43 protein-coding genes are annotated in these 44554 nt (G+C 61.0%); 20 read left to right on the top strand and 23 right to left on the bottom strand.

The features are described from left to right. Both SYN60AY4M2_RS11630 and SYN60AY4M2_RS11625 read left to right on the top strand, forming a co-directional pair. A partial coding sequence (locus SYN60AY4M2_RS11630; RefSeq protein ID WP_143597326.1) for a zinc ribbon domain-containing protein occupies positions 1-268 on the top strand: 268 nt, incomplete at its 5' end. Between the two features lie 20 nt (positions 269-288). Next, positions 289-990, top strand: coding sequence for a hypothetical protein (locus tag SYN60AY4M2_RS11625; RefSeq protein WP_011430909.1), 702 nt, complete (start codon positions 289-291; stop codon positions 988-990). A 67-nt stretch (positions 991-1057) separates the two neighbouring features. Here SYN60AY4M2_RS11625 and tyrS read toward each other — a convergent pair whose 3' ends face one another. Further along, positions 1058-2311, bottom strand: coding sequence for a tyrosine--tRNA ligase (tyrS, locus tag SYN60AY4M2_RS11620; protein WP_099812990.1), 1254 nt, complete (start codon positions 2309-2311; stop codon positions 1058-1060). 408 nt (positions 2312-2719) lie between these two features. Continuing rightward, a complete protein-coding gene (gene psbU / locus SYN60AY4M2_RS11615) occupies positions 2720-3082 on the bottom strand; it encodes a photosystem II complex extrinsic protein PsbU (RefSeq protein WP_041438474.1) in 363 nt (120 codons plus the stop codon). A gap of 214 nt (positions 3083-3296) precedes the next feature. Here psbU and gcvP point away from each other — a divergent pair, with 214 nt between their 5' ends. Next, on the top strand, positions 3297-6227 hold the full coding sequence (gene gcvP / locus SYN60AY4M2_RS11610) for an aminomethyl-transferring glycine dehydrogenase (RefSeq protein WP_099813342.1): 2931 nt from the start codon (positions 3297-3299) through the stop codon (positions 6225-6227). 8 nt (positions 6228-6235) lie between these two features. Here the strand turns inward: gcvP and SYN60AY4M2_RS11605 are convergent, their stop codons facing one another. The 5 genes from SYN60AY4M2_RS11605 to SYN60AY4M2_RS11585 all read right to left on the bottom strand — a co-directional run bounded on the left by SYN60AY4M2_RS11605 (position 6236) and on the right by SYN60AY4M2_RS11585 (position 10681). Beyond that, on the bottom strand, positions 6236-7045 hold the full coding sequence (locus SYN60AY4M2_RS11605; RefSeq protein ID WP_240527840.1) for a hypothetical protein: 810 nt from the start codon (positions 7043-7045) through the stop codon (positions 6236-6238). Positions 7046-7337: 292 nt separating this feature from the next. Further along, positions 7338-8738, bottom strand: coding sequence for an Asp-tRNA(Asn)/Glu-tRNA(Gln) amidotransferase GatCAB subunit A (locus tag SYN60AY4M2_RS11600; RefSeq protein ID WP_011430914.1), 1401 nt, complete (start codon positions 8736-8738; stop codon positions 7338-7340). After that, the gene (locus tag SYN60AY4M2_RS11595) at positions 8735-8923 is read right to left on the bottom strand and encodes a DUF4089 domain-containing protein (protein WP_011430915.1); all 189 of its coding nucleotides are present in this window, start codon (positions 8921-8923) and stop codon (positions 8735-8737) included. The genes SYN60AY4M2_RS11600 and SYN60AY4M2_RS11595 overlap by 4 nt, the downstream gene beginning before the upstream one ends. A 93-nt stretch (positions 8924-9016) precedes the next feature. Continuing rightward, positions 9017-9649, bottom strand: a complete 633-nt coding sequence (locus tag SYN60AY4M2_RS11590) for a hemerythrin domain-containing protein (protein ID WP_099812986.1) — start codon at positions 9647-9649, stop codon at positions 9017-9019. A 159-nt stretch (positions 9650-9808) separates the two neighbouring features. Next, positions 9809-10681: an MnmC family methyltransferase gene (locus SYN60AY4M2_RS11585; protein ID WP_099812984.1), complete on the bottom strand. Its 873-nt coding sequence runs from the start codon at positions 10679-10681 to the stop codon at positions 9809-9811. Positions 10682-10818: 137 nt separating this feature from the next. Here SYN60AY4M2_RS11585 and accD point away from each other — a divergent pair, with 137 nt between their 5' ends. The 3 genes from accD to SYN60AY4M2_RS11570 all read left to right on the top strand — a co-directional run bounded on the left by accD (position 10819) and on the right by SYN60AY4M2_RS11570 (position 13198). After that, positions 10819-11763 carry an acetyl-CoA carboxylase, carboxyltransferase subunit beta gene (gene accD / locus SYN60AY4M2_RS11580; protein ID WP_011430918.1) on the top strand — a complete coding sequence of 315 codons (945 nt, stop codon included), beginning with the start codon at positions 10819-10821 and terminating at the stop codon, positions 11761-11763. 279 nt (positions 11764-12042) lie between these two features. Further along, the gene (locus tag SYN60AY4M2_RS11575) at positions 12043-12417 is read left to right on the top strand and encodes an STAS domain-containing protein (protein WP_011430919.1); all 375 of its coding nucleotides are present in this window, start codon (positions 12043-12045) and stop codon (positions 12415-12417) included. Positions 12418-12499: 82 nt separating this feature from the next. Beyond that, positions 12500-13198, top strand: a complete 699-nt coding sequence (locus SYN60AY4M2_RS11570; RefSeq protein ID WP_099812983.1) for a class I SAM-dependent methyltransferase — start codon at positions 12500-12502, stop codon at positions 13196-13198. Here the strand turns inward: SYN60AY4M2_RS11570 and SYN60AY4M2_RS11565 are convergent. After that, the gene (locus tag SYN60AY4M2_RS11565; RefSeq protein WP_011430921.1) at positions 13195-15387 is read right to left on the bottom strand and encodes an NAD-binding protein; all 2193 of its coding nucleotides are present in this window, start codon (positions 15385-15387) and stop codon (positions 13195-13197) included. The genes SYN60AY4M2_RS11570 and SYN60AY4M2_RS11565 overlap by 4 nt on opposite strands. Positions 15388-15794: 407 nt before the next feature. Here SYN60AY4M2_RS11565 and SYN60AY4M2_RS11555 point away from each other — a divergent pair, with 407 nt between their 5' ends. The 3 genes from SYN60AY4M2_RS11555 (at position 15795) to SYN60AY4M2_RS11545 (ending at position 20107) form a co-directional block, all read left to right on the top strand. Continuing rightward, positions 15795-16841 carry a Fe(3+) ABC transporter substrate-binding protein gene (locus SYN60AY4M2_RS11555; RefSeq protein WP_099812980.1) on the top strand — a complete coding sequence of 349 codons (1047 nt, stop codon included), beginning with the start codon at positions 15795-15797 and terminating at the stop codon, positions 16839-16841. Between the two features lie 172 nt (positions 16842-17013). Then, the gene (locus SYN60AY4M2_RS11550) at positions 17014-18282 is read left to right on the top strand and encodes an esterase-like activity of phytase family protein (RefSeq protein ID WP_099812978.1); all 1269 of its coding nucleotides are present in this window, start codon (positions 17014-17016) and stop codon (positions 18280-18282) included. Positions 18283-18397: 115 nt separating this feature from the next. Further along, positions 18398-20107: an iron ABC transporter permease gene (locus tag SYN60AY4M2_RS11545; protein WP_240527839.1), complete on the top strand. Its 1710-nt coding sequence runs from the start codon at positions 18398-18400 to the stop codon at positions 20105-20107. Between the two features lie 115 nt (positions 20108-20222). Here the strand turns inward: SYN60AY4M2_RS11545 and SYN60AY4M2_RS11540 are convergent, their stop codons facing one another. The 8 genes from SYN60AY4M2_RS11540 to SYN60AY4M2_RS11505 form a co-directional block, all read right to left on the bottom strand. After that, a complete protein-coding gene (locus SYN60AY4M2_RS11540; protein WP_011430926.1) occupies positions 20223-21167 on the bottom strand; it encodes a F0F1 ATP synthase subunit gamma in 945 nt (314 codons plus the stop codon). Between the two features lie 45 nt (positions 21168-21212). Then, on the bottom strand, positions 21213-22733 hold the full coding sequence (gene atpA / locus SYN60AY4M2_RS11535) for a F0F1 ATP synthase subunit alpha (RefSeq protein WP_011430927.1): 1521 nt from the start codon (positions 22731-22733) through the stop codon (positions 21213-21215). Between the two features lie 59 nt (positions 22734-22792). Continuing rightward, on the bottom strand, positions 22793-23341 hold the full coding sequence (gene atpH, locus SYN60AY4M2_RS11530; protein WP_011430928.1) for an ATP synthase F1 subunit delta: 549 nt from the start codon (positions 23339-23341) through the stop codon (positions 22793-22795). A gap of 16 nt (positions 23342-23357) precedes the next feature. Beyond that, positions 23358-23918, bottom strand: coding sequence for a F0F1 ATP synthase subunit B (locus SYN60AY4M2_RS11525; RefSeq protein ID WP_049749774.1), 561 nt, complete (start codon positions 23916-23918; stop codon positions 23358-23360). Between the two features lie 35 nt (positions 23919-23953). Further along, positions 23954-24427, bottom strand: a complete 474-nt coding sequence (locus SYN60AY4M2_RS11520) for a F0F1 ATP synthase subunit B' (RefSeq protein ID WP_099812975.1) — start codon at positions 24425-24427, stop codon at positions 23954-23956. 94 nt (positions 24428-24521) lie between these two features. Beyond that, positions 24522-24767 (bottom strand): ATP synthase F0 subunit C, encoded by a 246-nt coding sequence (gene atpE, locus SYN60AY4M2_RS11515; protein WP_011430931.1) that lies wholly within the window; start codon positions 24765-24767, stop codon positions 24522-24524. Between the two features lie 229 nt (positions 24768-24996). Further along, positions 24997-25743, bottom strand: coding sequence for a F0F1 ATP synthase subunit A (gene atpB, locus SYN60AY4M2_RS11510; protein WP_011430933.1), 747 nt, complete (start codon positions 25741-25743; stop codon positions 24997-24999). Positions 25744-25748: 5 nt separating this feature from the next. Further along, positions 25749-26300 (bottom strand): ATP synthase subunit I, encoded by a 552-nt coding sequence (locus tag SYN60AY4M2_RS11505; protein ID WP_228375272.1) that lies wholly within the window; start codon positions 26298-26300, stop codon positions 25749-25751. A 345-nt stretch (positions 26301-26645) separates the two neighbouring features. On the opposite strand from SYN60AY4M2_RS11505, the gene SYN60AY4M2_RS11500 reads away from it, so the two are divergent. Further along, the gene (locus tag SYN60AY4M2_RS11500) at positions 26646-27230 is read left to right on the top strand and encodes a DUF3177 family protein (RefSeq protein ID WP_099812974.1); all 585 of its coding nucleotides are present in this window, start codon (positions 26646-26648) and stop codon (positions 27228-27230) included. After that, on the top strand, positions 27227-27541 hold the full coding sequence (locus tag SYN60AY4M2_RS11495) for a hypothetical protein (protein ID WP_099812972.1): 315 nt from the start codon (positions 27227-27229) through the stop codon (positions 27539-27541). The genes SYN60AY4M2_RS11500 and SYN60AY4M2_RS11495 overlap by 4 nt, the downstream gene beginning before the upstream one ends. 13 nt (positions 27542-27554) lie before the next feature. Here SYN60AY4M2_RS11495 and gpmI read toward each other — a convergent pair whose 3' ends face one another. From gpmI to mnmE, 4 genes are all read right to left on the bottom strand, one after another. Next, entirely contained in the window at positions 27555-29147 is a 1593-nt protein-coding gene (gpmI, locus tag SYN60AY4M2_RS11490) for a 2,3-bisphosphoglycerate-independent phosphoglycerate mutase (RefSeq protein ID WP_099812970.1), read from the bottom strand. A 207-nt stretch (positions 29148-29354) separates the two neighbouring features. Next, complete coding sequence (locus SYN60AY4M2_RS11485) at positions 29355-29879, bottom strand: tetratricopeptide repeat protein (protein ID WP_011430938.1); 525 nt, start codon at positions 29877-29879, stop codon at positions 29355-29357. Between the two features lie 42 nt (positions 29880-29921). Beyond that, on the bottom strand, positions 29922-30422 hold the full coding sequence (dps, locus tag SYN60AY4M2_RS11480; protein WP_011430939.1) for a DNA starvation/stationary phase protection protein Dps: 501 nt from the start codon (positions 30420-30422) through the stop codon (positions 29922-29924). 118 nt (positions 30423-30540) lie between these two features. Next, the gene (gene mnmE, locus SYN60AY4M2_RS11475) at positions 30541-31920 is read right to left on the bottom strand and encodes a tRNA uridine-5-carboxymethylaminomethyl(34) synthesis GTPase MnmE (protein WP_099812969.1); all 1380 of its coding nucleotides are present in this window, start codon (positions 31918-31920) and stop codon (positions 30541-30543) included. A gap of 189 nt (positions 31921-32109) precedes the next feature. On the opposite strand from mnmE, the gene glgP reads away from it, so the two are divergent. The 4 genes from glgP (at position 32110) to SYN60AY4M2_RS11455 (ending at position 37262) form a co-directional block, all read left to right on the top strand. Then, complete coding sequence (glgP, locus tag SYN60AY4M2_RS11470) at positions 32110-34710, top strand: alpha-glucan family phosphorylase (protein ID WP_099812968.1); 2601 nt, start codon at positions 32110-32112, stop codon at positions 34708-34710. A 161-nt stretch (positions 34711-34871) separates the two neighbouring features. Then, positions 34872-35933: a tetratricopeptide repeat protein gene (locus SYN60AY4M2_RS11465; protein ID WP_011430942.1), complete on the top strand. Its 1062-nt coding sequence runs from the start codon at positions 34872-34874 to the stop codon at positions 35931-35933. 117 nt (positions 35934-36050) lie between these two features. Continuing rightward, entirely contained in the window at positions 36051-36575 is a 525-nt protein-coding gene (gene ilvN / locus SYN60AY4M2_RS11460; RefSeq protein ID WP_011430944.1) for an acetolactate synthase small subunit, read from the top strand. 45 nt (positions 36576-36620) lie between these two features. Further along, on the top strand, positions 36621-37262 hold the full coding sequence (locus SYN60AY4M2_RS11455) for a hypothetical protein (protein WP_099812966.1): 642 nt from the start codon (positions 36621-36623) through the stop codon (positions 37260-37262). 188 nt (positions 37263-37450) lie between these two features. On the opposite strand, the gene SYN60AY4M2_RS11450 is transcribed toward SYN60AY4M2_RS11455, so the two are convergent. Further along, the gene (locus tag SYN60AY4M2_RS11450; protein WP_099812964.1) at positions 37451-38197 is read right to left on the bottom strand and encodes a DUF3120 domain-containing protein; all 747 of its coding nucleotides are present in this window, start codon (positions 38195-38197) and stop codon (positions 37451-37453) included. A 138-nt stretch (positions 38198-38335) separates the two neighbouring features. Here SYN60AY4M2_RS11450 and SYN60AY4M2_RS11445 point away from each other — a divergent pair, with 138 nt between their 5' ends. After that, positions 38336-39382: a glucokinase gene (locus SYN60AY4M2_RS11445; RefSeq protein ID WP_011430947.1), complete on the top strand. Its 1047-nt coding sequence runs from the start codon at positions 38336-38338 to the stop codon at positions 39380-39382. A gap of 85 nt (positions 39383-39467) precedes the next feature. Here SYN60AY4M2_RS11445 and SYN60AY4M2_RS11440 read toward each other — a convergent pair whose 3' ends face one another. Beyond that, a complete protein-coding gene (locus SYN60AY4M2_RS11440) occupies positions 39468-40043 on the bottom strand; it encodes an NUDIX hydrolase (protein ID WP_011430949.1) in 576 nt (191 codons plus the stop codon). 104 nt (positions 40044-40147) lie between these two features. On the opposite strand from SYN60AY4M2_RS11440, the gene trpE reads away from it, so the two are divergent. The 4 genes from trpE to SYN60AY4M2_RS11420 all read left to right on the top strand — a co-directional run bounded on the left by trpE (position 40148) and on the right by SYN60AY4M2_RS11420 (position 44217). Beyond that, a complete protein-coding gene (trpE, locus tag SYN60AY4M2_RS11435) occupies positions 40148-41644 on the top strand; it encodes an anthranilate synthase component I (protein WP_011430950.1) in 1497 nt (498 codons plus the stop codon). 6 nt (positions 41645-41650) lie between these two features. After that, positions 41651-42457: a phytanoyl-CoA dioxygenase family protein gene (locus tag SYN60AY4M2_RS11430; RefSeq protein WP_099812963.1), complete on the top strand. Its 807-nt coding sequence runs from the start codon at positions 41651-41653 to the stop codon at positions 42455-42457. 83 nt (positions 42458-42540) lie between these two features. Next, positions 42541-43605, top strand: a complete 1065-nt coding sequence (chlG, locus tag SYN60AY4M2_RS11425; protein ID WP_071813560.1) for a chlorophyll synthase ChlG — start codon at positions 42541-42543, stop codon at positions 43603-43605. 156 nt (positions 43606-43761) lie between these two features. Next, on the top strand, positions 43762-44217 hold the full coding sequence (locus tag SYN60AY4M2_RS11420) for a hypothetical protein (RefSeq protein WP_011430954.1): 456 nt from the start codon (positions 43762-43764) through the stop codon (positions 44215-44217). Between the two features lie 54 nt (positions 44218-44271). Here SYN60AY4M2_RS11420 and SYN60AY4M2_RS11415 read toward each other — a convergent pair. Then, positions 44272-44554 (bottom strand): zinc ribbon domain-containing protein (locus tag SYN60AY4M2_RS11415; protein ID WP_143597325.1); only part of this gene is annotated, 283 nt, incomplete at its 5' end.

Raw genomic sequence — 44554 nt, 5'->3', positions numbered from 1 at the left:
CACCAGCAAAACCTGTACCAAGTGCGGGCACATCCACACCAAGTTGGGTGGCGCAAAGGTGTTTAGATGCCCGAAGTGCAACCATAGGCTACCACGAGATTGGCAAGGCGCTCTGGGTGTTATGCTCAGGGCTTTGCGGGATACCGCCTTTCTGTTCGGACTCCGTCCGAGTAGCGCGGTCGCGTCAGCGTCGCGTAGTGACAACGGAAACGGACAGAATGCTATCGCTTCACCGCTGAGCAGTAATGCTCAGCAGTGTTCAGCGTAAATGTATCAGGACGGTCAAACATGGCGGCCAAGCAACTGAAGTTCTACTGGAGCCCTCAGTACCAGATCTTTAGCTGTGACGGGGCCAAGCTGGAGGGGCACGGCTCCATCCAAACCAATCCCTCGCATGACCTGGTTCACTTGTTCATTGCCGCCAACGGCAAGATGCCTTGGCAGCCGGTAGAAAGCCGCGAGCAAACCTGCTTTGCCGAGTACAACGCTGTGCTGCTGGAGCACCTTTTGGTCAACTGCTTCAACGCGGCAGCGCTGGGATCCATGGCCCCAGAGCAGATCGTTCCGGAGGCGCGAAAGTTTTTGCAGTGGTTTGTTTCCGAGCATTATGCGCCTTTTCCGGTTTCCGAAGAAGAAGCCTTTCGGCGCTTTGCCGAACACTTGGATATCGAGCGCATGGTGCGGCTATTCCCCTACTTCTACAGCCTGCGCGCCTGGGAGTGCTTCAGCCCCACTTACCGCAACGAGGTTTACGATTTGGAATTCACTTCCGAAGACGATCCGGTCAAAGAAGCCCCGGAATGGGCGGCGGATCCCAATATTTTGGAGACCCAAGAGCTGGTGCGGCAAAAGCTCGCCGAAGCTGTGGCGGAGGCAAGATCGATCCGGCCCCGGCCAGAGCCCGTGTTAGCTTCGCCGCTGTTTAACCCCTCAGCCAAGACCAAGCAGAAGAAAGCCGGGCTCGGCTTTAAGCCCATCCCCACCTGTTGAATAGTTGTGGAACCATCGAGCTCCCCTCATAGAGGGGTTGGGGGTGAGGGGAGAAAACCAAAGCTGACTAGTTTGTGCCGACCACCAAGCGGCAGAAGGCCTTCTTGCCCACCTGCAAAACCCGCCCGTCCAGCTCAGAGGCTTGGGCAAACTCCAGGTCGGGATCCTCCACCTTTTGCCCGTCCAGCCGCACGGCGCCCCCTTGGATTTGCCGACGGGCCTCGGCAGCGCTCTTGCAGAGGCCGGATTCGCGCAGGATGTAGCTCAGTTTTACCGGGTAAGACAAGCACTGGATGGCAAAAGTGGGGATGGATCCCGTTTCAACGAGATTGCCTTGTAACACCAGCGCTTGGGCGGTGCGCTGCGCCTCTTCTGCGGCTTCAGAAGAGTGAAATTGGGCCACGAGGGTCTTGGCCAAGAGGATCTGGCGCTGGCGGGGATCCGCCGGCAGCTCCGAGGGGGGCACCGAGGTGAGCAGCTCAAAGTAGCGCTCCACCAGCTGATCCGGCACCTTCTCTAGCTTGGAGTACATGGTGAGGGGATCCTCGGTCAGGCCCACGTAGTTGTTTTTGGACTTGGACATTTTCTGGTAGCCATCTAAGCCCTCCAACAGGGGCACCGTCAGGCAAAATTGAGGGGTTTGGCCCTTCCACAGTTGCAGCTCCCGGCCAACCAGGAGGTTAAAGCGCTGGTCAGTCCCCCCTAGTTCCACGTCGGCTGCCAGGGCCACCGAATCATAGCCCTGCAGGAGGGGGTAGAGAAATTCGTGGAGATAAATTGGCGTCCCCGAGCGGTAGCGCTGGGCAAAGTCCTCTTTGGCCAACATCTGCCCCACCGTCATCTGAGCCTGCAGCTCGATTAGCTCGCTCAAGGTAAGGCGGGCCAGCCACTCGCTGTTGCGGCGCACCTCCAGCCGGCCAGGGGTGGCAAAGTCCAAAATCTTGGCAGCCTGCTCCAGATAGGTGCGGGCATTTTCCTCCACTTCTGCCGGCGTCAGACGGGGACGCGCCTCCGATTGGCCAGTGGGATCCCCGACCAGGGCTGTAAAATCCCCGATGAGGAGGATGGCCACATGGCCAGCATCCTGGAATTGGCGCAACTTGCGCAAGACCACTGCATGGCCCAGGTGCAGATCTGGCCGCGTGGGATCGATGCCCAGCTTCACCCGCAAGGGGCGATCGGTGGTGGCCAGGCGCTCCGCCAAGGCTGCCGCTCCCCCTGGGAAGACCTCGGCCACTCCCCGCTGCGTGATCTCGGCGATGCGGGGATCTCCCTGGGCTGACGAGACAGCAGTTGGAAATGTTCTCGAAGTTGGCTCCATCCACTTGGCTCGATGAGCACCATGGGCTATTTTAAGCCCATCAAAACCTTCGGGGTACTCTGGCGACGGGGGATAGAGACTGAGGAGGGCAGCTCCCCTTGGGTCTCACAACTAGCGGGGGAATTCCCAAGGCCATTGGGGAACTACTGGGCCCCCCTTTCATCCCCCCGTGTACGAGGGGACAGAGGGGGGTTCGGGAACGCTTGGGGAGATCTGGCGTAGTGACAAGTAGGTGAAGAAGTTAGTGGCCCGTCACTAATTACTAACCACTAGCCACTAGTTAGTAAGTGCTGTTGTGGAACCAAGAACAAGAATCCCCGCCCTTTAGGGATGGGGGGTATGTCGACGCAGGCTTCATAAAAGCTGCAGAGAAGCAGAAAGCTTTCTCCCCTGCAGACCCTGCCAGGATCAGCCGTAGTATCCCTGGTTGATCCGGTTTTCCAGTTGGTTGGCTCCCTCTTGGTACTCCCCAAACACGAAGTTCTCCGCGTTCGCCTTGATCAAGGCCTTCTGTTGCTCCGTCAATTCTGGGATCTGCAGCATGTCCTCCAGGCTGTTGTAGGGAGCATTTTTTACTAGGATGCGGGCCAGGGTGGGATAGAAGCCGGGCAACTGGCGGTAGTTGCGCAGGATGGTGTTGTTCACGTCGATGGGAGTGTCAAGATGTTTCACCGGCGGCAGCTCCGCCGCCACCGCCGGGATCCCCAAGGGGACCAAGCACAGACAGAGCAGCAACAGGATAGACACCAAGGCGGACAGGAGCCGACGCATAGCACCACCTCTCCAGACAGAGTTGAAAGCAGTCATGACAACGCTCAGGGGATAGGTCGCTAACATTCTCCGACCATTTAGTGTCTCATCCCCGCTCCCCCGAATCGAGACCCAGATTCAAATTTGGATCCCGACAGAAACAATTTTTAACAACTATGATCGGGGAATAGCCTTTTGGCGGCTGACCGACTTTCCATCGCTTTTGTTTTGCCCCATGTCCGACTCCACCATCCTCCATCCCCTCAGCCCCTCTGGACGGGAGACGCCTCAACCCCTCTCTGCCGTCGATGCCGAGCTGGAGCTGCTAGAGCAGCGAGAACTCTTCCTCTGGCGGCACATCGGGCCGGACGCCCAGCAAATCCGTCAGATGTTGCACGCCTTAGGGCTGAGCTCTCTACGGGAATTAGTGGATAAGGCGGTACCGGCGGCCATCCGCAGCAGCCGACCCCTGGGCCTGGGATCCCCCTGCAGCGAGCAACAAGTATTGGCGGAGCTGAGGGCGATGGCGGCCCAGAACCAGGTGTGGCGCTCCTTTTTGGGTATGGGCTATTCCAACTGCCTGACGCCGCCGGTGATTCAGCGCAACATTCTGGAGAACCCCGGCTGGTACACCCAGTACACCCCCTACCAGGCGGAGATCGCCCAGGGGCGGCTAGAGGCCCTGCTCAATTTCCAGACGATGGTGATCGATCTAACAGGCAGGGAGATCGCCAATGCCTCCCTGCTGGACGAAGCCACTGCCGCCGCCGAAGCGATGAGCCTGGCCTACACCTTAGCGGGCAAGCAATCCCCAGTTTTTTGGGTGGATCGCGGCTGCCATCCCCAGACCATTGCCGTCGTGCAGACGCGGGCAGAGCCCTTGGGGATCCAGGTGCGTGTGGCCGATCCTTCGCAGTTGGAGCTGGAGAACGGCTTTGGATTGCTCTTGCAGTATCCCAACACCTATGGAGAGATCCGGGATTACCGCGAGCTGGTGGAGCGGGCCCACCAAAGGGGGATGGTGGTGGCCGTAGCTGCCGACTTGCTCAGCCTGACTCTCCTGCAGCCGCCGGGAGAATGGGGGGCGGACATCGTGGTGGGATCCACCCAGCGCTTTGGGGTGCCCCTGGGCTACGGCGGCCCCCATGCCGCCTACTTTGCCACTCGCGAGGCCCACAAACGGCTGCTGCCGGGGCGCCTGGTGGGGATCTCTCAGGATGCTCAGGGCAGGCCGGCCCTGCGCCTGGCTCTGCAAACCCGGGAGCAGCACATCCGCCGCGACAAGGCCACCAGCAACATCTGCACCGCCCAGGTGCTCTTGGCCGTGGTGGCCTCCATGTATGCCGTCTATCACGGCCCCCGAGGCCTGCGGCAAATCGCCGAACGCATCCACCGCCAGGCCCATCACCTAGCGGCCGCGATTCGCCAGCTGGGCTACAGGGTGGGGCCAGAGTATTTCTTCGACACGTTTTGGGTAAGGGCAGAGTCCCCCGCCCAGGTTGGGCAGATCCAAGAGCGGGCCGCCCAGCGGCGCATCAACCTGCGCCGGATCGACGAGATGACCCTGGGGATTAGCTTGGACGAGGCCACCACCGCTCAGGATCTGCGCGATCTCTGGCAGATCTTTGCCGGCTCTGAAGAGCCAGCCTGGGATGTCGAGGGCCTGGGTTTGGATGCCAACCAAAGCCTGCCCCCCCAGCTCTTGCGCACCACTCCCTACCTCACCCATCCGGTGTTCAACCGCCACCACTCGGAAACGGAGCTGCTGCGCTACATCCACCGCCTGCAGAGCCGGGATCTCTCCCTTGTCCACTCCATGATCCCCTTGGGCTCCTGCACCATGAAGCTGAACGCCACAGCCGAGATGCTGCCGATGACCTGGCCGGAGTTTGCCCAGCTCCATCCTTTTGTGCCCCTGGAACAAGCTCGCGGCTATCAAACCCTCTTTGCCCAGTTGGAGCAGATGCTGGCGGAGATCACGGGCTTTGCCGGCGTCTCCCTGCAGCCCAACGCCGGATCTCAGGGGGAATACGCCGGCTTGCTGGCCATTCGCCGCTACCACCAGGCGCGAGGGGAAAGCCAGCGGCAGGTGTGCCTGATCCCCACCTCTGCCCATGGCACCAACCCCGCCAGCGCTGTCATGGCTGGGATGCAGGTGGTGAGCGTGGCCTGCGACAGGGCCGGCAACATCGACCTCGAAGACCTGCGGGCCAAGGTGGAGCAGCACCGGGAACGCCTGGCGGCTTTGATGATCACTTACCCCTCCACTCATGGGGTATTTGAGGAGGGGATCCGCGAGATTTGCCAGATGATCCACGAGGCGGGGGGGCAGGTGTACATGGATGGGGCCAACCTCAACGCCCAGGTGGGCCTCTGCCGTCCTGCGGAGCTGGGGGCCGATGTCTGCCACCTCAACCTGCACAAGACCTTCTGCATCCCCCACGGCGGCGGCGGGCCGGGGGTGGGGCCCATTGCCGTTGCCCGTCATCTGCTGCCGCATTTGCCCGGCCACCCCTTTTTGCCCGGCTGCAACGGCCCGGTCAGCGCCGCCCCCTGGGGCAGTGCCAGCATCCTGCCCATTGCCTGGGCCTACATCCGCCTCATGGGATCCGCCGGCCTTACCCTAGCTACCCAAGTGGCCCTCCTCAATGCCAATTACATCGCCAAGCGGCTGGATCCCTACTACCCGGTGCTCTACAAAGGGCCGGGGGGATGGGTGGCCCACGAGTGCATCCTGGACCTGCGCCCCCTCAAGAAAAGCGCCGGCATTGAGGTGGAGGATGTAGCCAAGCGGCTAATGGACTACGGCTTCCACGCCCCCACCATCTCCTGGCCGGTGCCGGGGACAATGATGGTGGAGCCCACCGAGAGCGAATCCCTAGAAGAGCTGGATCGCTTCTGTGAGGCAATGATCGCCATTCGCCAGGAGATTGCTGCCATCGAGCGGGGCGAGATGGATCCCGTGCGCAATCCCCTTAAACTTGCCCCCCACACCGCCGAGGTAGTGGCCGCCGACCACTGGGATCGCCCCTACCCTCGCTCCCTAGCCGCCTATCCCCTCCCGTGGGTCAAGGAGCGCAAGTTCTGGCCCAGCGTCAGCCGCATTGACAACGCCTACGGGGATCGTCACCTGGTGTGCAGTTGTCAGCCCTGGCTGGAAGGCTAACCCTCAGATCAAGCCGCTTGTGGTTTCACTTGGACCAGCTCTGAGCAAGAGGAGAGGAGTTGCTCGGCCTCTTGCATAAGGCGCTCAGTCTCTGGCAGCGAGGCCAGCACCAGGGGCAGCACCTCCTCATCGGCCTTGACGGCATTCTCGGTTTCTTGCAGGAGATTGATCGAGTCCTCGGTAAGCAGGTCAGCCACCTGCGACAGTTGCGCCTTCAGCGAGGCGTTCTCTCGCTCCAATTGCGCCAGCCGCGCTTGCAGGCTATCCACTTGCCGATCTCGCTCTCCCAGGGCTGCTTCCAGCTCACGGTTGCGGGCCTCCAACGCTTGGCGGGCTGCCTCTGCTTGGTTCAGCCGTTCTGTCAAGCTTGCCAATTCCTCCTCCAAACTGGTGAGGCGACTCAACTGTTGCAAAAGTTGGGCATTCTCTGCTTCCAGTTTTTCAATCAACGCCTGACCGCTCAACAGATCTGCTTTGGTGGACTCCAGCTCGTGACAGACTTGGTCATAGTTGGCAATCAGCTCGCCCAGCCGAGCTTCTCTCTCCCGAAGTTCTTCTCGCAGGGAACGGACCAAGCGATCCCTTTGTTCGACGCCCTGTTGTAACTGTTCGACGTCCTGCCGCAGGATAGGCAGTTCATCCAAAGCTTTCCGGGCCGTGACCAGAAGCCTCCTGAAGCTCTTCTGCAGGCGGCTGTGGGAGTGATCTAATTTGGCGAAGGCTTCGTTGAGCGAGAGATAAGCCTCGCACAGTTTCGTGTAGCGCTGGGCCAGAAAAGTAGGGTGATCCATAATGCAGAGTCCAGGTGGGGGTGCCATGTCCATTTTATGCCGCTCATTCTATCGACCCAAGCCGGAAAAGAGGTTATTCGCTACAACAACCGTGGGATTAATTTTACTTTAAGATTTTCCTCTCTCTGGGCAAACAGCTCACGTCCTGCCCCGACAAGATTCAAACTCTCTGGCAAAAACAAAGGGGCAAAAGCGGCCCTCAAGAGTGGCACATTTTTACCCCTATCGAGGAGATTATAAATTTAGCGTCTGGAGCAAAGGATTCAAAATTAAAACACTAGATATGGTTCAAACGCGCCTAGAGGGAGCATCTCCTGGCTCAGGCAGGCCGCGCATCCGGGATCCCTAGCTTCTCCAAATAGGCGGCTGCCCGCAGCAGTTTGGCTTCTTGATAGGGGGCGGCCACCAGTTGTACGCCAAAGGGCAGGGATCCGCTCTCGCGCAACGGCACTGAAAGCACCGGCAGGCCGATAAACGAGAGGGGCTGAGTGTAGAGGCCGAGGTTGGGCCGGGTGAGAACTTCTACCCCATCGATCACCATCTTCTCTTGGCCAAGTAAGGGGGCAGAGCAGGGGGTGGTGGGGGCAATGAACAGATCGATCTCCTGAAAAATGGTCTGCACCTGCTGGCGGTACCAGCGGCGAAAGCGCTGCGCCTGCAAGATCCAACTGGCGGGCAGCAAAGCTCCGGCCAAAAAGCGATCCCGGGTGGCCGGATCGAAGTCGTGGGGGCGAGTTCGCAAGTTGGGCAGGTGCAGGTTGGCTCCCTCGGCAGCCGTGATCAGGTAGGCGGCGGCGCGGGCGCGCTGGGCTTCCGGGATCCGCACAGTCTGGCGGGCCCCCAGGGCTTGGGCCACTTTTTCTACTCCGGCCAAGATGGGGAGCTCTGCCCCTCGGGCAAAGTAATCATCCGCCACCGCGATGCGCAAGCCTTCGATCCCCTGCCCCAACTGCCCAAAGGTGGGATCCACAGGACGCCGGGTACAGACGGGATCTTGGGGATCCGGCCCTTGCATAACATCGAAGCTGAGGGCAATATCGGCCACCGAACGGGCCAAGGGGCCCACGTGGTCGAAGCTGGGGGCAAACAGAGCCACCCCTGCCCGCGACAGACGGCCATAGGTGGGCTTGAGGCCGTAGACGCCACACAAAGAGGCCGGTACCCGAATCGAGCCGTTGGTGTCGCTGCCCAGGGCAAGGGGCACCAAACCTCCTGCCACCGCTGCTGCCGAGCCGCCAGAGGATCCCCCCGCACTGCGGTTGAGATCGTGGGGGTTGTGGGTGGGGCCGTAGTGGCTGTTTTCGGTGACGAAGCCATAGGCGTACTCGTCCATATTGAGGGTGCCCACCAAGATCGCCCCTGCCTGCTTGAGACGAGCCACCACCGTTGCATCTTGGATGGCCGGGGGATTCTCGCGGTTGATCGCCGAGCCAGCTAGGGTGGTGAGGCCGGCCACGTCAAACAAGTTCTTGACGGCAAAGGGCACCCCTGCCAGCGGGCCCACCGGGATCCCTTGAGCCACCTGTCGATCCACCTGCTCCGCCGCTTGTAAGGCCGATTCCTCCAAGACAGCTGTAAAGGCATTGAGCTGGGGATCCCGCCGGCGAATCCGCTCCAGACAGGCGGCCACCACCGCTTGGGCGCTCACGGATCCCTGGCGGACAGCCCTGGCAATAGAGACCGCGTCAGCGCTGCCGAGAAGGTAGGGATCCCCGGTCATGGCTGAGGGTCAAAGGTGGGATCTGGCTCAACTATCGGCGGCAACGGGAACTCCAGCACCTGTTGAGCAATGGGCAGAAAGCGGGCAAAATTTTCGATCACCCCTGCTCGGTGTTCAGGATGCAGGGGCAGTTGCAGCAGTTGGGCCATCTGGTCGACGTAGGTTTCCGGATCCCAGGGTTGCATGGTTCTAGGGTCAGCAGGCCGGTTGCGGCAAAGATACCACAAGCTCGCCTGCGAACACCACCAGGCAGCCTCCAACAACAAGACCGTCGTTGGCTAGGGAGCGGCCATCTGCACAGCGTTGCCCTGCAGCGACCAGAAGCGCTCGTTGGGCAAGACAGGGCGGGTTATCGCCTGCCGTTCCAGCTCATTCAAAGCAACGCGACGGCTATGTGCAGAGCGATTGGAAGCAGCGCTGGCTTGCAGGCGTTTGCGGAACAGACGCAACTGCTGCTGCTCTGCTTCGGGAGAAACATGCTGGGCAAAGAGGGGATGCAAGATTTTCTCCTCCTGATCAAACTGAGCCCGCAATTGCCGATAGAAGTGAAGGGCAGCAGAAGGATCCACCTGCTGCGGGGTGCGCTCTGATTGGTGCAAAAAGCGCGTCAGCTCTGGAATCTGATCCCGCAGATGTTGCTCCAGCCGCTCAATTTGGTCGCTAAGGTGGGGATCCCCCTGGAGAGCCGACCTGAGCAGGGGGTAGAGAACATGGCGCTCCAGTTGAATGTGGCGGGAGAGGCGCTGTCGCAACCTTTGTACACAGAGGCGTCGCTGCTCCAGATCCAACTCCGGCGCTCGAGACAGGCGAGTCAAAAACTGCAGGATGACGCGGTGCTGCTCAGCACAGAGGGCGATCAGCGTACCGGCAGAGGTTGCTCGCGTCAGCGGGAGGGACTCCTCAGAAGACATGGCAGTTGACAGCAGAGAAGTTTCATCTCAGCTTAACTTTGTCAAGAAATGATGGCCTGCGTAGGGGTATGGAAATGGCCCAGATGTTTTGTATACACCCGGACGGCAATCCCGAGAACGGCTGCCCTGATTTGAACTCCGGCCAGGTATTGCCGCTCCCTAGGCTTGCACGGGCCAACGGCGTTTCCAAGCGGAAGTGGGCTCCAAAGAGGAGGCCTGCTGTTCCTGCTGGCGTTGCAGACGGATTTGCGCTCTATCTCCTTGCAAGGTGGGATCCCGATAGGGCACGGCAGCGCGGGTTTTCAGGTGTTCCCACTCCATGGGCGAGAGGGGCGGCAGGTGATGCGGTTGGGGCGAGGCCACCGTGCCCGGCCAGGGGCGGCCCACCGGCGGCGTCGAGCCAATGAATAGCCCCGCCTCCAGCAAGGCCGCCCGCACCGCCGCCGCACAGGAATAGGTGGCCAGGATCCCGCTGGGGCGCATTCGCTCGGCCACTGCCCGCAAGAAGTCCACCGTCCACAGCTCCGGGCAAACCGAAGGGGAGAAGGGATCCAAAAACACCGCATCCGCCCATCCCGGCGGCACCTGGAGCAGGGTTTGCCGGGCATCTCCCCACAGCAGGGTTCCCCGCCAGCGCGGCGATTGCCAGGATCCCTGCTCGATCAAGTGTTGCCACTCCTGGCCAAAGCTCCAGGTGGATCCCACCCCCACCTGCCAGGCCTGGCGGGGCACCTCTGGGGATCGCTCCAGGCCAATGACTTCCACAGGGCAATCGGGCCGCACCTGCCAAATCGTCTCCAAGGCCAGGCCGGAGTTGTAGCCGAGGCCAAAGCAAATATCCAAGAGGCGAATGGGATCGTCCGGATCCCGCTCCAACGGCAGGCGATCCAGCCGGCAAGGGCGGACAAACTTCTCCAGCGCTTCCTGGGCAGCGCCGCTGGTGTTATGGAAAGCCTGCCCGAACTCTTGGGAGAAAAAGGTCAGGGATCCATCCCCTGTGGTCAACACCTGCCACTGGGTTTCTGCGGTCATGGGCTATTGCAAGTCTCTATTTCCAGCTTGGCGATTCTTTGATAGCTTGAGAACGTTAAGATGAGTTTCGCAGCTCACCGGCAGGGCTTACAGATTCAGCTCTGGCCATCCCTAGCTAGGGGGGTACCTCAGCGGCTATGTCTTTACTGGATTGGTTTGCCGAGCGGCGCAAGCAGACTTCCCTTAACTTGACCGGCAGCAGCCCCTTCGACAAAGAGCGGCAAGTGCGGGAGATCGCCGACGGCCTGTGGCAGAAGTGTCCGGCTTGCGACGCCCTCACCTACACCAAGGATCTGCAGCAGAACTGGCAGGTTTGCCCGAGCTGCGGCTATCACCATCGCATCACGGCCCCGCAGCGGCTGCAGCAGCTTTTGGATCCCGGCTCCTGGCAGCCCCTTGACGAGCACCTGGCCCCCACCGATCCGCTGCACTTTTTCGACCAAAAGCCCTACGCCGAGCGACTGGCCTCTTATCAGGAGCGCACCCAACTTAAAGATGCCGTCTTGACCGGGCTGGGCAGCTTGGAAGGGATCCCAGTGGCGATGGGCGTGATGGACTTCCGCTTTATGGGCGGCAGCATGGGCTCGGTGGTGGGCGAGAAGATCACCCGTCTTACCGAACGAGCTACCCGCGATCACCTGCCCCTAGTCATCTTCTCCGCCTCGGGGGGAGCCCGCATGCAGGAAGGGATCCTCAGCTTGATGCAAATGGCCAAAACGGCAGCCGCTCTGCAAAGGCACCGCGAGGCCGGGCAATTGTTCATCTCTGTGCTCACCCATCCCACCTATGGGGGGGTGACTGCCAGCTTTGCCATGTTGGGGGATTTGATCCTGGCCGAACCCGGCGCCCAGGTGGGGTTTGCCGGGCCCAATGTTATTGAGCAAACCATCGGCAAGGGCAAGCTGCCGGAGGGCTTCCAGACGGCCGAATATCTGCTGGCCCACGGGCTCATCGACGCAATTGTGCCGCGAACCGAGCTGCGCAGGCGCCTGGCCCAGTTGCTGGCCATGCACCGTCCTCGCCTGCGTATGTCCCTTCCCGCCCTCGAGCCGACTTATGCGCTCGATCCGGCCAGGATCTGAGATGGGGAGCCAAGGTTGGATCCCTCTGCCTGCAGGCGGAGCGGCTAGCTCCCCTCTCCCAAAGGGAGAGGGGTAGGGGGTGAGGGATTGCTCCCCGTCTGAAGAGGAAGTGAGGGTAGCTGCCTCAACGCTGGGCCCCGCAGACAATCTCAACCAGTTGGAAATTGCCATGGCAAAGAGGGATACCCTCTCTTTCTGCATAAGAGGGATTTCCTGCCGAGGGGGTAATAGCAGCAACCGATGGTGCTAAGGTGGGGCATGAGGTCTTGACTGGAAACGATGGATTTTAAGCTGCGCATCCGTACTGCCGAAACCCCCCAGGGGCAAAAGCTGGCAATCGTGCCCTTAGAGGGTCGCTTTGACGCCAAAGCCGCTTCTGAAGTCCGGCAGTTGCTGCAGCAGGTTTTGGATTTTGGCTACCACAACCTGTTGATCGACATGTCGGCGGTTACCTTTATGGATAGCTCCGGCCTGGGAGTGCTGATCTCGGCCTTGCGCAAGTGCCGGGCTGCCGGCGGCAACCTCAGCCTCTGTTGCGTTCCCGAAAGTGTCTCCCTTGTCCTCAGCCTCACCTCCATGGAAAAGGTCTTGACCTGTTTTGACGACCTAGAGACGGGCATCGCCAACTTCTCCACCGCTTCTTCCGCTCGCTAGGCCGACATTCCTTTTTGATTTGCTTCGATGCCCTTCCTGCGCTGCTGACCTGGTTCCCAGGATTCGTTGAGAATGCTCAGCCATGCCCCAAACCGGCCTCGATACCTTTCAGCTTCTTTACCAGCACCACCGTGGCCCCAGCTTTTGCGAGCGCATGCTGGCCACGGCTCCTGGGCGCTTCAACGAGGCCTTTTGGCGGTTTTGGCAGCAGCACGTTGAGCCTTGCTTGCCTGCTGCGCCCTGCCTGCTGGATCTGGGAACGGGGCCGGGGTATGTCCTCCGGCAGTGGGCCCAGCGCTACCCCGGCGGACAGTTGATCGGCGTAGATCTGATGCCCTACATGTTGGAGCGGGCTAAAGCCGACCTCAAAGACATCCCCGGCATCCAACTGCTGCAAGCGGACCTCCACGATCCCCATTTGCCCCTGCCCGATAGCAGCGTTGACGCGGCCCAGGCGGTGGTGGTGATCCACGAGATGGTGCAGCCGGTGCGCCTGTTGCAAGCGGTGCGGCGTCTACTCAAGCCAGGGGGACGATTTTTGCTAGTGGACTGGGTGCGCGCCCCCCTCAGCCTCTACTTCGATGCCGCCACCGAGGCCCAACTGTTTCAGCCGGACACCCCCCTAGATACCTTGGTGGATCAATTTACCCACTTCTACGAGCACAACCGCTTCAGCGCCGAGGACTTGGCCTGGCTGTTGGAGAAGGTTGGTTTAAGAGTCGTGGCCCAGGAGCTCTACGGGCAAAATCGCTTTGTGCGTCTTGTGGCCGAAAAGCCCTAGAGGACTTCAAGGATCCGCCGCTCGCCGGACTGCACCTGGGCAAACACCTGCACCTCGGTGCTCATTTTGCGCAGTTGGCGGGCCAACTTAATCGCCTTGTCGCGGGGGAGAGGGGGGCTCACCACCGCCGGCAGACAGCGCAACAGCGGCTTCAGGGCCGTCTTGGGCAGCCGCGCATAAAACGCCAAGGTGGAGAGGATCTCGTCTTCAAAGTAGGGGTTGCGACATTCCAAAAGGCGCACTTGATACAGCTCCGGCGGCAGAGGGCGTCCCTGGGCCAGGCGAATCAGGGATCCCACCGTCCCCATCACATACAGGCGATCCCCCCGCTTCAACACCGTCTCGCCCTCTTTCTGCCAGATCTTGGGGAAAACACAGGGCCGGCCCGGTCGGGAGTGATGCAGCAAAATTGCCAGGTCGTAATCCTGGGCCAGTTGCCGCAGGGACAGCCCCAGGTAAGGGCTGGAAGGCGAGACCTCCAGCAGCGTCACCAGCAGCGTTTCCCCCTCCCAAGTTAAGGTGCCGTAAACGGATCCCACCAGCGCTGCCGTGGCAAAAGCGCGCGCCCCCAGGGCGGTGGTGCTGTAGCTGGTTCCCAGCGTCTGCAGATGCCGCTGCATCCGCGCCGCCACCTGGGGATCGGTAACCCGCAAGATGGTGCGGATCCCCGGTTGCAGGCTGTGGGCGGTCAGGGCGGTCTCGAGGTTGGTGAGATCGTCAGGCGTCGTGCAGATCAGGCAGCGGCTGCTTTGGATGCGAGCCTGTTGCAGCGTGCTGGCCAGAGCGTAGTTGCCCCGAATCACCACCGCCCCCTCCCGTTCCGCCGCTTCCACCAGAGGGTTGTCGCTGTCGGGCTCCACCACCACCACCTCATAGCCCATCTGCCGCAACAACTGCAGCACCAAGTAGCTTAGCCGCCCCAAACCGGCAATCACCACATGATCCGCTTTGGGCATACGGGCGGCTCGGCCCAAGCCAAAGCGGCTGCTCACCAACTTGTCGGTCACCAACCCGTAGATCAACCCCACCAGGGCAGCTCCCACCAAGGTCATGACCACCGCCACCACCTTCACCCCCAGCGGCGTCTCCGCCTGCTGAAAAGCCTCGATGTCGCCATACCCCCCTGTCAACACCACGATGGTCAGCAGCAGCCCGTCAACCACAGATTTGCCGATAATTCTGAAATTAATGACCCCCAGCACCAACATCGCCCCCAAGGTGAAGGTGAGGGTATGCACGATGGGCTTGACCTGCAGCAGTCCCTGCAGGCTTCTGCGCAGCCAAGATAGGAGGCCCCGCCCGAACGACTTGCCTCGCCGTTGTTGTCGCCTGTCTTGCGCCTGTCCGCTGGCCCAGCGTTGGGCCCGCGAAGAGCCGCGCCGCCCGTTGCGCTCCAACAGTTGCAGATAGGATCTGGGGTCGCAGATCACCAAAATGCGATCCCCCTCCAGCAGCTCTGCCTCGTGGTCGAAATCGTCGAAAACCCGAGACTCGGAAAAGTCGGACAGCCCGTCCACCGGGTAGTGGAACAGCACCCGCGCCCCAAAGGTTTCCTCCAGTTCCGCGAGGGGCATGTGCAGCAGACGGGAGTTGTAGCCGATGGTCAGCTCCACCACGTTCCAGAGGGTGGTCTCTTGGGGGGCGCCCAAATAAAGCGGATCGGCCAGCTCCGGCGGCAGCGTGGCCGGCTGAGCCTCCAACTGGGGCAGCTCGAAGTAGCCGACAAATTCGTCCGAGACAGCCTTGAGGGCAAAGGCCGGAGCCGCTAAGCCGGCAACCGATAGGGAAAAATGCTGCGGCAAAATCGAGTCCAGGTAGCGGGCAAGGCCGGTGTTAAACAGACGAGAGACAATGCGCGCCTGCGGGTTGAGATCTCGAATCAAGAGGGCCAGCTCGAAGTTGGCCTGGTCGTTGTCCTCCAGCAGCAGCGCCACCTTGATCCGCTCGATCCCAGCCCGGCGCAGCACCTCCGGCTGATGGGGATCCCCCTCTACGTATTGCCACGGTTCCTTTAACAAAGAAGGCCGCGGGCCAGGAGCCACCACCACCGCGCGCTGTCCAAAGTCTTCCAGAATCTGCAGCGTCAACGCTGCCAAGTCGTTGTAGCCACAGACTAGGAGGAAAGCACCTGGATCCCGGCCATTGTCTTGCAGTTGCTCATCCGGCCCTTGAGAAGGGGAGCCCACCATACTCCACCATCCACCCTGCTCCCTTTATACCCAAGGCAGCTCTAAAACCCCGACCTACCCAAAATATTCCAGTAAGGGATCCCCTTGCCCGGCCAGCCGCATGAGGAGCGACCTTGGCTCTTGTTTCCAGCGAGAGTTGGCGGATCTGAGGCCAAACGGTTCAAAGATGAGAACAACTCCCAACAGCTTGACTCGGTACTTAGGATCCCCTATCATTGCCCCAGAGCAAAGTTCTTGAATAAAAATCTCAATAAGCTTGGCCTAGACAAAGATCAAAAGGCCGGCATTTGGGAAAACTCCCCTGCTTTCAGGGGAGGGACTTTCAAGTGCTTTCTCGGGTAAAGGCATTGCTGACTGGGTCAATGCAGCAGCCTTTCTTGAAATGTTTTTGAGTTTAGGAGTTGGGTATGCGCTTATCGCGACGGCAATTTGTCAGCTGGGCCGCTCTGGGCTCTGTAGCCTTGGCGGCAGGCTCGTTGGGGCGTCCGGCCCGCGGCGCCAACCGGGAGGTGAACCTCTACACCTCTCGGCACTACGGCACAGACGAAAAATTGTACGACCTCTTCAAGCAGAAAACGGGCATTACGGTGAACTGGGTGCAGGGCAACGCCGATGAGATCGTCCAGCGCATCCGCAGCGAGGGAGCCAACAGCCCCGCCGACATCTTCATGACGGTGGATGTTGCCCGGTTGTGGCGCGCTCAGAACGAGGGCTTGTTTCAACCCATCCAGTCGGAGACGCTCTCCAAAAATATTCCCGAGTTTCTGCGGGATCCAGAGGGGTACTGGTTTGGCCTCACCAAGCGGGCGCGGGTGATCATGTACAACAAAGACAAGGTGGATCCCAAGGAGTTGTCCACCTATGAGGACTTGGCAAACCCCAAATGGCGGGGCAAGGTGCTCACCCGCTCCTCCAGCAATGTGTACAGCCAATCTCTGACGGCCTCGATCATCTTGGCGCATGGGATCCCGGAAACCGAAAAGTGGGCCCGCGGCCTAGTGGCCAACTTTGCCCGCCCGCCGGAAGGGGGAGACATCGATCAGATCAAAGCCGTAGCTGCTGGCGTGGGGGATGTAGCCTTAGCCAACACCTACTACCTGGCGCGCTTGATCAAATCCGACAATCCTGAAGATCGGGCCGTAGCGGAAAAGGTGGGCGTCTTCTTCCCCAACCAAGAAGATCGCGGCACGCACGTCAACATCAGCGGCGCCGGAATTTTGAAAACTGCTCCCAACAAAGAGGCGGCCATCCAGTTTCTGGAGTTCCTCTCCGGCCCAGAAGCGCAGGCTATCTTTGCCCAAAGCAACAACGAGTACCCGGTGCTGCCGGGGGCTGAGATCGACTCGGTGGTGGCCAGCTTTGGCACCTTCAAGGGAGACACGATCAACGCCGCCAGCATCGGTCGCGTGACCCCCGATGCCCTGATGGTTATGGATCGGGCCGGTTGGAAGTAGATCATGCCTCCAGGACAGGCCCTGAGCGCAGCCTCCCGTTGGTAGAGCCGCAAACGTTAAGCAGCTTGACAGTTTTTGGCCAAACGTTGATACTCTAGGACGGCGTTGCCTCCGTTCGAGGCCGCTCGGGCCTTTTGTCTATACTTTTTCAAGGTTTCTGGAGGCTCAGCCAATGAAGCAACTGCGCACTGCAGTCTTGTTTTTGCTCCTCCCTTTTTTAACTTCTTCCTACAGCAGTAGCCCGGCAGAGGCCATTGAAAGCCTCCCCGAAAAGGCTCCCGTTCCCAAGCGGGATCTGCTTTTAACCACGGAAAACGGCGTCAAAATCTATAATGGCGGGTTTGGCTCTGGCCTTGCCTTTGATGGCCAGTACTTCTATGCTCTCACCGATCGCGGCCCCAATATCGACGGAGCTGAATCCAACGACAAGATCTTTCCTAAGCCCGACTTTACCCCTCAAGTTGCCAGATTATCCCTGGAGGGCGAGGGCTTCAAGTTAGACAAAGTCATCCTGCTGCAAGACGAAACCGGCAAAAATCTCACGGGGATCCCCAATCCATCTGATTTGGGGGGAACAGGAGAAAAAGCTTACGATCTCAGTGGCAAACAGATAGCGCCGGATCTCAAGGGCATCGATCCAGAAGGCATTGCGGTGGCCAAAGATGGCAGTTTTTGGGTTGCCGACGAATATGGACCTCACTTGATCCACTTCGACGCCAACGGCAAGGCCATCGAGTGGCTAAATCCTTTTGGGAGCGGAGTCGGTGGCAAAAAGCTGCCAGAAGTCTACAAACATCGGCGCCCCAATCGCGGCATGGAGGGGCTGACGCTGACGCCCAATCAGAACTATCTGGTTGGCATCATGCAGTCGCCGCTTTTGAACCCAAACAAAGACGTTCAAAAGACTGCGACCGTTTGCAGAATACTCTTCTATGACCTGACCACGGGCAAGTTTAGGGAATACCTCTACCCTCTGGAGGGAACAGGCACGGCCGTTAGCGAAATTGCCGCCATCACAGACACGACTTTCCTAGTCCTCGAGCGGGACGGCAAAACTCCGGGAGCCGACAAAGACGTAACCAAGAAAATCTACAAAATTGACATCTCTGGCGCTACCGATGTCTTTGATCCTGGCCCAAACGGCCGGTTGGTCGACGGCAAAACGCTGGAGCAGTTGACCCAAGAGGAAAAGGCCGCAGCAGGGATCAAGCCTGTTGCCAAAGAAGAAGTCTTTGACATCACGTCGATCCCCAATTATCTCCACGATAAGCCAGAGGGATTGGTCATTCTCGACGCAAATACTCTGGCGATAGTGAACGATGACGACTTCGGCATTGTCTCGGAAAAAGGCGTGGTTCAGGAGAAAAAGATGCCCTACCTAGACAACAAGCTAGACGAGAACATTGTCTATTTTGTTAAGTTGCCAAAGGGTTTGTTTTGAAAGAGAACCTAGCTGTCAAAAGGGGGAAATTCCCTACGGATTTCCCTTTTTTCTCAGAGCTTGCCGGAGCAGGTGTCCCTGAAAAATTGAGATGCACACAGGAACTGGGCTAAAGTTGTTGAGCAAATCTCTGCAAAAAGTTGGCTTCCCCCCTCTCAGCGGATGGGCACTCCTGACTTTAACCCTCAGCGGCCTCATCCTCCTTCCCGTCCTGACGGTGCTGCTCAGCCTCTTTGCCGATGAGCGGCAGGTTTGGCAGCACCTGGCCGACACGGTCTTGGGGCTATATGTGCGCAATACCCTGGTGATGATGGTGGGTGTGGCAGTGGGCGTTATCCTGGTCGGCAGCGGCACCGCCTGGCTGGTGACGATGTGCGAGTTTTGGGGGCGGGCCTGGCTGGAGTGGATGCTGGTGTTGCCCCTGGCAGCTCCTACTTATGTGTTGGCCTACGCCTACACGGACTTTTTGCAAGTAACCGGCGGCTTCCAGATCTGGCTGCGGCGGGTCACCGGCTGGGGCATCGGCGACTACTGGTTCCCTAACATTCGCTCCTTGTGGGGGGCGATCCTGCTGCTCGTCCTCACTCTTTACCCCTATGTGTATCTCTCGGCGCGGCTGGCCTTCCAGGAACAGTCGGTGGCCTGTTTGGAGGTGAGCCGCTCCTTGGGCTATGGGCCGTGGGCCAGCTTTTTCCGAGTGGCCTTGCCGCTGGCGCGGCCGGGGATCGTGGCCGGCTGTCTGCTGGCTTTGATGGAGACCTTGAACGACTTTGGGACGGTCAGCTACTTTGGGGTCGATACCTTTACCACCGGCATCTACCGCACCTGGACGGCCTTGGGCAATCCGGTGGCTGCCGCCCAGCTCTCGGCGCTGCTGCTGCTGTTGGTGCTGCTGCTGATGGCCCTGGAGCAATTTTCCCGCCGGCGGGCGCGCTACTATCGCCAAGGGTTCAAGCCGTCCCTCACCCGCTACCGTCTGCAGGGGATGCGGGCGGTGGGGGCGTGGCTGGCCTGTGGGATCCCGATTGGGCTGGGCTTTGTCGTGCCGGCCCTGATCCTGCTCAACATGACTCTGCGCCAGGGAGAGTTGGGCCGCCGCTTTTGGAGCTACGCCCAGAACAGTTTTCTCCTCTCGACGATCACGGCGGTGATTGCCGTCTTGGTGGCGGTGGTGGTGCTGTACGGTTTGCGGCTGCAAGGGTTCGAGCAGGCGAGATCTGTCCGGGGCCTGCGGCTGGCGGTGCGGCTGTCTTCTCTGGGCTACGCGCTGCCCGGGGTGGTGATCGCGGTGGGGGTTCTGATTCCCCTAGGGCGGCTGGATCAACTGCTGAGCGACTTGCGGCAGGTGGTACTGCAACAGCCGCCCGGCTTGGTGATCAGCGGCACCATTGTGGCGTTGGTGTTTGGCTACCTGGTGCGCTTTTTGGCCGTTGCCCTGGCCACGGTCGAGGCGACGCTAGCGCGCATTCCTCCCAGCCTGGATGAAGCAGCCCGCAGCTTGGGGCAGGGATCCCTGGGCACCTTGCTACGGGTGCACCTGCCCCTGATGGGAGGCGGGATCCTGGCGGCGATGCTGCTGGTGTTTGTGGATGTAATGAAGGAGCTGCCGGCAACGATGGTGCTACGCCCCTTCAACTTCGATACCTTGGCCGTCCACACCTACCGCATGGCTGCCGACGAACGGCTGGCCGAGGCCGGCGCTCCTGCCTTGGCGATTGTCCTGGTGGGGATTTTGCCGGTGATCCTGCTCAACGCCCAGATAGCCCAGCGACGCAATCTAGGCTCCTCAAATGAAATGAAACGTCTCCCTACTCCCCTCTCCTAGAGGGAGAGGGGTTGGGGGTGAGGGTCGCGGCGCGAGGCGCTTGGCTTTTCTGGGCTAGAGAAGGCTGCCCTCTATGCGTCAGCTTGAGTGCAGGAGTGGGTCACTGGAGGGAAGTTTACAGGGCCTCAGCCCCGGCAACTACCTCCAGGATCTCCTGAGTGATGGCCGCCTGCCGAGCTTTGTTGTAGGCAAGGCCCAGTGTGCGGATAAGCTCGGTGGCGTTGTCGCTGGCGTTGCTCATGGCCGTCATGCGGGCCGCCAACTCGCTGGCCGCTGCTTCCTGCAAAGCCCGCAACAACTGGTTATTCAAGTACAGCGGCAGCAGCGCGTCCAAAATCTGCACCGGATCCTGCTCGAAGATCATGTCCGGCGGCGGAGCGGAAACAGCAGCCACGATCTTGCTGCGCTCGACGGTGAACTCTCCCCCGCGCACCAGAAGGTTAAAAATCTCGTCGTCGCGGGCAGCCAGGCGCGTGGGATCCAGAGGAAGCAGCGACTGCACCACTGGCCGCGAGCTAATCAGCGAGACAAAGCGAGTGTAGATGAGCTCCACCTTATCCACCTTCTCGGAGAGGAAAGCGGAGAGCAGCTCATCCCCAATTTGAGCAGCTTCAGCGGCAGTGGGGATCTGGGACAGATTCACGTAGGTCTTGGCGATGGGGGCAGAGCGGCGCTGAAAATACTGCACCGCCTTGCGGCCCACCAGGTAAAGCCGCACCTGCTGCCCCGTCTCCTGCAGCTCGCGCACCCGCTCCTCGGTGCGCTTGATAACGTTGGCATTGTAAGCGCCGCACAGGCCCCGATCCCCAGCCACCACCAATAGGCCCACGGTCTCAATGGGCCGCTGCTTCAGCAGGGGCAGGTCGACATCCTCCAGCCGCAACCGCGTCTGCAGGCGGTAGAAAACCTGGGCCAGGCGATCGGCAAAGGGACGGGTGGCCATCACCTGCTCCTGAGCCCGTCGCACCCGCGCCGCGGCCACCAGGCGCATGGCCTCTGTAATCTTGCGGGTGTTCTTCACCGCCTTGATGCGGTCGCGAATCCGCTTTAGGTTTGCCATAACCGATCCTCTCTGCTGTGGTCACTGGATGGGGATCCCCGGCAACTAGGCCGCCTTGGCCAGGAAGCTTTGCTTGAACTCCGCGATGGCGGTTTTCAAGATCTCTTCCGCCTCGTCGGTAAGCTGCTTGGTGGAGAGGACGATCTCGCCATACTTGGGATGGGCGGTGCCCAAGTAGGACAGCAGGCCCTGCTTAAAGCTGGAGACTTTCTCCACCGGAATGTCGTCCAAATACCCCCGCGTCCCGGCGTAGATGATGGCCACCTGCTGATCCAAAGACAGGGGCGAGTACTGCGGCTGCTTGAGGATCTCCTGCAGCCGTTGGCCGCGGGCCAGTTGCTTCTGGGTAGCTTCGTCCAGGTCGGAGGCAAATTGGGCAAAGGCTTCCAGGTCGCGATATTGCGCCAGTTCCACCTTGATCGAGCCGGCCACTTTCTTCATCGCCTTGGTCTGGGCTGCCGAGCCGACGCGGCTGACAGAGATGCCGACGTTGATGGCCGGGCGAATGCCGGCGTTGAACAGATCCGACTCCAGGAAGATCTGCCCATCGGTAATGGAGATAACGTTGGTGGGAATATAGGCCGACACGTCGTTGGCCTGGGTTTCCACAATCGGCAGCGCCGTCATGGATCCCTCGCCCAGCCGGCTGTTCAGCTTGGCGGCCCGCTCCAGCAGGCGCGAGTGCAGATAGAACACATCTCCTGGGTAGGCTTCCCGTCCAGGTGGGCGCCGCAACAGCAGCGACATCTGCCGGTAGGCCACCGCCTGCTTGGACAGATCGTCGTAGACCACCAGGGTATGCTTGCCCTGGTACATGAAGTACTCGGCGATGGTGGCGCCGCAATAGGGGGCCAGCCACTGCAGCGGGGCCGGGCTGTCGGCGCCGGCAGCCACCACAATGCTGTAGTCCATCGCCCCTCGCTCGCTCAGGATGTTCACCACCTGGGCGATATTGCTCTGCTTCTGGCCGATGGCCACATAGATGCAAATGACATCCTGTCCTTTTTGGTTGAGGATGGTGTCGACAGCAAGGGTGGTCTTGCCGGTTTGGCGGTCGCCGATGATCAGCTCCCGCTGGCCCCGCCCGATGGGGATCAGGGCATCGATGGCGGTGATGCCAGTCTGCAGGGGCTCGTAGACGGAGCGGCGATCGACGATGCCAGGGGCCGGCGACTCAATGAGGCGCGTCTCGGTGCAGTGAATCGGCCCTTTGCCATCGATGGGATTGCAGAGGGGATCCACCACGCGGCCCAGCAGGGCTTCTCCCACCGGGATGCTGGCAATTCTGCCCGTGGCTTTGACGATAGATCCTTCTTGGATGTTGCGCCCGGAGCCGATCAGCACCGCGCCGACGTTGTCTTCCTCCAGGTTGAGGGCAATGCCCACCGTGCCATCCTCGAACTCCAGTAGCTCGCTGGCCATCACCTTCTCCAAGCCGTAGATGCGGGCAATGCCGTCCCCCACCTGCAGGACGGTGCCGACATTGGAGATCTGCATCTCCTGGTTGTACTGTTCGATCTGTTGCTTGATGATGGTGCTGATCTCGTCTGGGCGAATTGTAGGCATGGCAGTCCTCTCGAGGGAATGGGAAGGGATCCAAAATTAAGGAAAAACGCTCGGCCAATCTAGGCTAACTGCAGCGCCAGCCGGCGCAACTGGCCGCGCAGGCTAAGGTCGATCACCTGGGATCCAATCTTAATGATCACTCCACCCAGCAACGTGGGATCTTGGCTGGTCTGGAGCTCCACGCCGCTGGCTTGTGTGAAGTCCCTCACCCGCTCGCGGATCGACTGCTGTTGCGCCTCGGTCAAAGGTACCGCTGTGGTCACCTCGGCCAGGACGATATTTTTGAGCTTCCGCTGCAGCTCCAAGAACCGCTGGCAGACGGCCCCGAGGAACATAATACGGCGACGGTCGCTCAACAGCTTGAGCGCGTTCAGCAGCAGCGGGTGGATCTGGTCGGCAAACACCTGCTGCAACAGGTTTTTCTTGGCTTCCGCCTTGACCAGGGGACTGGCGAGGAATTGGCCCAGCTCCGGCGTGGCCTGCACAACCGCGGCAATGAAACGGATGTCGGCCTCAAAGGTATCCAATAATCCCTGCGCAGAGGCCAGCGAAACAAGGGCTTCGGCGTAGGGATCCACCACTCTGGCGGCCATGGTGCTGCTGATCATAACTTCCCCTTTCCTCCTAGCGGGCAATCATCTGGATCCCCCGTTCAATCAGGCGCTGGTGCACCTGCTCGTTGAGGTGTTGCGGCAGCTCCTGCTCCACCTTGCTCAGGGCTTGGCGCACGATCTGGCGGCGCAGCTCCTGGAGAATTTGCTCTTGTTCGGCAGAGAGATCCCTTTCGGCGTTGGCGCGCAGCCGCTCGATCTCCCGCTCCGCCTGCTGCAACAGCTCCTGCCGGCGGGCTTCCGCATTGGCCTCCGCCTGTTTGCGAATGCGCTCCGCCTCCTGCTGAGCCTGCGCCAGCTTTTGCTGCTCCTCCGCCAGCCTCTCGATCGCCTCCTGCTTGCGCTGCTCCGCCTGGCGCAGCTCCTCGAGGATGCCTTCTCGCCGTTTGGCCAGAGCTTCCCCCACCACCCGGCGGCCCAAAATGTACAGCAGGCTGAGGATGATGGCGATGTTGATTAAGTTGCTTTCCAGAATCGCATCCAGGATCCCCTTTTCTGCAGAACCCTCAGTGGCTTCCGTCACCGGCTCGGCAACGGCCAAAAGCCAAGCGGGCACAAGGCTCCACACCAGCATCACGCGCTACTCCAAAGGAATGTTCAACTGGCCACTTAACGGGCGCTGCCCAACAGCTTCTCGGTGATCTGGGCGGCAATGGCATCCACTTGCTGCTGCAGTTGTTCGAGCGCCGTCTGCTTTTCCTGCTCGATTTGCCGCCGCGCCGCCTCCAGCTTAGCTTGGATCTCCGCCTGGGCCGCCGCCAGCTTCTCCGAACGGATACGGGCCGCAGCCGCTTCCGCCTCGGCGATCACCTGCTGCGCCTGGAGGCGGGCCTGGCCGATCTCAGCCTCGTACTGGCGGGTCAGGGCCATCGCCTTGTCCAGCCGCTCCTGGGCCTCCGCCTGGGTGGTGCGGATGTAGTCGTTGCGGCTGTCGATAACCCGAGTAACCGGCTCGTAGAAGAGGGAGTTGAGCACGGCCACCAGCAACAGAAATTGGACGGCAATGATGGGCAAGGTGGCGTCGAGATCGAAGAGGCCATTTTTCTCGGCAGCTTCAACGGCCAACAGGGTTGGACAGATCATGGGGCCGCACCAACAGAAACGGGATCCAACATCGAACAAGGCAGGGGGCGAACCGGCGCAACAGAGCTATTGATCCGGGCCGCCCCCAGAGACATCAGGCGAAGGGGTTGGCGAACAAGAGCACCAGCGCCACCACCAGGCCATAGATGGTCAGGGCTTCCATGAAGGCCAGGCTAACCAACAGGTTGCCGCGGATTTTGTCTTCTGCTTCCGGCTGACGGGCCAGCCCCTCCATGGCAGCGGCAGCAGCATTCCCCTGGCCCAGACCCGGGCCCAGGGATCCCAGGCCAATTGCCAGAGCGGCAGACAACACAGAAGCAGCAGAGGTTAACGGATCCATAGCAAGATGCTCCTTGTCGTTACAAAACAGATGTTGACACGAACGCAACAGCGTCTTGAGCTTGAGGTGATCTGACCGGAGTAGTCGAGCCGATCGCCTCTTTGTCGGCGGCCTCCAGGCTCAAGCCCTCGGCCCCAACAAACCTTACCAGAGAAGGGATCCCTTGCGACGACCTTTGAAGGAGAGGGGGCGTTGAACTGGGTAGAAGTCCCCACCTTCCCTCCGCAGGTCAATCGTGGTGATCCCCACCCCCATGACCTTCCAGCGCCTCTCCAATGTAAGCGGCCGAGAGGGTGGAGAAGATCAAAGCCTGAATGGCCCCCGTAAACAGAAATAGGATCATCACCGGCACCGGGATCAACAACGGCACCAGCAACACCAACACCGCAATCACCAGCTCTTCTGCCAAGATGTTGCCGAACAGACGGAAACTCAGGGAGAGGGGCTTGGTGAAGTCTTCCAGGACGTTGATGGGCAACAGAACTGGCGTGGGCTCGATGTACTTCTTAAAGTAAGACAGCCCTCGCTTGCTGATACCGGCCACGAAATACATGACGCTGGTGAGCAGCGCCAAGCCGGCGGTGGTGTTGATGTCGTTGGTGGGAGAGGCCAGCTCTCCTTCCGGCAGGGGAATCAACTTCCAGGGGAAGAGATTGCCCATCCAGTTGGAGACAAAAATAAACAGGAACAAGGTGCCAACGTAGGGCACCCAGGGCCGGAAGTTTTTCTCACCAATCTGGGCACGGGCAATGCTTTGGACAAACTCCAGGGTGTACTCGATAAAGTTTTGCAGACCAGCGGGCTCCCGCTGCAGTTGACGAGTCCCCAACAGCACCACGGTCAAGATCAGGGCGATGGCAATCCAACTGGCAATCAAAACTTGCCCGTGAACCGTAAATTTGCCCAGGTGCCAGTAAAGGTGATGACCAACCTCAAGTTCTGCTACCAGAGGAGGAGCGGAGAAGAACAGGTTCATGAGCATCACGCAGAAGAAGATAAACGGGTCAAGGTCTGAACAAGATAAATCAGCAGGGTGACCTTGTAGGTCATGAACCCCAAGAAAATGGGCAAAATCTGCAAAGACTTCACCTGGGTGGCCAGGACGATTAGCCCGACAAACAAAGCCAAACGCGTTACCCCCAGTCGGCTGCGACTTTTGCCCAGTTCCGCGACGCCGCGGCCCAGCATGCGCAGATAGACTACGCCGACGATTGCCCCCAGCAAATAATTGGCAGCCACCGCCGGCGAGTAAACCAAAGCCACCCCCACCGCAATGGCCAGGCTCACCCCCAAGGTGACCAGCACCAACCATAGCTGCAGTGCTTCATAGCTCCTGCCAGCCGTTGTCGCCTTCTCCCGCAAATCCGCTTTGCCCGGGGCAAGCGACGGCTGCAACGCACTCTGGCAGCCCAGACCCGCCTCCTGCTGTGGCGGAGGCGCCGCCTCCTCCAGGGGCGGCAAAGGCTTAGGCTTCCACGGGGTCGCCTTCCAACGGGCAGGACTGTGGGAGAGGAGTCGGGAAGAACGTGCCATGGGAATGAGGTCACCACCTCTGAGGATCTGGCCTTAACCCAAAATAACACGACTAAGTAACAATACTTAACGAGTTGGGCGAGGCCAGGGCGGGATGGAACCTTGCAACTATCGCCTCGAAAGACGACTAGCCCTTCGACAGATGGAGATGTTCCTCTAAGAATTTACCACCTTCGTGGATCGGCAACGGCAAAAATGGAAAACTTTCTGAAAGACCGCGGATGTAAAGTTTTGCCTGGGGTGGCTGAGAAGCTGCAATCTTCTGTTACCTCCTGTTGTTTTGAGGTGGATCCCGCCGATTCTGTTGCTCTATATACTATGGGGCAGTGAGAAGAAAGGGCGAGGATGATCCCAGTGAGTTGGCTGGTCAAGGCGATCTGGGTGGACTACAGCTTGGCTGTAGCGCTGACGGTGGTGCTGCCGTTGGCTCTCCTAATTTGGGCCTTTGCGGTGGGGTTGCGTCCTCTGATTCAGCTCTTGATCGTCTACTGGCGGGTATCCAGCCTATTGGCGGTGACGGTGTATTTGATGATCGGCGGTCTGCCCATCAGTTTCTTGAGCGGGGCGATGGCGCGGCTGTTGATCCCAATGGGTCTGTGGTTCTGGCAGGATTGGAGCACTGCCCTTGAGCAGTCGAGAAGCGGGGCGGCGCGAGCTTTTTTGCTCTGGCGCTGGATCTTGACTGGCTACATGGGGATTGGGATCCTCTTTTCGGGGGCCTTTGTGCCCTGTGCCTTCCGGGCTTCCCTATCGGCAGAGTGTCGAGCTTGGTTTGAGCCGCCGCTGGGGTTTCGAGAAATTTTCCATCCCAATGTGCCGCCGGAGCTGCTGGGGAGCGTGGGGGCCTGGGGCTTGGTGGCCTACCTGCTCTACAGCGTCTACTTTGTCTGGCGGCTGCGGCCTGGCGCAGACAGGGGGGAGCTGGCATGAGTGCTCTGCCCTGGCCGCTGGCTCTGGAGCGCTACAGCCAGGCCCACCCCCAGGAGGTGCTGCGGGTGGAGGTGGAAAGCGAGGGGGAAGCTGATTTGGTGTTGATCTACCGTGGCTATAGCTGCTCCCTGCAGCGGGCTACGCCCCCCGATCCAGAAGTGGCGGTGATCCCTCCCCAGGCTCGCTTTTTGCAACTGGAGCGCCTGAGCGCTCCTTATCACCCTGAGCGCTCGCAGGTTTTGGCCCTCTACCGAACCTGGGAGGAGTTGAGGGCTTGGCTGATCCAAGAAGGGATCCCCGTGGCCGAGTGAGCAATTCCCGGTCTCAGCGCCCCACTGGACTGGGCTGGCGCTGCAGGATGGTGTATTCTGCCGGCTGCAGAAGAGATTGCCCTGTCATCTCGGGGGGCTGAGGCAGGCCTAGGATCTCGAGCAGGGTGGGGCCGACATCGGCCAGGGTGCCGCCAGAGCGCAGCTTGACATCGCCACCGCGACCAGGGATCTTGCGCCTTTCCCCCTCCACCAGGATGCAGGGCACGGGGTTGTTGGTGTGGGCCGTCCAAGGGTTGCCCTGCTCGTCCCACATCTGCTCGGCGTTGCCGTGATCCGCCACGATTAAGGTGGTTCCCCCCACGTCCACCACCGCCGCCAGCAGACGGCCCAGGCAGCGATCCACCGTCTCCAGCGCCCGCACCGTGGCCTTGAAGTTGCCGGTGTGGCCCACCATGTCGGGGTTGGCGTAGTTGAGCACCACCAGGCTGTATTCGCGGCGGGCGATAGCTTCGATGGCTTTGTCGGTCACCTCCACCGCTGACATCTCCGGCATTTGGTCGTAGGTGGCCACCAGCGGGCTTTGCACCAAGATGCGATCTTCCCCAGGGAAGGGCTGCTCAATGCCGCCGTTAAAAAAGTAGGTGACGTGGGCGTACTTTTCCGTCTCGGCAATGCGCAATTGCTTGAGGCCGGCCTCGCTCACCACTTGGCCCAGCAGGTGATCCAGGTTCTGCGGCTTAAAAAGCACCTGCACCGGCAAGGTCGGATCGTACTGGGTCATGGTGATGAAGGTGAGATCCGGAATCAGACGGCGCTGAAAACCGGAAAAGTCGGGACAGACAAAAGCTTGGGTAAGCTGGCGGGCGCGATCCGGGCGGAAATTGAAGAAGATGACCGCATCTCCCGACTGCACCGCCCCCGGAGCCAAGCGAGTGGGGGGAATAAACTCGTCGGTAATATCCTGGGCGTAAAAGTCTTCCATCACCTCGGCGGCGCTGCGGCCACAGCCAGGGCCGTCTTCCGTCAGGATCTCGTAGGCCTTCTGGGTGCGCTCCCAACGGCGATCCCGATCCATGGCGTAGTAGCGGCCGCTCAGGGTGGCGATGACGCCGCTGCCCAGCCATTGCAGCTCTTTTTCCAGAGCGGCCAGAACCCTGGCTCCATCGCGGGGCAAGGTATCGCGGCCATCGGTGATGGCGTGGACATAGGCAGGGATCCCCGCCTGGGCTGCCAGCTTCAGCAAGCCGTAGAGATGGTCGATGTGGGAGTGAACCCCCCCCTCAGAGCAGAGGCCAATGAAATGAAAACGGCCCCCCTGCTCCTTGAGCCGATGACAAACCTCCACCAAGAGGGGCTCGTGAAAAAGGGATCCCGTCTCGATGGCGTCGCTGATACGCACCAACTCCTGCGGCACCACCCGCCCCGCCCCCAGGGTCAGGTGGCCCACTTCTGAGTTGCCCATTTGCCCTGACGGCAGGCCCACGGCTCGCCCCGAAGCTTGCAGCAGGGTATGGGGGTAGGTAGCCCATAGGCTGTCCACGACAGGGGTTCGGGCGACCAGCACCGCATTGCCCTCAGGGGCTTCGCGATAACCCCAGCCATCCAGGATTACCAGAACCACAGGTGCCACCGATTGTGCATCCATGAAATGGCCTCTCGTTTTTTAAGACATAATACCAGCCCAGGCAATACGATACCGAATCCTCCATTCCCTCTCAAGATTTCACCTTTCTTGTGAGGGGAAAAGAAGCAACTCCAATAGTCGGGATTGAGCAGCTACCGCCAATCGATAGGCGAGCTGCCATAAGTATTTATACATATCTGCGCAGACATCTACCCAGATAAAACACGGTCAGCCGCGGGGGCTGGGCCGCAAACGTTTGCGCAGGGACTCGGCGCGGCGCTTGGCAATGGCATTCTTCGGATCCAGTTGCAGCACCGTCTCGTAGGCCTCGAGGCCAGGGCCGTAGAGATTTTTCTTCTCGTAGGCATGGGCCAGATTGTTCCAAGCGGTTACATAGCCGGGATCCGCTGCCACCGCGTCTTTGTAGTAGCGGATGGCCAAGTCGTATTGCCCCTGGCTGAAGTAGGCAAAGCCGAGGGCGTTGCAGACGGGGGGAATGTTCTCCCCAGCCACCTCTAGAGCTTTTTTAAGCTGGACGATGGCCTGGTCGTAGAGGCGCTTTTGCAGATAGACGCTGCCCAACTCGTAGTGCTCCTGCGGGGATCCCTTGCCTTTGCTCAGGCGGGGCTGGAGCTGCCGGATGACTCTTTCCTGGGCCCGTATCCGCAGCACCTCGCGCAGGACGAAGTAGCCCACCACGCTGAGGATACCGGCCAAAGCCACCAGGTACAGGAGGGGAGCGTTGACGCCCATTTTGCCTATCCCGCTTGCCTCTTCAGATTTGCCTTGCCAGCGTTACGCCTGCAGGTGAGCCTCGATCAACCAAAGATCTTTGTCGATCTGGCGCGAGATCTCGGTAAACAGGTCGGCGGTATCGGCGTCCCCCAGTTCGGTACTGCGGTCGATGTTGCGGCGCACCGAAGCGGCATACTGGCCGTAGCGGGCCGCCAAAGCCTGCAGGTGAGCCCGGCCGTCTTCAGCCGTCAGGTCGTACTCCGGCAAGGCTGAGGTTTGGGCGACGATGCGGGCCGTGCCGCGGGCAATGCCCCCCAAAGCTGTAACCCGCTCCGCCAGCATGTCCACGTAGTTCTCCAGAGTGCCGGCAAAGGTGTCGAACATCTCGTGCAGGGCGATGAAGTTCATGCCTTTGACGTTCCAGTGGGCCTGCTTCACCTGAGTTTTCAAATCCAGCGTGTCCGCCAAGGACTGGTTGAGCAGCTCCACCAGTTGCGCGCGGGCCTCCGCCGGCAAGTCGATCTGGGTGGGGTAGAGACGGGTTTTTGCGGCGGTAACCATAGCCAACCTCCTAAGTTGTGTTTCCATTATCTGGGATCCGCCTCGGCTCTGGGGCCTGCTGATTCCCGACTGAGTCCATACTAACACAAACTCGGAATGAGTATGAGTTAGCAAGTGCTTACTTGCCGATGCAGAAGCGGCTGAAGATCTGATCCAGCACCGCTTCGGAGATCTCCTCGCCGGTGATTTGGCCAAGGGCGTGCAGGGCGCCGCGCAGGTCGATGGTCCAAAAATCGAGGGGGAGCTGCGCCTGCATAGCCTGAACGACTTGTTCCAGGCTGGCTTGGGCCTGGCGGAGGGCGGCGGCCTGGCGTTGGTTGAGGCTCACCTCCAGGTTGGGCTGGGGCCGCCCCTGAGTCACAAGCTGCTCCAAGGCCTCTTCCAGCTCCGGGATCCCTTGGCCTTGGGCGGCGACGGCGGGGACGCGGTAGGCGATCTCGGGCGGGAGGCGGATCTTGTCGGCGGGGGCGAGGTCGGTTTTGTTGATCACCAGGATGAGGGGGCGGTGGCGGATGGACGCGTAGATGGCGGCGTCGGCATCCGTCCAGCCGGCCTGGGCGTCGATGACCAGCACCAGCACATCGGCAGCTTGAGCCAGCCGTTGGGAGCGCTCCACCCCTAGCCGTTCCACCGGATCGTCGGTGGCGCGAATGCCGGCGGTATCCAAAAGCTGGACGGGGATCCCTCTGACCACCAACTGGGATTCCACCACGTCGCGGGTGGTGCCGGGCAGGTCGGTGACGATGGCGCGATCCTGGCCTGACCAGGCGTTGAGCAGGCTGGACTTGCCCACATTGGGCCGCCCGACGATGGCCACCTTGACCCCGGTGCGCAGCAATTGCCCCCGCTCGGCGGTGGCCAGCAGGGCCTGCATCTGGGCCTGGATGGCTTGCAGCCGGGCCTGCCAAGCGGGGACGTCCAGGGGGGGCAGATCCTCTTCAAAGTCGAGGCGGGCTTCGATCTCGGCCAATAAACCCAGCAGCTCCTGGCGCAGGGCGCGGATGGACTGCCCCAACTTGCCCTGCAGCCCCGCCAGGGCCATTTGGGCCGCCTGCGGGGAGCGGGCCGCCACCAGATCGGCCACGCTTTCGGCCTGGGTGAGGTCGATGCGGCCGTTCAAGAAAGCGCGCAGGCTGAACTCCCCCGGCTGCGCCAGCCGTGCCCCCTGGCGCAGGCACTGCTGCAGCGTGGCCTGAACCACCATGATGCCGCCGTGGCAGTGCAGCTCCACTACGTCCTCGCGGGTGTAGGAGCGGGGAGCCTGCATCCAGACGGCCAGGGCCTCGTCCAACCGCCGGCCCTTCTCGTCGTGGATCCAGCCGTAGAGGAGGCGATGGCTTTCCCAGACTGCGTTGCGGCGGGCGGGAGTAAAGATAGCCTGGGCAATGGCCAAAGCCCGCGAACCGGAGAGGCGTACAATGCCAATGCTGCCCTGTTCGGGCACCACTGCCGTGGCAATGGCAGCAATGGTATCGGCCAAGGGCGCAGTCAGATCCATCCTCGACAAAGCCCGGCTTGAATTGTCGCAACTGTTGGATTCCCCATCGGCTTTCCCCGATCCCCTGCAGAGGTCTCTTGCGCCTATTGGCGCGCCTCCCCGAAGTCGGAAAAAGCTATAAAAAGCCGTGCGACCCGGTGAAGGCCGGGGTAGCCTGACAGTGGCAACTCACGCTCGTCCCGGATACTTATGAAGCCGTTACGCACGTTCAAGGTCACTCCCTACCTGCCGGCTGCTCTGGAAAGTCTGCGCTTGTTGGCCTATAACCTGCATTTTAGTTGGAACGTGGAAACCCGCAGCCTGTTTCGGCGCATGGATCCAGATCTGTGGGATGCCTGTGGCCACAATCCGGTGGCTTTGTTGGGGCAGATTCGGCAGGAGCGGCTGGACGAGCTGGCGGAGGATCCTGGTTTTTTGGCCCACCTGGAGCGGGCCAGCCAACAGCTCCAGAGCTACCTGCAGGAAGACACCTGGTATCGCAAGTATCGCTCGGCCCAAGCGGTGGAAGGGGAGTGCTACGCCTATTTTTCAGCCGAGTTTGGTCTGGCAGATTGTTTGCCCCTCTACTCAGGAGGCCTGGGGGTCTTGGCCGGGGATCACCTCAAGGCGGCCAGCGACCTGGGCCTGCCGCTGGTGGGGGTGGGCCTGCTCTACCAGAAGGGGTATTTTCGCCAGTACCTCAACCCCGACGGCTGGCAGCAGGAGCGCTATCCCGTTAACGATTTTTTCAATATGCCCCTGGAGCTGCAAAGAGATGCGGAGGGCCGCGAGATTCGCATCGAGGTGGACTACCCCAAACGCAAGGTGTTTGCCCGCATTTGGAAGGCGATGGTGGGGCGGGTGCCCCTCTACCTGCTGGACACCAACATCGAGCCCAACAGCCAGTACGACCAGGACATCACCGATGAGCTGTACGGCGGCGACCAGGATGTGCGCATCCACCAGGAGATCATGTTGGGGATCGGCGGCGTGCGGGCTTTGCGCGCCCTCGGCATCCATCCCACCGTCTACCACATGAACGAGGGGCACTCGGCTTTTTTGGCGGTGGAGCGCATCCGCCTGTTGATGGTGGAGCAGGGGTTGAGCTTTGAAGAAGCCTGGCAGGTGGCCAAGTCCAGCCAGATGTTTACCACCCACACGCCGGTACCTGCCGGGATCGACCTGTTCCCGCCAGACAAAATCGACTACTACCTGGGCTCCTACTACCGCCAGATGGGCCTAAGTCGGGAGCACTTTTTGGCCCTGGGTCGAGAAAATCCAGGCGACTTCCAGTCCCCTTTCAGCATGGCGGTGCTGGCCATCAACATGGCCTCGTTTGTTAACGGCGTCAGCAAGCTCCATGGGGCGGTCGCCCGCAAGATGTTTGGCCCCCTCTGGCCTGGGATCCCGCAAGAGGAGGTGCCGATTACCTCCATCACCAATGGCGTGCATGTCCGCACCTGGGTGGGGGAGGAAAACCAAGCTCTCTACGACCGCTACCTGGGGCCGGATTGGGCGGAGGCTCCCCCCTCGGATCCCCTGTGGCAGAAAGTGGATCGGATCCCGGATGGGGAGCTGTGGCGGGCCCACGAGCGCAGCCGCTCGCGCCTGATCAACTTCGTTCGCGAGCGCCTGGTGGAGCAACTGCAAAAGCGGGCGGCCTCAGCGGTGGAAATTCAGTGGGCCTCTGAAGCCCTCAACCCGGAAGTGCTCACCATTGGCTTTGCCCGCCGCTTTGCCACCTACAAGCGGGCCACCCTCTTGTTTCACAACCTGGAACGGCTCAAAGCCTTGCTCAACCATCCCCGCTACCCGATGCAGTTTATCTTTGCCGGCAAAGCCCACCCCCGCGACAACCCCGGCAAGGAGCTGATCCGGCAAATTGTGCAAGTGTCGCGCCAGCCAGAGTTCCGCCAGCGGCTGGTGTTTATCGAAGACTATGACATGTACATCGCTAGCTTAATGGTGGCCGGGGTGGACGTGTGGCTGAACACCCCCCTGCGCCCCCGCGAGGCCAGCGGTACTAGCGGCATGAAGGCAGCGGCTAACGGCGGACTGCACCTGAGCATCTTGGACGGCTGGTGGGATGAGGCAGATTACTACCAGACTGGCTGGCCCATTGGCCGCGGCGAGGAATACGAGGATCGCGCCTACCAAGACGAGGTGGAGTCCAACGCCCTCTACGACCTGCTGGAACAGGAGGTTGCCCCTCTGTTTTACCAGCGCGGTAGCGATGGCCTGCCCCACGCCTGGATTCGGCGCATGAAGCAGGCCATTCAGCTCAACTGCCCCCGCTTTAGCACCCAGCGCATGGTACTGGAGTATGCCGAGCGGGCCTACATTCCCCTCAGCAACTACTTCGACCGCATGCGCCGCGATAACTTCGAGTCGGCTCGCCAGTTTACCCGCTGGCGCAGCCATCTGCAGGAGAACTGGTACAACATTCGGGTTGTCAATGTCCAGGTCGAACCCCCCAAGAAAGCTTCCGCCGCCGGCCTCCCCTCGGCGCAAAACGACCAAGTGGTGATGGCCCGCGATCCCCTCACGGTGACCGTTGAGGTGCGGCTGGGATCCCTGCAACCCCAGGATGTCATCGTCCAGGCCTACCAGGGGCCGGTGGACGACAACGGCCAGATCCGGAACGGCCAAGCAACCCCCCTGCGCTACGTGGAGACGGTGGAGGATCGGGCCATCTTCTCCGGCCAGATTCGCTACGAGGCCAGCGGCTTGCAGGGGCTGGCCATCCGCCTGCTGCCCTTTCATCCTGACATGCACGATCCCTATGAGCTGCGGCTGATGCTCTGGGCCTAGAATGTCCGTTCCACCCAAAAGGGAGAAGGAAGGGGAACAGCAGGGATCCCCTTCCTATGCGGATCCAGCCTGAACAAGAGAGACTCCCCAAATTCGTGCGGATGGGTGTTTCTCGCTGCCCAATCAGGCAGAATCAGAGAAACCAGCTCCGGGTTGATGCCATGCTCAAAGCCCACGACTCGGCCGGTTTGCGCCTGTTGCTCGCGGCTGCCCTGCTGTTGGGGGGCTTGGCCAGTTGGCGGCAGGATCGCCTCTCGGCAGTGATGGGTCTGGCCAGTGCGGCAGCCATTTCAGCCTTCACCCGCCCCGCCATCTTGGCTTACAACCGGGGTCGCGAACGGTGGCTGAACCGGGATCTGATAGGGGCTGTCGAGCAGCTCAACCTGGCGCTGCAGCAGGATCCCTGTCTGACCAACGCCCACCTTCTGCGCGGCCAGGTTTACCTCGAACTCGGCCAACTTCCCCAGGCGCTGGCGGACTTCGACCAAGCCACCCGGTTGGCCCCGCGCCGGCCAGAGTCCTATCTCTACCGCGGCCTCCTTCTTCAGTTGCAGGGGGATTTGCAGGGGGCAATAGCCGAGCTTGCCGAGGTAGTACGCCGGCATCCCAGCGCCCCCCACCACCTCCGCTTGGCCAACCTGCTCAGGCAACAGGGATCCCTGCCTTCAGCTCTAGCTCACCTGGACGAGGCCATTTGTCGGGATCCCACCTCGGCGCCTGCCTATGCCTGCCGCGCTACGGTGTACGGCTACCTGGGAGAATGGGAGGCGGCTGTGGCCGATTGGTCCCAGGCCATCCGCTGGGATCCCTGTCCGGCCCACCACTATGGGCGGGGCGTTGCCTATGCTTGGGCCGATTGCTATGACGAGGCCATTGCCGACCTCAGCCGCAGCCTCGAGGCAGAACCCTGCCAACCCCACGTTCTCTACATCAGGGGCAATCTTCTCTACGAGCTGGGGGAGATCAAAGCTGCCCTCGACGATTACGACCAGGCCTTTCGCTTGGAAGCCGACGGCAACCTCGGGGATCCCACCGACGAGTACGGCTTGTACGGTCGGGGGCTGGCTTACGGAAATATGGGAGATAGGGCAACGGCTATTTCCAGTTGGCAAGCCGCTTTGCAGGTCAGCCGCCAACACCACAACCTAGTTTTGCAGGAACAGGCGCATCGATCTTTGCGGCAGCTCCAGGATTTGGACGGAGATCCCGGAGCCTTTGGCTAGCGAGGTCGAAGGGATCCCCTCAGAACATTGCCGCGAAACTGGCGTAAAATTTGCTTATCGCCATCTCAATTCCCCTGATCTGCAGTTGGATTTTTCCCACCTCCTTCTGTGGCTGCCGTGAAACACACCCTCAGCGCTCTTGTGCAGGATCAGCCCGGGGTCTTAACCCGCATCGCCGGCATGTTTGCCCGCCGGGGCTTCAACATCGACAGCCTCACCGTTGGCCCCACCGAGCGGCCTGGCATCTCCCGCATCACCATGGTGGTGCAGGGGGATGAGCACGATGTGGAGCAGATGACCAAGCAGCTCTACAAGCTGATCGACGTGCTGAAAGTAACCGACATTACCCATGTCCCCTGTGTAGAACGGGAGCTGATGCTCGTCAAGGTCAACGCCAGCATCGAAACTCGCTCGGCCATCATGGACGTGGCGCAGATGTTCCGTGCCCGGATTGTGGATGTGGCGGAAGAGTCTTTAACTTTGGAAGTGACAGGGGATCCGGGCAAAATGGTGGCCATCATCAAGATGTTAACCAGCTTCGGCATTCGGGAGATTGCCCGCACCGGCCTGGTAGCTCTCACCCGCGAGTCGGGAGTCAATACCGAGTACTTGAAGCAGCACCCCACCGTGGCAGTCGTCTGAGGGGCTTGGCCACGATGCCAACAGAGATTGCTTAGGGAGGAGGCCATGGCAAAACCGGAGAGAAGCCGGCGCCATAGGGGGCAGGCCCTGCGCAATAGCCTGCGTTGCCTGATGAGCCTCCTGGCCATTGGGCTGTTGGGGTTACTGGGGGGCTGTGGCCCCCGACCTCCCAAGTCGGTTGTGCAGCAGGCTCTGGCCTACCAGATCTCCCACCCGGCTGAGCCGGTTGCCTCGCTGGTGGGCAGCGACCGCTTAGCAGGCCGTTTGGAAGTGCAGGATGTCCAAATTCGTCAGGATCGCCGTGAACCCCTGCTGTTGGCCTCAGGAGAGAAACTGGAAGGCCACCACCTCAGCGGCACCTATACCGTAATTGTCAAGCCACCGGGATCCCGCCGCCCCTACCGCCGCAAGGGGGATCCCTTCCAGCTCACCCTGGCCCACCAGAAGGCGCAAAGTTCCCCTTCCCCTGGGGGAGCGCAGCCCAAAACCCTGCCCGAACGGTGGCTACTGGCCCATTCCTCTCCCGATGCCAAGAGCTGGGAGGTCATCGACTTTTTCCCCCAGCCGGCACCGCTGCCGGAGCTGCCTCCTGCCGAACAGGCGTACCGACACCCGACTGACCTTGACGCTCTCCCCGCCCCTATAGCTGGCTTTCGCCCAGGGGTAAGCCAGAGAACTCTTTCCTAGGCTGGAGGACTGCTCCCACCGGAGAAGTCAGCTACCTTCCCTGGGGAGGAAGAGATCCTTCGCGGCTACCTGGCCACAACAAAGCGCTACGTAGAAACTCCAAACAACGGTAGGCAGGCTCCTCTGCAGGCCTCAATGTTGTCCCTTGCGCCGCCATTTTCTGGGTCAGCACCGCAGAGGTGGTTGGCTCAGCGAAGCAAGGCCGCCCCCCACAGAAAGAGCCCATCCACCAACAGGGTATTCAGCACTGCTCCGGCAAAGGCCCAGTGGTGCAAGCGACGGGATCCCTGAATGACCCACAGGCCAACCCCAAGGAGCAGAAGGCTTAAGCCGATGCCCCAAGCTACCCCCCAAGGGGCGGCCATTTTGTCGAGCGCAGCCATAAACGGGACGGTTGCCTGATCCAGCCGGTCAAACCGCATCGCCTGCCGCCACTCCGGCAACAGCCCCACCGAGTAAATGTAAAGATCTGTAACCGCTGTGCCCCACAAGGAGCCGAGATAGAACCAGGTGCCGATGCGGGCAAAGCGTTGCCGTGCCCCCCACCAGACCATCGGGATCCCCAGAGCTTCCACCGGCATGTGCCAGAGGGGCTCCCAGCGCAGCCAGCCCCAGTAGAAGGATCCTGCCAGCCAAGTCAGCGTGAAGCCGTAGAGCAGATCCCCCCAGATGCGGGTGCGGGGCCGCGAGTAGAGCCGCCAGCTAAGGCCCAGCCAGCCTAGAGTCATCGCCAAGCTCAGCCAAGGGCTATAGCGCACCAGGGGCGCTGCCACAAAAACGGGTAGGCACACCAGCACAGCCGCCGCTCCCCCGATGGCGTGGTGAGAGGGAAACCGCCTTCGCAGAGAAGAACGGGGAATCTCCCGTCCGACTGGGCCCTGGGAGGCCAGGGAAGGCTCTTCTTGGAGAGGCGGCGAACAAGAGGTAGGAAACAAAACGCAATCTTAGAAACTTTTACATCAGTTAACATAGCATCTTCCCTGCCCTTTCCCGCCCCGGCCGAGAGGGGCCGGCGTTGCCAGGGTACTGCCGAAAATGTCAGGGTGAGAATAACGCGCTGCCCGGAAAACACTATGGAGTTGCTGTTGGCGGGAGATATCGGGGGCACCAAGACCAGCCTCAGCCTCTTCAATGCCCAAGATCCCGATCACAGCCTCTACCACTGCCGCTACGCCAGCCAGAGCTATCCCAACCTCACCCCGGTGGTGCTGGAGTTTCTGGCCCAGGCACGGCAGGAGCTGGGGCGAGATCCCCAACCGGTTGCCGCCTGCTTTGCTGTGGCCGGCCCCGTAGTGGAAGAAAAAAGCAGTCCAGGAGCCGGGGGACAGAGGGCCAAAATCACCAACCTGCCCTGGAGCCTGCACTCAAGCCAGTTGGCGGCGGAGCTGGGGATCCCCCGCCTAGCGTTGATCAACGACTTCAGCGCCGTAGGCTATGGGGTGCTGGCCCTGCGAGATCAGGATCTGGAAACGCTGCAGACAGGAGAGCGGCAGCCCCAGGCGCCCATCGGCGTCATCGGGGCGGGCACAGGGCTGGGGCAGGCCTACCTCACCTGGGGAGAAGGCGGCTACCAGGTTCATGCCAGCGAGGGGGGGCATGTGGATTTTTCTCCACGGACCCCTTTGGAATGGGAGCTGCTGCGGTATCTGCAACAACGACATGGGCGCGTCTCCACCGAGCGGGTGGTCTCGGGGCAGGGGATCGTGGCCATCTATCAATTTCTGCGGGATAGCCGCTGGGGCCAGGGAGAGGAGCAGTTGCTGGCCCAAATTGCCGCCTGGGAAAGGGGAGCCAGCCCCGTCGACCCAGCCGCCCAAATTGCCAATGCCGCCCTGGAGGGACGGGATCCCTTGGCGGTGGAGTGTTTGCGGCTGTTTACCAGCTTGTATGGGGCCGCTGTCGGCAATTTTGCCCTGCACCTGCTGCCCCGTGGGGGCCTGTTCATCGCCGGCGGGATCGCGCCCAAGCTCCTGCGCCTGTTGCGGGAGGGAGAGTTTTTGCCCTCCTTTTTGGATAAGGGACGGATGCGCACTCTGCTGGAGCAACTGTCAGTGCAGGTGGTGGTGAACGCCCAGGTGGGCTTGATAGGGGCTGCCCACTATGCCGCCACTTTGCTGTAGAGGTTAAGCCTGTTGGCGGCAGGGATCCCCCGCTCCCTTCTCCCAGGGGGAGAGGGGGGCTGGGCAAGGCGCAGGATGGCCATGCCTAGGGCTTGTTCCTGCTCGCAAAGGCCGCATTTTCCGCTGCCAAAAACAACTGGGCCCGCCAAAAGCAGGTGATGGATTTGCTGTCGAAATCCAGGCCAAAACGGGCCATTTCTGTCAGTTCGGCAGGCGAAAGCTCCACCACCGCAATGTCTTCATCTTCATCCTTGGCCGGTGGAGCATCCAGCACTTCCAGATCCCGCGCCAGGTAGGCGTACATGATCTCGCTGGAATAGCCGGGGCACAGATAAAATTGGCCGAGGGGATCCCAGCGGTGGGCGCGCAGGCCGGTTTCTTCTTCCAGCTCGCGGCGAATGGTTTCATCAGGATGTTCCCCTGGCTCGACGGTACCGGCGGGAAACTCGTAGAGGTAGGCGGCGACGGCAAAGCGATATTGGCGAATGCAGACGAACTTGCCTTCGGCAGTGACCGGCACGGCCACCACGCCGCCGGGGTGGAGGAGGTACTCCCGCTCCCCTTCGGTGCCGTTGGGAAAGCGCAAGCGCTGGCTGACAAAGGTGTACTTGTGGCCTTGAAAGCGCAGGCGCTCGCGAAGGATCTGCGATGGGGTGTGCATGGCAAGGTTGCTCAGAGAAAGGCCCCCCTCAGCTTAATCGGTGGCGGTGCTGTTGGAGCTCCCCCCTTAAGGTAAAGTCAGAGGGGCAAGCGAAGGTGCAGGCCATGATCTCCCCTTCTCTGAAGGAGTTCCTCGCCCTCAGCCAACAGGGCAATTTCATCCCGGTCTACCAAGAATGGGTGGCGGACTTGGAAACGCCTGTCTCTGCCTGGTACCGGGTCTGTGCCGGGCGGCCCTACAACTTTCTGCTGGAATCGGTGGAGGGAGGGGAACAGGTGGCCCGCTACAGCTTCCTCGGCTGCGACCCTTTGTGGGTTTTGCAGGTGCGCGGGGATCAGGCCTTGCAGATCCACCGCGATGGGCATCGAGAGCAGCACCAAGGGGATCCCTTTGCCGTTTTGGCCCGCTGCCTGCAGCCCTATGAGCCGGTGCACCTGCCGGAGTTGCCCAGCAGCATCGGCGGGCTCTTTGGCTACTGGGGCTATGAGCTGATTCGCTGGATCGAGCCCAAGGTGCCCATTCACCCCCTGCAGCCGGGGGATCCCCCCGACGCTATCCTCATGCAGGTGGACAGCATCCTGATCTTCGACCAGGTCAAGCGCAAGATCTGGGTGGTGGCCTTTGCCGACACACGCCAGCAGCCGGCGGAGCAGGCCTACGCCCAAGCCTGCCGGCGGGTGGAACAGTTGGTGCAACAGCTCAGCGCCCCCCTTTCTCTTGCCCACCTCAGCCTCGACTGGAAGCCGCAACTGCCCGATGCCATTCCCCCCAGCACCCTCAGCCGCGCCGCCTACTGCCAGGCGGTGGAGCAGGCCAAAGCCTACATCCGGGCTGGCGAGATCTTTCAGGTGGTGCTCTCGCAGCGCTTCACCACCCCTTTTGCTGGAGATCCTTTCCGGCTCTACCGCTCCCTGCGGCTGATTAACCCCTCCCCCTACATGGCGTTTTTCCAGTTTGGCGATCTCTGCCTTGTCGGCTCCAGCCCAGAAGTGATGGTCAAGCTCACTCGGATAGGGGAAGAGCGCATCGCCACCGTGCGTCCCATCGCCGGCACCCGCCCCCGCGGCGCCACCCCCGCCCAAGACCGCCAGTTGGAGCAGGAGCTGTTGGCGGATCCCAAGGAGCGGGCAGAGCATGTGATGCTGGTGGACTTGGCCCGCAACGACCTGGGGCGGGTCTGCCGCCTGGGATCCGTGCAGGTGGACGACCTGATGCAGATCGAGCGCTACAGCCACGTGATGCACATCGTCAGCAATGTGGTGGGGCAGTTGGATCCCCGCTACAGCGCCTGGGATCTGCTGCGGGCCACCTTTCCTGCCGGCACGGTTACTGGCGCTCCCAAGATCCGCGCCATGCAGATTATCCACGAGCTGGAAGGGTGTCGCCGCGGCCCCTACGCCGGCGCCTATGGCTACTACGACTTTGCCGGCCAACTGAACACCGCCATCACCATCCGCACCCTGCTGGTTCAGGGGGACCAGGTGAGCATCCAAGCCGGGGCGGGCATCGTGGCCGACTCGGATCCGGAGCGGGAGTACCAAGAATGCCTGAACAAAGCGCGGGGCATGCTCATGGCAGTGGCCAGCTTGCAGAAGGAGTAAAGGCTCGTGTTAGCCCAGGTGCACTTTAGCCATGCCGAGCGGGAGCGCCGGCAGCCGGATCCAGAGACCGTAGAGCAGGCGTTTCACCTGTTTTCCACCGAGGGCTACCTGGTGCTGCCGGAGATCTTCCCCACGGCGCTCATCGACAAGCTACACAGTAGCTTTCTGACCACCTACAGCCGCTACTGCACCCACGAAAACCACCCCGACGCCCTGTTGGTGGGCAATCGACGAGTGATGGTGACGGTGCGCCTGGAGGGGCCCTTTAACGATCCCCTGCTCTATGCCCATCCCTTAATCCTGCCTATCTTGCAGCGAATCTTGGGATCAAGCCTGATCCTGAGCGGGCTGGGGGTGGTAGTTTCTCTGCCGGGATCCGCCGACCAACAGGTTCACCGGGATCTCTCCCACCTCTTCGGCGACGCAATTCTAGATGCCATCGTCCCCTGCTATGCCCTGAATTTGCTTATCCCGCTGGTGGAGGTCAACGAAGAGAACGGCATGACCCGCCTCTGGCCTGGCAGCCACGCTGTTTTCGAGGCCCACTACACCGAGCTGGCCCGGCAGATGCCCTTTGTCGATCCGCCGCTGGCCAAGGGATCCTGCCTGCTGTTCGACTACCGCTTGATTCACCTGGGCCGGGCCAATCGTTCTGCTGCTCCCCGGCCCCTCCTCTACAACACTTACAGCCGACCTTGGTTCCGGGATCCCGTCAACTATACCCGACAGCCCCCCCTGGTGATCCCGGCAGCCGAGAAAGAGCGGATCCCGGCCCAGCACCACTCCCTATTCGTGGCAGCGCAGATTGTGTAGAGGAAAGTTTTGAGGAATGTGGGAAGATGCCTCAGAATGGGGGTGGGTATCCCCGTTGTTGAAGTTTGATTGCGCACCCCACCATGAGCGAAAGCACCTCTCAAGAGCCATCTTGGGCGCCGACGGCAGACGAAATGGCCCCTGCTGTGGGTCCTGGCGCAGAAACCGCCCCGGCTCCTGAAGCCGACAAGGGATCCGCCGCCCGGCGTGTCCGCCAACTCTTGGGCATGAAAGGGGCAGAGGTGGAGTCTCGCTCCGTTTGGCAAGTCCACCTGCAACTGATGAAGCCCGTGACCTGGATCCCGCTGGTGTGGGGCCTGATTCCGGGAGCGGCCTCCTCCGGCCACTTCACCTGGACTTGGGAAAACGTGGCCCTCATCTTGGTGGGCATGATCCTGGCCGGCCCCTTGATGACGGGCTACACCCAGACCCTGAACGAATACTACGACCGCGACATCGACGCCATCAACGAGCCCTATCGCCCCATCCCTTCCGGGGCCATCTCCCTGCGGCGGGTGGTCATCCAAATCTGGGTGCTGCTGATCCTGGGGCTGGCGTTGGCCTATGCCCTGGATTGGTACACCGGCCACGACTTTCCGGTGATCACCTGCATTGCCCTGGCGGGAGCCCTAATTGCCTACATCTACTCGGCGCCGCCCCTGAAACTAAAGCGCAACGGCTGGCTGGGGAACTACGCCCTGGGGGCCAGCTACATCGCCCTGCCCTGGTGGACGGGACATGCCCTCTTTGGCGAGCTGAACTGGACAATCTGCATTCTGACCCTGATCTACAGCTTGGCCGGCCTGGGGATCGCCGTGGTCAACGATTTCAAAAGCATGGAGGGGGATAGACAATTTGGCCTCGCCTCCTTGCCGGTGATGTTTGGGGCGATGGGGGCGGCCTGGATCGCGGCGCTGATGATCGACCTGTTTCAGTTCGGCATGGCCTCGTTTTTGCTGGGAGCTGGCCTAAAGCTCTACGCCGCAATTTTGGTGCTGCTGATTATCCCGCAGATCACCTTCCAAGACATGTACCTGCTGCGGGATCCCCTCAACAACGACGTCAAATACCAGGCCAGCGCTCAGCCTTTTCTGGTGTTGGGCATGCTGGTGGTGGGGCTGGCGCTGGGCCGCTTGGGGCTGGGGTAGTCGAGCCGAGGCCAAAGTGCCCATCCTGGCAACCGAGGTGACGGCTTCCGCCCTGGGGTGCTCCCTCTGCCTGGGCCAAGATCAAGTCAGGATCCCATCGGGGATGGCCGATGGATCCCAAAAAGTGGGATGGCCCTGGGCCAAAGGAGATATCCGATGAAGCTGTCTATTCCCCTCCAACTCAGCCTGAGCCTGGCTCTGCTCTTGGGGGCGGTCGTCCCTGCACAAGCCCAGCGGATCGTCATCGACGGGCGCGGGATCCTGGTCGAACCCAGCACCGGTGGCTCGGTCATCCTCAACCCCGACCAGCCGCTCTTGGCTCCGATCCCGCCTGGGGGAGTTCCTTTTTCCCTCGATGCAGAGGGCCAAGTGGTCTCTGCCCCTGGCTACCGCTGCAGCGCCGCCACCGCTGCCGACAACTCTCCCATCATCTGCCGTTCCCAGTTCAACCCCAACGACGTGGTGGTCTACGAGCGGGATGGCCGCTCCAACACCTTCTTCGTCAATACTGACAACCCTGTGATCCAGCCTTCCGGCAGCGGCCTGCGGATTCTGCCCAACTCCGAGCCGGTGCAGCCCTCCGGCAGTGGCTTGCGCATCATCCTCAACTGACAGACGGGAAGCGGCCCCCTGTCTAAGGGGATCCCTCAGGAGCAGCTGATACATTTACGCTGAACACTGCTGAGCATTACTGCTCAGCGGTGAAGCGATAGCATTCTGTCCGTTTCCGTTGTCACTACGCGACGCTGACGCGACCGCGCTACTCGGACGGAGTCCGAACAGAAAGGCGGTATCCCGCAAAGCCCTGAGCATAACACCCAGAGCGCCTTGCCAATCTCGTGGTAGCCTATGGTTGCACTTTGGGCATCTAAACACCTTTGCGCCACCCAACTTGGTGTGGATGTGCCCGCACTTGGTACAGGTTTTGCTGGTGTACGCTTCCGATACT

This window comes from Synechococcus sp. 60AY4M2 (assembly GCF_002760375.1).
GTDB lineage: Bacteria > Cyanobacteriota > Cyanobacteriia > Thermostichales > Thermostichaceae > Thermostichus.
This window is presented reverse-complemented; position numbering and strand designations above follow the sequence as displayed.

Bases quoted from the DNA above. Each gene is read 5' to 3' on its own strand.
- SYN60AY4M2_RS11625 (WP_011430909.1), top strand. From the start codon at position 289: ATGGCGGCCAAGCAACTGAAGTTCTACTGGAGCCCTCAGTACCAGATC.
- tyrS (WP_099812990.1), bottom strand. From the start codon at position 2,311: ATGGAGCCAACTTCGAGAACATTTCCAACTGCTGTCTCGTCAGCCCAG.
- psbU (WP_041438474.1), bottom strand. From the start codon at position 3,082: ATGCGTCGGCTCCTGTCCGCCTTGGTGTCTATCCTGTTGCTGCTCTGT.
- gcvP (WP_099813342.1), top strand. From the start codon at position 3,297: ATGTCCGACTCCACCATCCTCCATCCCCTCAGCCCCTCTGGACGGGAG.
- SYN60AY4M2_RS11605 (WP_240527840.1), bottom strand. From the start codon at position 7,045: ATGGCACCCCCACCTGGACTCTGCATTATGGATCACCCTACTTTTCTG.
- SYN60AY4M2_RS11600 (WP_011430914.1), bottom strand. From the start codon at position 8,738: ATGACCGGGGATCCCTACCTTCTCGGCAGCGCTGACGCGGTCTCTATT.
- SYN60AY4M2_RS11595 (WP_011430915.1), bottom strand. From the start codon at position 8,923: ATGCAACCCTGGGATCCGGAAACCTACGTCGACCAGATGGCCCAACTG.
- SYN60AY4M2_RS11590 (WP_099812986.1), bottom strand. From the start codon at position 9,649: ATGTCTTCTGAGGAGTCCCTCCCGCTGACGCGAGCAACCTCTGCCGGT.
- SYN60AY4M2_RS11585 (WP_099812984.1), bottom strand. From the start codon at position 10,681: ATGACCGCAGAAACCCAGTGGCAGGTGTTGACCACAGGGGATGGATCC.
- accD (WP_011430918.1), top strand. From the start codon at position 10,819: ATGTCTTTACTGGATTGGTTTGCCGAGCGGCGCAAGCAGACTTCCCTT.
- SYN60AY4M2_RS11575 (WP_011430919.1), top strand. From the start codon at position 12,043: ATGGATTTTAAGCTGCGCATCCGTACTGCCGAAACCCCCCAGGGGCAA.
- SYN60AY4M2_RS11570 (WP_099812983.1), top strand. From the start codon at position 12,500: ATGCCCCAAACCGGCCTCGATACCTTTCAGCTTCTTTACCAGCACCAC.
- SYN60AY4M2_RS11565 (WP_011430921.1), bottom strand. From the start codon at position 15,387: ATGGTGGGCTCCCCTTCTCAAGGGCCGGATGAGCAACTGCAAGACAAT.
- SYN60AY4M2_RS11555 (WP_099812980.1), top strand. From the start codon at position 15,795: ATGCGCTTATCGCGACGGCAATTTGTCAGCTGGGCCGCTCTGGGCTCT.
- SYN60AY4M2_RS11550 (WP_099812978.1), top strand. From the start codon at position 17,014: ATGAAGCAACTGCGCACTGCAGTCTTGTTTTTGCTCCTCCCTTTTTTA.
- SYN60AY4M2_RS11540 (WP_011430926.1), bottom strand. From the start codon at position 21,167: ATGGCAAACCTAAAGCGGATTCGCGACCGCATCAAGGCGGTGAAGAAC.
- atpA (WP_011430927.1), bottom strand. From the start codon at position 22,733: ATGCCTACAATTCGCCCAGACGAGATCAGCACCATCATCAAGCAACAG.
- atpH (WP_011430928.1), bottom strand. From the start codon at position 23,341: ATGATCAGCAGCACCATGGCCGCCAGAGTGGTGGATCCCTACGCCGAA.
- SYN60AY4M2_RS11525 (WP_049749774.1), bottom strand. From the start codon at position 23,918: ATGCTGGTGTGGAGCCTTGTGCCCGCTTGGCTTTTGGCCGTTGCCGAG.
- SYN60AY4M2_RS11520 (WP_099812975.1), bottom strand. From the start codon at position 24,427: ATGATCTGTCCAACCCTGTTGGCCGTTGAAGCTGCCGAGAAAAATGGC.
- atpE (WP_011430931.1), bottom strand. From the start codon at position 24,767: ATGGATCCGTTAACCTCTGCTGCTTCTGTGTTGTCTGCCGCTCTGGCA.
- atpB (WP_011430933.1), bottom strand. From the start codon at position 25,743: ATGAACCTGTTCTTCTCCGCTCCTCCTCTGGTAGCAGAACTTGAGGTT.
- SYN60AY4M2_RS11505 (WP_228375272.1), bottom strand. From the start codon at position 26,300: ATGGCACGTTCTTCCCGACTCCTCTCCCACAGTCCTGCCCGTTGGAAG.
- SYN60AY4M2_RS11500 (WP_099812974.1), top strand. From the start codon at position 26,646: ATGATCCCAGTGAGTTGGCTGGTCAAGGCGATCTGGGTGGACTACAGC.
- SYN60AY4M2_RS11495 (WP_099812972.1), top strand. From the start codon at position 27,227: ATGAGTGCTCTGCCCTGGCCGCTGGCTCTGGAGCGCTACAGCCAGGCC.
- gpmI (WP_099812970.1), bottom strand. From the start codon at position 29,147: ATGGATGCACAATCGGTGGCACCTGTGGTTCTGGTAATCCTGGATGGC.
- SYN60AY4M2_RS11485 (WP_011430938.1), bottom strand. From the start codon at position 29,879: ATGGGCGTCAACGCTCCCCTCCTGTACCTGGTGGCTTTGGCCGGTATC.
- dps (WP_011430939.1), bottom strand. From the start codon at position 30,422: ATGGTTACCGCCGCAAAAACCCGTCTCTACCCCACCCAGATCGACTTG.
- mnmE (WP_099812969.1), bottom strand. From the start codon at position 31,920: ATGGATCTGACTGCGCCCTTGGCCGATACCATTGCTGCCATTGCCACG.
- glgP (WP_099812968.1), top strand. From the start codon at position 32,110: ATGAAGCCGTTACGCACGTTCAAGGTCACTCCCTACCTGCCGGCTGCT.
- SYN60AY4M2_RS11465 (WP_011430942.1), top strand. From the start codon at position 34,872: ATGCTCAAAGCCCACGACTCGGCCGGTTTGCGCCTGTTGCTCGCGGCT.
- SYN60AY4M2_RS11455 (WP_099812966.1), top strand. From the start codon at position 36,621: ATGGCAAAACCGGAGAGAAGCCGGCGCCATAGGGGGCAGGCCCTGCGC.
- SYN60AY4M2_RS11445 (WP_011430947.1), top strand. From the start codon at position 38,336: ATGGAGTTGCTGTTGGCGGGAGATATCGGGGGCACCAAGACCAGCCTC.
- SYN60AY4M2_RS11440 (WP_011430949.1), bottom strand. From the start codon at position 40,043: ATGCACACCCCATCGCAGATCCTTCGCGAGCGCCTGCGCTTTCAAGGC.
- trpE (WP_011430950.1), top strand. From the start codon at position 40,148: ATGATCTCCCCTTCTCTGAAGGAGTTCCTCGCCCTCAGCCAACAGGGC.
- chlG (WP_071813560.1), top strand. From the start codon at position 42,541: ATGAGCGAAAGCACCTCTCAAGAGCCATCTTGGGCGCCGACGGCAGAC.
- SYN60AY4M2_RS11420 (WP_011430954.1), top strand. From the start codon at position 43,762: ATGAAGCTGTCTATTCCCCTCCAACTCAGCCTGAGCCTGGCTCTGCTC.